This window comes from Paenibacillus sp. NRS-1781 (assembly GCF_050467745.1).
GTDB lineage: Bacteria > Bacillota > Bacilli > Paenibacillales > Paenibacillaceae > Paenibacillus > Paenibacillus terrae_A.
Genome location: NZ_JBITPI010000024.1, coordinates 173,014 through 230,684 on the forward strand (window position 1 = coordinate 173,014; position 57,671 = coordinate 230,684).

The 57,671-nt window shown below is 46.3% G+C and carries 52 protein-coding genes, 1 tRNA gene, 1 pseudogene and 1 other annotated feature (2 of these 55 only partly in view); of the genes and pseudogenes, 18 read left to right on the plus strand and 36 right to left on the minus strand.

What is annotated here, in order from left to right; genetic code table 11:
* Both ACIFO6_RS09885 and ACIFO6_RS09890 read left to right on the plus strand, forming a co-directional pair.
* Nucleotides 1–899, plus strand: partial view of an MFS transporter gene (locus ACIFO6_RS09885; protein ID WP_430040408.1) — the 3' portion only. 421 nt of this gene lie to the left of the window's left edge; the window shows 899 of its 1,320 coding nt (coding positions 422–1,320); the start codon falls outside the window, past its left edge; its stop codon occupies nucleotides 897–899.
* 24 nt (nucleotides 900–923) lie between these two features.
* Nucleotides 924–1,130 carry a hypothetical protein gene (locus tag ACIFO6_RS09890; RefSeq protein ID WP_430040410.1) on the plus strand — a complete coding sequence of 69 codons (207 nt, stop codon included), beginning with the start codon at nucleotides 924–926 and terminating at the stop codon, nucleotides 1,128–1,130.
* Between the two features lie 109 nt (nucleotides 1,131–1,239).
* Here ACIFO6_RS09890 and ACIFO6_RS09895 read toward each other — a convergent pair whose 3' ends face one another.
* From ACIFO6_RS09895 to ACIFO6_RS09915, 5 genes and pseudogenes are all read right to left on the minus strand, one after another.
* Nucleotides 1,240–1,437 (minus strand): YwbE family protein, encoded by a 198-nt coding sequence (locus ACIFO6_RS09895; protein ID WP_430040412.1) that lies wholly within the window; start codon nucleotides 1,435–1,437, stop codon nucleotides 1,240–1,242.
* Nucleotides 1,438–1,513: 76 nt separating this feature from the next.
* Nucleotides 1,514–2,254, minus strand: coding sequence for a DUF1361 domain-containing protein (locus ACIFO6_RS09900; RefSeq protein WP_430040414.1), 741 nt, complete (start codon nucleotides 2,252–2,254; stop codon nucleotides 1,514–1,516).
* A gap of 192 nt (nucleotides 2,255–2,446) precedes the next feature.
* Nucleotides 2,447–3,097, minus strand: a pseudogene (locus tag ACIFO6_RS09905) (TIM barrel protein); the annotation flags it as partial.
* 75 nt (nucleotides 3,098–3,172) lie between these two features.
* Nucleotides 3,173–5,725: a beta-mannosidase gene (locus tag ACIFO6_RS09910; protein ID WP_430040416.1), complete on the minus strand. Its 2,553-nt coding sequence runs from the start codon at nucleotides 5,723–5,725 to the stop codon at nucleotides 3,173–3,175.
* Nucleotides 5,726–5,918: 193 nt separating this feature from the next.
* On the minus strand, nucleotides 5,919–7,007 hold the full coding sequence (locus tag ACIFO6_RS09915; protein WP_430040418.1) for a LacI family DNA-binding transcriptional regulator: 1,089 nt from the start codon (nucleotides 7,005–7,007) through the stop codon (nucleotides 5,919–5,921).
* 280 nt (nucleotides 7,008–7,287) lie between these two features.
* On the opposite strand from ACIFO6_RS09915, the gene ACIFO6_RS09920 reads away from it, so the two are divergent.
* Nucleotides 7,288–8,979 carry an ABC transporter substrate-binding protein gene (locus ACIFO6_RS09920; protein WP_430040420.1) on the plus strand — a complete coding sequence of 564 codons (1,692 nt, stop codon included), beginning with the start codon at nucleotides 7,288–7,290 and terminating at the stop codon, nucleotides 8,977–8,979.
* 248 nt (nucleotides 8,980–9,227) lie between these two features.
* Here ACIFO6_RS09920 and ACIFO6_RS09925 read toward each other — a convergent pair whose 3' ends face one another.
* Nucleotides 9,228–9,800, minus strand: coding sequence for a GNAT family N-acetyltransferase (locus ACIFO6_RS09925; protein WP_430040422.1), 573 nt, complete (start codon nucleotides 9,798–9,800; stop codon nucleotides 9,228–9,230).
* A 426-nt stretch (nucleotides 9,801–10,226) separates the two neighbouring features.
* On the opposite strand from ACIFO6_RS09925, the gene nrdI reads away from it, so the two are divergent.
* The 3 genes from nrdI (at nucleotide 10,227) to nrdF (ending at nucleotide 13,831) form a co-directional block, all read left to right on the plus strand.
* Nucleotides 10,227–10,586 (plus strand): class Ib ribonucleoside-diphosphate reductase assembly flavoprotein NrdI, encoded by a 360-nt coding sequence (gene nrdI, locus ACIFO6_RS09930; protein WP_137062615.1) that lies wholly within the window; start codon nucleotides 10,227–10,229, stop codon nucleotides 10,584–10,586.
* The gene (gene nrdE / locus ACIFO6_RS09935) at nucleotides 10,573–12,657 is read left to right on the plus strand and encodes a class 1b ribonucleoside-diphosphate reductase subunit alpha (RefSeq protein WP_430040424.1); all 2,085 of its coding nucleotides are present in this window, start codon (nucleotides 10,573–10,575) and stop codon (nucleotides 12,655–12,657) included. The genes nrdI and nrdE overlap by 14 nt, the downstream gene beginning before the upstream one ends.
* A gap of 208 nt (nucleotides 12,658–12,865) precedes the next feature.
* Nucleotides 12,866–13,831, plus strand: coding sequence for a class 1b ribonucleoside-diphosphate reductase subunit beta (gene nrdF / locus ACIFO6_RS09940; RefSeq protein ID WP_430040426.1), 966 nt, complete (start codon nucleotides 12,866–12,868; stop codon nucleotides 13,829–13,831).
* Between the two features lie 254 nt (nucleotides 13,832–14,085).
* On the opposite strand, the gene ACIFO6_RS09945 is transcribed toward nrdF, so the two are convergent.
* Nucleotides 14,086–14,511 (minus strand): VOC family protein, encoded by a 426-nt coding sequence (locus tag ACIFO6_RS09945; protein WP_430040428.1) that lies wholly within the window; start codon nucleotides 14,509–14,511, stop codon nucleotides 14,086–14,088.
* 300 nt (nucleotides 14,512–14,811) lie between these two features.
* On the opposite strand from ACIFO6_RS09945, the gene ACIFO6_RS09950 reads away from it, so the two are divergent.
* Nucleotides 14,812–15,450 (plus strand): copper amine oxidase N-terminal domain-containing protein, encoded by a 639-nt coding sequence (locus ACIFO6_RS09950; protein ID WP_430040430.1) that lies wholly within the window; start codon nucleotides 14,812–14,814, stop codon nucleotides 15,448–15,450.
* Nucleotides 15,451–15,536: 86 nt separating this feature from the next.
* On the opposite strand, the gene ACIFO6_RS09955 is transcribed toward ACIFO6_RS09950, so the two are convergent.
* The 6 genes from ACIFO6_RS09955 to ACIFO6_RS09980 form a co-directional block, all read right to left on the minus strand.
* A complete protein-coding gene (locus ACIFO6_RS09955) occupies nucleotides 15,537–17,624 on the minus strand; it encodes a class I SAM-dependent methyltransferase (protein ID WP_430040432.1) in 2,088 nt (695 codons plus the stop codon).
* Nucleotides 17,625–17,931: 307 nt separating this feature from the next.
* Nucleotides 17,932–18,903: a glycoside hydrolase family 43 protein gene (locus tag ACIFO6_RS09960; protein WP_430040434.1), complete on the minus strand. Its 972-nt coding sequence runs from the start codon at nucleotides 18,901–18,903 to the stop codon at nucleotides 17,932–17,934.
* Between the two features lie 41 nt (nucleotides 18,904–18,944).
* A complete protein-coding gene (locus ACIFO6_RS09965; protein ID WP_430040436.1) occupies nucleotides 18,945–20,330 on the minus strand; it encodes an arabinan endo-1,5-alpha-L-arabinosidase in 1,386 nt (461 codons plus the stop codon).
* A gap of 82 nt (nucleotides 20,331–20,412) precedes the next feature.
* Entirely contained in the window at nucleotides 20,413–21,255 is an 843-nt protein-coding gene (locus tag ACIFO6_RS09970; RefSeq protein WP_430040438.1) for a carbohydrate ABC transporter permease, read from the minus strand.
* A gap of 27 nt (nucleotides 21,256–21,282) precedes the next feature.
* Nucleotides 21,283–22,173, minus strand: coding sequence for a carbohydrate ABC transporter permease (locus tag ACIFO6_RS09975; RefSeq protein WP_430040440.1), 891 nt, complete (start codon nucleotides 22,171–22,173; stop codon nucleotides 21,283–21,285).
* A gap of 91 nt (nucleotides 22,174–22,264) precedes the next feature.
* Entirely contained in the window at nucleotides 22,265–23,605 is a 1,341-nt protein-coding gene (locus ACIFO6_RS09980; RefSeq protein ID WP_430040442.1) for an ABC transporter substrate-binding protein, read from the minus strand.
* 512 nt (nucleotides 23,606–24,117) lie between these two features.
* Here ACIFO6_RS09980 and ACIFO6_RS09985 point away from each other — a divergent pair.
* A complete protein-coding gene (locus ACIFO6_RS09985; protein ID WP_430040444.1) occupies nucleotides 24,118–25,047 on the plus strand; it encodes an ArsR/SmtB family transcription factor in 930 nt (309 codons plus the stop codon).
* Between the two features lie 57 nt (nucleotides 25,048–25,104).
* Here the strand turns inward: ACIFO6_RS09985 and ACIFO6_RS09990 are convergent, their stop codons facing one another.
* Nucleotides 25,105–25,815 carry a DUF1361 domain-containing protein gene (locus tag ACIFO6_RS09990; protein ID WP_430040446.1) on the minus strand — a complete coding sequence of 237 codons (711 nt, stop codon included), beginning with the start codon at nucleotides 25,813–25,815 and terminating at the stop codon, nucleotides 25,105–25,107.
* Between the two features lie 63 nt (nucleotides 25,816–25,878).
* Nucleotides 25,879–26,484 (minus strand): DUF1349 domain-containing protein, encoded by a 606-nt coding sequence (locus ACIFO6_RS09995; protein WP_430040448.1) that lies wholly within the window; start codon nucleotides 26,482–26,484, stop codon nucleotides 25,879–25,881.
* 191 nt (nucleotides 26,485–26,675) lie between these two features.
* Nucleotides 26,676–26,914 (plus strand) — a binding site (T-box leader).
* Between the two features lie 42 nt (nucleotides 26,915–26,956).
* Here ACIFO6_RS09995 and ACIFO6_RS10000 point away from each other — a divergent pair.
* Together ACIFO6_RS10000 and ACIFO6_RS10005 are read left to right on the plus strand one after the other, a co-directional pair.
* Nucleotides 26,957–28,141 carry an aminotransferase class I/II-fold pyridoxal phosphate-dependent enzyme gene (locus tag ACIFO6_RS10000; RefSeq protein WP_430040450.1) on the plus strand — a complete coding sequence of 395 codons (1,185 nt, stop codon included), beginning with the start codon at nucleotides 26,957–26,959 and terminating at the stop codon, nucleotides 28,139–28,141.
* A gap of 76 nt (nucleotides 28,142–28,217) precedes the next feature.
* Nucleotides 28,218–28,541: an iron-sulfur cluster biosynthesis family protein gene (locus ACIFO6_RS10005; protein ID WP_430040452.1), complete on the plus strand. Its 324-nt coding sequence runs from the start codon at nucleotides 28,218–28,220 to the stop codon at nucleotides 28,539–28,541.
* A gap of 3 nt (nucleotides 28,542–28,544) precedes the next feature.
* On the opposite strand, the gene ACIFO6_RS10010 is transcribed toward ACIFO6_RS10005, so the two are convergent.
* Complete coding sequence (locus ACIFO6_RS10010) at nucleotides 28,545–29,099, minus strand: GrpB family protein (RefSeq protein WP_430040453.1); 555 nt, start codon at nucleotides 29,097–29,099, stop codon at nucleotides 28,545–28,547.
* Nucleotides 29,100–29,552: 453 nt separating this feature from the next.
* On the opposite strand from ACIFO6_RS10010, the gene ACIFO6_RS10015 reads away from it, so the two are divergent.
* Nucleotides 29,553–30,827, plus strand: coding sequence for an MFS transporter (locus ACIFO6_RS10015; RefSeq protein ID WP_430040455.1), 1,275 nt, complete (start codon nucleotides 29,553–29,555; stop codon nucleotides 30,825–30,827).
* A gap of 29 nt (nucleotides 30,828–30,856) precedes the next feature.
* Here the strand turns inward: ACIFO6_RS10015 and ACIFO6_RS10020 are convergent, their stop codons facing one another.
* The 10 genes from ACIFO6_RS10020 to fabF all read right to left on the minus strand — a co-directional run bounded on the left by ACIFO6_RS10020 (nucleotide 30,857) and on the right by fabF (nucleotide 43,028).
* Nucleotides 30,857–31,882, minus strand: coding sequence for a sensor histidine kinase (locus ACIFO6_RS10020; RefSeq protein WP_430040457.1), 1,026 nt, complete (start codon nucleotides 31,880–31,882; stop codon nucleotides 30,857–30,859).
* Nucleotides 31,883–31,947: 65 nt separating this feature from the next.
* On the minus strand, nucleotides 31,948–32,610 hold the full coding sequence (locus ACIFO6_RS10025) for a response regulator transcription factor (protein WP_430040459.1): 663 nt from the start codon (nucleotides 32,608–32,610) through the stop codon (nucleotides 31,948–31,950).
* Nucleotides 32,611–33,030: 420 nt separating this feature from the next.
* Nucleotides 33,031–33,219 (minus strand): gallidermin/nisin family lantibiotic, encoded by a 189-nt coding sequence (locus tag ACIFO6_RS10030; RefSeq protein ID WP_430040461.1) that lies wholly within the window; start codon nucleotides 33,217–33,219, stop codon nucleotides 33,031–33,033.
* 38 nt (nucleotides 33,220–33,257) lie between these two features.
* Nucleotides 33,258–33,407, minus strand: a complete 150-nt coding sequence (locus ACIFO6_RS10035) for a gallidermin/nisin family lantibiotic (protein ID WP_430040463.1) — start codon at nucleotides 33,405–33,407, stop codon at nucleotides 33,258–33,260.
* Nucleotides 33,408–33,436: 29 nt separating this feature from the next.
* Nucleotides 33,437–34,777, minus strand: coding sequence for a lanthionine synthetase C family protein (locus ACIFO6_RS10040; protein ID WP_430040465.1), 1,341 nt, complete (start codon nucleotides 34,775–34,777; stop codon nucleotides 33,437–33,439).
* Entirely contained in the window at nucleotides 34,759–36,603 is a 1,845-nt protein-coding gene (locus ACIFO6_RS10045; protein ID WP_430040467.1) for an ABC transporter ATP-binding protein, read from the minus strand. The genes ACIFO6_RS10040 and ACIFO6_RS10045 overlap by 19 nt, the downstream gene beginning before the upstream one ends.
* The gene (locus ACIFO6_RS10050) at nucleotides 36,594–39,686 is read right to left on the minus strand and encodes a lantibiotic dehydratase (RefSeq protein ID WP_430040469.1); all 3,093 of its coding nucleotides are present in this window, start codon (nucleotides 39,684–39,686) and stop codon (nucleotides 36,594–36,596) included. The genes ACIFO6_RS10045 and ACIFO6_RS10050 overlap by 10 nt, the downstream gene beginning before the upstream one ends.
* 142 nt (nucleotides 39,687–39,828) lie before the next feature.
* On the minus strand, nucleotides 39,829–40,572 hold the full coding sequence (locus ACIFO6_RS10055; RefSeq protein ID WP_430040471.1) for a zinc ribbon domain-containing protein: 744 nt from the start codon (nucleotides 40,570–40,572) through the stop codon (nucleotides 39,829–39,831).
* Between the two features lie 79 nt (nucleotides 40,573–40,651).
* Nucleotides 40,652–41,626 carry a helix-turn-helix transcriptional regulator gene (locus ACIFO6_RS10060; protein WP_430040473.1) on the minus strand — a complete coding sequence of 325 codons (975 nt, stop codon included), beginning with the start codon at nucleotides 41,624–41,626 and terminating at the stop codon, nucleotides 40,652–40,654.
* Nucleotides 41,627–41,789: 163 nt separating this feature from the next.
* Nucleotides 41,790–43,028, minus strand: coding sequence for a beta-ketoacyl-ACP synthase II (gene fabF / locus ACIFO6_RS10065; protein WP_430040475.1), 1,239 nt, complete (start codon nucleotides 43,026–43,028; stop codon nucleotides 41,790–41,792).
* Between the two features lie 162 nt (nucleotides 43,029–43,190).
* Between fabF and ACIFO6_RS10070 the strand changes: the two genes are divergently transcribed.
* From ACIFO6_RS10070 to ACIFO6_RS10085, 4 genes are all read left to right on the plus strand, one after another.
* The gene (locus ACIFO6_RS10070; RefSeq protein WP_430040477.1) at nucleotides 43,191–44,030 is read left to right on the plus strand and encodes a helix-turn-helix transcriptional regulator; all 840 of its coding nucleotides are present in this window, start codon (nucleotides 43,191–43,193) and stop codon (nucleotides 44,028–44,030) included.
* Nucleotides 44,031–44,117: 87 nt separating this feature from the next.
* Nucleotides 44,118–46,007, plus strand: coding sequence for a DEAD/DEAH box helicase (locus ACIFO6_RS10075; RefSeq protein WP_430040479.1), 1,890 nt, complete (start codon nucleotides 44,118–44,120; stop codon nucleotides 46,005–46,007).
* Nucleotide 46,008: 1 nt separating this feature from the next.
* Nucleotides 46,009–46,998 (plus strand): YqhG family protein, encoded by a 990-nt coding sequence (locus ACIFO6_RS10080; protein WP_430040481.1) that lies wholly within the window; start codon nucleotides 46,009–46,011, stop codon nucleotides 46,996–46,998.
* Nucleotides 46,999–47,250: 252 nt separating this feature from the next.
* Nucleotides 47,251–48,315 (plus strand): hypothetical protein, encoded by a 1,065-nt coding sequence (locus ACIFO6_RS10085; RefSeq protein WP_430040483.1) that lies wholly within the window; start codon nucleotides 47,251–47,253, stop codon nucleotides 48,313–48,315.
* Between the two features lie 93 nt (nucleotides 48,316–48,408).
* On the opposite strand, the gene ACIFO6_RS10090 is transcribed toward ACIFO6_RS10085, so the two are convergent.
* Nucleotides 48,409–48,600: a YqzE family protein gene (locus tag ACIFO6_RS10090; RefSeq protein WP_025685457.1), complete on the minus strand. Its 192-nt coding sequence runs from the start codon at nucleotides 48,598–48,600 to the stop codon at nucleotides 48,409–48,411.
* A gap of 274 nt (nucleotides 48,601–48,874) precedes the next feature.
* Between ACIFO6_RS10090 and ACIFO6_RS10095 the strand changes: the two genes are divergently transcribed.
* Nucleotides 48,875–49,636 (plus strand): N-acetylmuramoyl-L-alanine amidase, encoded by a 762-nt coding sequence (locus tag ACIFO6_RS10095; protein WP_430040485.1) that lies wholly within the window; start codon nucleotides 48,875–48,877, stop codon nucleotides 49,634–49,636.
* Here ACIFO6_RS10095 and ACIFO6_RS10100 read toward each other — a convergent pair.
* The 4 genes from ACIFO6_RS10100 to ACIFO6_RS10115 all read right to left on the minus strand — a co-directional run bounded on the left by ACIFO6_RS10100 (nucleotide 49,611) and on the right by ACIFO6_RS10115 (nucleotide 53,780).
* Nucleotides 49,611–50,558 carry a divergent polysaccharide deacetylase family protein gene (locus tag ACIFO6_RS10100; protein ID WP_430040487.1) on the minus strand — a complete coding sequence of 316 codons (948 nt, stop codon included), beginning with the start codon at nucleotides 50,556–50,558 and terminating at the stop codon, nucleotides 49,611–49,613. The genes ACIFO6_RS10095 and ACIFO6_RS10100 overlap by 26 nt on opposite strands.
* A gap of 121 nt (nucleotides 50,559–50,679) precedes the next feature.
* Nucleotides 50,680–51,192, minus strand: coding sequence for a peptide-methionine (S)-S-oxide reductase MsrA (gene msrA / locus ACIFO6_RS10105; RefSeq protein ID WP_430040489.1), 513 nt, complete (start codon nucleotides 51,190–51,192; stop codon nucleotides 50,680–50,682).
* Nucleotides 51,193–51,522: 330 nt separating this feature from the next.
* Nucleotides 51,523–53,412 carry a squalene--hopene cyclase gene (gene shc, locus ACIFO6_RS10110; RefSeq protein WP_430040491.1) on the minus strand — a complete coding sequence of 630 codons (1,890 nt, stop codon included), beginning with the start codon at nucleotides 53,410–53,412 and terminating at the stop codon, nucleotides 51,523–51,525.
* 284 nt (nucleotides 53,413–53,696) lie between these two features.
* Nucleotides 53,697–53,780: transfer RNA gene (locus tag ACIFO6_RS10115), tRNA-Leu, on the minus strand.
* Nucleotides 53,781–54,000: 220 nt separating this feature from the next.
* Here ACIFO6_RS10115 and ACIFO6_RS10120 point away from each other — a divergent pair.
* The gene (locus tag ACIFO6_RS10120) at nucleotides 54,001–54,540 is read left to right on the plus strand and encodes a hypothetical protein (protein WP_430040621.1); all 540 of its coding nucleotides are present in this window, start codon (nucleotides 54,001–54,003) and stop codon (nucleotides 54,538–54,540) included.
* A 134-nt stretch (nucleotides 54,541–54,674) separates the two neighbouring features.
* Here the strand turns inward: ACIFO6_RS10120 and ACIFO6_RS10125 are convergent, their stop codons facing one another.
* From ACIFO6_RS10125 to ACIFO6_RS10145, 5 genes are all read right to left on the minus strand, one after another.
* The gene (locus ACIFO6_RS10125) at nucleotides 54,675–54,962 is read right to left on the minus strand and encodes a carboxymuconolactone decarboxylase family protein (protein WP_430040623.1); all 288 of its coding nucleotides are present in this window, start codon (nucleotides 54,960–54,962) and stop codon (nucleotides 54,675–54,677) included.
* 181 nt (nucleotides 54,963–55,143) lie between these two features.
* Nucleotides 55,144–55,365 (minus strand): hypothetical protein, encoded by a 222-nt coding sequence (locus tag ACIFO6_RS10130; protein ID WP_430040492.1) that lies wholly within the window; start codon nucleotides 55,363–55,365, stop codon nucleotides 55,144–55,146.
* 140 nt (nucleotides 55,366–55,505) lie between these two features.
* A complete protein-coding gene (locus ACIFO6_RS10135) occupies nucleotides 55,506–55,850 on the minus strand; it encodes a hypothetical protein (RefSeq protein WP_007429850.1) in 345 nt (114 codons plus the stop codon).
* A 103-nt stretch (nucleotides 55,851–55,953) separates the two neighbouring features.
* Nucleotides 55,954–56,526, minus strand: coding sequence for a xanthine phosphoribosyltransferase (locus ACIFO6_RS10140; protein ID WP_430040494.1), 573 nt, complete (start codon nucleotides 56,524–56,526; stop codon nucleotides 55,954–55,956).
* An 86-nt stretch (nucleotides 56,527–56,612) separates the two neighbouring features.
* Nucleotides 56,613–57,218, minus strand: coding sequence for a DedA family protein (locus ACIFO6_RS10145; RefSeq protein ID WP_430040496.1), 606 nt, complete (start codon nucleotides 57,216–57,218; stop codon nucleotides 56,613–56,615).
* 140 nt (nucleotides 57,219–57,358) lie between these two features.
* Between ACIFO6_RS10145 and ACIFO6_RS10150 the strand changes: the two genes are divergently transcribed.
* Nucleotides 57,359–57,671: the beginning of a YkvI family membrane protein gene (locus ACIFO6_RS10150; RefSeq protein WP_430040498.1), read on the plus strand. Its footprint extends 794 nt past the window's final position; only the first 313 of its 1,107 coding nucleotides appear in the window; its start codon is at nucleotides 57,359–57,361; its stop codon lies off the right edge, out of view.

Here is a 57,671-nt window from a genome sequence, read left to right on the forward strand (position 1 = left end):
TATTCAGTTATTACTCGGCTCTTGTACTCGCGGCACAGGTCATAGGGAGCTTTGGCGGTGGTGTGCTTGCGGATGGGCTGCAAACGTGGGGAATCACACAGCTCTCCAGTCTGCGGGTTGCCCTGTTCCTCGGAGGAACGGCAACATTGACCGCTTTTATTCCATTATTGTTCATGACAAAAGCGACTCATGTTGAAGAAGAAGCGGCCCTTGCAAAATCGACACCTGAACCGGTATCAGCGAATACGGCGAAATCCACGCCCGCTTTACCCGTACCACCTGCTGCTGCTTCTTCGGATACCCGAGTCATCGGGCAATTTGTCCTTGCCCAGTTTTTTCTCGGGTTGGGCTCAGGTCTGGTCATCCCTTATCTCAATTTGTATTTTACGAACCGCTTTTCCGTATCGCTCAGTGCGATGAGTTTGCTGATTGCTCTTGGTCAGCTGATGACGATCCTCTCTATGCTGATCGGGCCTACGCTTGGCAGCCGAATCGGACTGGTCAAGGCTGTCGTTGGCTTTCAATTGCTCTCGCTCCCGTTTCTTCTGATTACCGGCTTCACGAATGTCCTCTGGATTGCTTCCATCAGCTTTCTGTTCAGGCAAGCGTTGATGAATGCCGCCAATCCGCTGCAAACCGCCATTCTGGTGGAACGTGTATCGGATAAAAACCGGGGGATTGCCAATTCGGTTCTCCAGACGACCTGGATGCTAGGAACCGCAGGGATGGGACCTGTACAAGCCTATCTGGTTACGACCTACGGCAATTACTGGGGCTATGCCATCACATTCAGCATGACAGGTGTGTTTTATATTTTGTCCTCCCTTGTCTACTTTTGGATGTTCCGAGAAAACCGCCCGTCCGCGGGTCAGCTTTTACAAAACCCGGCAAGCCCGTAAACAAAATCATGGCACAATAAAGGAATGAGTCAGCTCGAAATCTGGGGCCGGGGCATTGATACCCATCGCTTCCAACCTAAAGTGGAACGTCAAGCAGTATGGAGAAAATGGAGCGTTCGTGCAGACGCATTCATTATTTTATATGTCGGCAGACTTGGGATCGCATTTTCGAACGACTACTGGACAGCCACATGGATGCCGCAACCCTGCATCTCGACAGCCGCCCTATGACGTATATATAGCCTTGGAAACTGTGGATCTCAGGATACATCAAAGGGTGGTTACAAAATGCTTTAGCATGCATTCTGTAACCACCCTCCACTATCATTACAGCTTTATTCTAATTAGCTACGATATGCTTGACTCGCCCAACCTGTCCGTCTGCCAAACGCACTTTAATTCCATGCGGATGACGCGGAGAATTGGTCAAAATATCCTTCACCGTTCCTCGCGTCAGCTTTCCGGTAGGCTGATCTTTTTTAAGCACAATATCCACCTGGAGCCCTGCGCGAATATCTGATCGGTTCTGTCCGTTCATGAAATCTATTCCTCCTCTCTATTCAAGCTCTCTATTCAATCTTATGGAGCTACTCGGCTACTCAGTCGCATCGAAATCACCAGTTACGCCATTCATCCCGACGGCTATTGCCGATCCAAACGACGCACATCGTGGATACATAGCTAATGAACAAAATAGCAAATACCATACCGCTAAACTCTACAAAATGAGTACGCTGTAGGGTATCTGCCCATATGGAGGACACCTGCGCATACAGCTGAGAAGGCGCAGAAACAATATCCCACGTGTTCCCCCGAAAGAAACGGCCAATATAAATGCCCAAGCTGCTGAGCAGCAGTACCGCCAGCACAAACAACCAGCTTATAAACTCGCCGCGTGCACGTCGTACCAGCTGCCGTACAGATTCAAGTGATACAAATCCCATCGTCAACCCAAGGACAGCGACCAACAGCATCCCTAGTACATGATTCCAGAAATACGGCTCTCCCCAGAAGCGCTGCTCCGCAAGAAATGGATATCGGGCGAATACATGCAGCAAATCTGTGATTAAATATGGTGTGTTGGGATAAAAAAAGAGCCATACCGCTCCCGTTATCCACAGCAATAACGTCCTCGTTCCCCTTCTCCAGGAACAATGAACGACGTCCAGCAGCAAGGTCAAAATCATGGGAATCCAGGCCAGCATCATATTCCACCATATAAAACGATAAGGGCGTCCCCCCGAGGGCAGCTGCACGTTAATGATCCATAGAGTGCTGATCACCGAGCATACAGCCAATACGATAAAAACATACCCTTTTACAGGATAATTTAATGATCTTAAACGGGCATACATGTGTGTCTTATCCTCCTTTGTAGCCGTCCAGCCTTTTGACGTTCCAATTTACACCTGTTCTGGACAGTGTACACCACAATCGCTTCAAGCTCAATGGAAGCGCTCCATTCAGCATGCATCAAAACGGGAAAAAGCACCTGCTCCGAGACTGACCTCATCCTCGGAACAGGTGCTCATCGTACCTCAAACTTACCACAGATATACAGGGGCGCCCTTCAAATCGTCTATGATCGTCTTGGCCTCCTGCAAGGTAGGCATCTGATAGCAGCGTGAACGCGTTTCCATACCAATTGCTACATCATAGTCCTTGGAGGTGATACGGTCACACACCTCTTCCAGACTGTCGCGGATACGTTGTACATAATGCCCGCTCAGCGTATTCCGCCGCTCCAGCATTTGTGCCCACAACACCTGATAAGCAGCCGAATCCCTGCCCTGCTCTCGGTAAATCACTTCCAGCTCGCCGCTGATATCGTAAGGAAACGGAACCTCCCCGGGATGCACAACCACCGCCTTTGCACCATAACGATACGCATACTCCGCGGATTGTACCAGCAGCTCTATCGCGCGTTTTCGCTTCGTCTCATCATCAAATCCGAGCAGAACGGAATCCGTACCGTAATCCGGGTCAGGCGTATATGGAAACGTATTATGCACACTCGATATTCCGATTTCTCCCCGCTCAATCGTCGTCAGCATTTCCCGGGTAATGTTATAGTTCAGCTCCACCCGGCCAAAGCCCAGCTCGCGGATTTCCTCCACAACCTCTATGCCAACGGTATGCTTTTTAATATTCCAACAGATGGAAAAGGAGTATTCCCCCTTCGCCTTCATCGTCATCATCCTTTCACCGCTCCAAGCATCACGCCACTGACAAAATACCTTTGCAGCCACGGATAAACCTGATCTGTTTATTTTCTATCCCTGTACCCAATCTACCAACGAGTGTACGGTCAGTTTGCCTGGAGAAGCTGCCTCAAAAGCCAAGCCCTCACTGCCCCTAGCCAAAAACCCCACTGCTTTAGGAATACCGGGAGCCAAATCCAGATGATTGTCGCTAAAAATGCCTTCCCGCTCCGCTGACAGCCATACATGCCTCGTCAGTACATCCGAGCGAAGGTTAAAGCTGGTTCCTCCGCTTCCCTGCACCTCTGTTACTTCAATATTCGGCTGCGGCAAATCCATCTCTTTTGTGTCAGCAAAATAAACTTCACAGGAAGCCACCGGTTCACCGTTTTGTATCAAACGTGCGACCAGCATATGCTCAGCAGGGTTCAGGCCATTCAGCCATTTGTCGGCAGGCAGTATATGTACCGGCCCCGCTGCATTAGCTTGCTGCTCTACCTGAATGTCCTCTTCACGGATGGCCTTACTACCCCGGATATGCAAAAGCGTCAGCCGCAGCGTGCCTTGAACAGTTTTTAGCGTATCGTTGACAATATGCAGCTCCTTATGATCCTGCTCCGTATCTGCCACGCTCAGCAGCACATCGGCAAAGCTGCGCTTAGCCGTATATTGCAGCGCCTTCCAGCGACCAAAATAGTCCATGCTCGACCAGGAGGCAACGAGCCAGCAATCATTCATTTGCCAATACAATGTGCCCATGCAGTAAGGCTTGCGACGTCGATGCGCCTCGATGGCCATTTTCATCGCTTCCGCCTGTAAAATCTGACTCATGGGAAGAAAAGCTTTAAAATCCTTCGGCTCCCGCATGTACCGTTCCATATATTCTTTAATCAGGCGATTGCCCGCCCCGTTCTTTTGATGCGCCAGCATTACCGTAGATTCCAGCTCCAGATCGTTTTCTTCCGCATAAGCGCGCACGGACCTGTATTCGGGAAAGGACTGAAAGCCATATTCACTCATAAAGCGCCCCACATGCACATGGTAATGCTCAAAAGGCTCAGATGCGTGCCACACGCCCCAGTAATGAACATCCCCAGCCGTCGAGGACGGATGAGCATGCTGATTTCGGTTTCCAGACAGGCCAATCAGTGGAGACGAGGGCCAATATGCCGTCTGCGGGGACCAGCTGTGTACCACTTCCGGTAAAATCCGGTGAAAGAGCGTCTCATAATCAGACCACAAGCGCTCTCGCTGCGCTGGCGTATAATTCTTTTTCCAGCCCCAGCCTCCCTTCTCCTCATAATGCGCCCAAGCCGAATCAATCTCATTATTGCCGCACCATAACGCGATACATGGATGATTGCGCAGACGCTTGATGTTGTCCTCCGCTTCCTTAGCCACATTGTCCAAAAAAGCTTGATCCCCCGGGTACATACTGCACGCGAACATAAAATCCTGCCATATCAATAAACCGTATTCATCGCAAAGCTCGTAAAATACGTCTTCCTCATAAATACCGCCGCCCCAGACCCGCAACATGTTCATATGAGAGGCGGCAGCGCTGGCAATCTCATGCCGATACCTTTCCCGTGTCACTTCAGGGGCAAAGCTGTCATTCGGAATATGGTTGGCTCCCTTCGCAAACACTGGAACCCCGTTCAGTTCAAAATAAAAACTCTCTCCCGCCACATCCCGTTCACGCACAAGACGAATCGAACGCAAGCCCGTCTTCACCGTTTTTTCCGCGATTACAGCTCCTTCATCCCGCTCCACAAGCTCGGCTGCAAACGTATATAGATGCGGCTCTCCAAGCCCCCGGCACCACCACAGCTTTGGCTGCTCCATATACAATTCCAGATCCACCGTTTGCCTTCCCTTCAGCAAACGAACAGGCTTCGACCACTCCCTGCCGTCAGCGGAAATACGCAGATCGGATTCTCTGATCTCACCCGCATTCTCAATCTCTGCCACAGCCGTGAGTCTGGCTCCCTCTGCACTTATTTCATCCTGCCGGATAAACAAGTCCCTTACGATCAGGCCGGACCATGCCTCCACGCGCACCTCTCTCCAAATGCCACTCGTCACCAGCCTCGGCCCCCAATCCCAACCGTAATGGTAAGGAGCCTTACGCGCGAAAACGCTTACCTTTTTGTCCGCCAAACCACCCGCTTCGGACTGATCATTCGGCGCAGGAAGAGCGTAACCTAGTTGTTCCAGCTTGGGCACATCCTCAGCTATTGGAGAACGGAACGCGATTTCCAACCGATTCTCTCCCTGTTGAACCCATGCCTTCACATCCCGCCTCCACATCCGAAACATATTGTTGGCCGTCAAAACGGGGTGGCCATTCACTTTTACCTCCGCATACGTGTCCAAGCCCTCCAGCACCAGTTCTATACACGGGCACTGAAGCTGTTCCACACTCATTTCAAAATGGGCTTCGTATATCCAGTCCTGTTTGTCAATCCATTGTACCTTCTCCTCGTTCGTTCCGACAAAAGGATCAGGAATTTTGCCATGTCGTAAAAGGTCCGTATGCACACATCCCGGTACCTTCGCGCTAAGCCACTCATCACCTTGCGCTACCCTAAACCTCCAGTTATCCAACCCTGTCACATTGAACATCTTCGCAAGCCTCCCTGTAAGGATGATTGGGAACATCTTGACTCCTCTATAAACATAACAAAAATAACATCAAGCTAACAAATTGATCAAATCGTTGTTTTTCAAAAAAAACAAATTGCAAAACAACAAAGAAAAGTCGCTCTCTCCCAAAAAAGGCTAAAAGCGACTTTTTTATCTTCCCCATGTACAGAGCTCAATCATTTACATCTGGATATCGACTATATTTGATTGTACTAATCGGGTGTTCATGAGCATCATTTCCCTGACTGAGCCGCGGCGCATACCCCTCCCGTACGACTAGCTCCGCGTGCAGCAGCTTTTTCTCGACGGGCGAATCCGGGTTGGTTATACGCCATAGCAATTGATCCACCGCACGCATTCCCAGTAGCTCCTTATCCACTCTCACCGTAGCATAAATCGGCATCTGCTCGCTCGTATCGTCAAAACCAGTCACTCCACAGCGCCTTGGGACATCAACTCCCTTTCGTTTGAGCGCATCCACCACCTGCCCGGCAGTCACATCATTCACACTTACAAACATCTCCGGCAATTCATCCTCGGACAGCTTGTCCAATTCCTCGGCAAGCTTCTGCGCTCCCATGTGGAGCAACGCTCCGTTTTGCTTTAAGTCTATTCCTCCAAGCTCCAGTGTGGAGCGAAAAGCTTCCCAACGTTCATAGAAACTGTGAGCATCGTCGACATTTCCGACAAATTGAAAACGGGTATAGCCCTTGGACAGCACATTTCTCATGAGTTCAGACATACATGTACGGTTATCTGTAAACACCGTATCGCTTAGAAACGCAGTATCCCAATGGTCCACCATGACGACCGGAATGCTCATCCGATAAATATTCAGCAATATAGAAGTAGAAATCGACCCCACTGTGATAATGCCCCTGATCGCTTCTGGATTCAGCAAAGTAAACATATCCTCTGTTGAAGGCTCCGTTAACGTCAGCATGTTCAATCCCTTTCCATTCAAGCGCTCAGAAATGCCTTCAAACACAGGACCCCAATACCTGGATTCTCTATTTTGGTGACGTATATTTGGAAATAACACCAACACAGTTCCCGACCATTCCCCGGCATCCGTGTCCCGAGGTTCCACCCCCGTTGTCTTTGGATGATTGCGAAAATAGCCCATCTGGGCAGCCAGCTTGACCAACACTGCCCTCGTTTCCTCACTTACTCCGGGCTTGCCGGACAATGCACGTGAAACAGCGAACTTTGAAACACCAGCCGCATCCGCAATTTCCTGCAACGTTACTTTTCCACGCATCTTCTCACCCAACCCTATTCGGAATCTTTTTTTGCCTCTGACTTTCCAATACAAGGGTGTACCCATAAACTGGTATCATCGTAGCACACTTTGTTTCAGATCATCAAACGATAGATTAGCACAAATCCACACCATCCACCAAAATATGTTTGCATAATAAAAAAACAAACACATAACAATTCAACATAAATGACTTGACGGAAGGTTCGGTATTCCCTACAATTTACCATTGAAAGCACTTACATTATGTAAATCATACTTATAAAGGGGGATTTTGCAGATGTTCAAGATCAGGTCGGTACGACAAGGCTCCATCCTGCTCCTGGCTTTGTTGCTGCTCGTCACGACGGGCTGCGCAAACGGAACAGGCGGTACAGCAGAAAATGAAAATCCCGATGATACCAGTCCTGTTACACTTACTTTCTTTGGTGGTGACGCCAGCTCGAACTGGAATAACATGAAGGATGCAATTGGACAGGAAATTATCAAAAAAACGGGCGTGACACTGAACGGAGAACATGCCGTCAATGGCCGGAGTGAGGAAAAGTTTGCTTTGATGGCTGCCAGCGGAGAGTATCCTGACCTAGTCTATCCCAAAAGCGATGTCGGTAAGCTGGTCGATGCCGGGGCACTCATTGACTTAACCGACCTGATTGATAAATACGGCCCCAATATCAAGAAAGTGTACGGAGACTATTTTAACCGTATTAAATATAGCAATGACGACCCTGCCATCTATACCATTCCGACAAATTTAGGTGTAGATCACATCGCATTTGACGCACAAGCCGGGTTCGAAATCCAGCATCAGGCGCTGGAGAAGCTCGGCTATCCGAAAATTCGTACGGTTCAGGATTTTGAAAAAGCACTCAAGGACTATGTCGCCAAATATCCCACCACTAACGGCCAGCCCACCATTCCCCTCTCCCTGGATGCCGAAGATTGGAAAATTCAAATTACCGTAACAAATCCGGCAGTTACCGCTACAGGCGGCCCGGATGATGGAGAATATTATATCGACCCCAAGACGCATAAAGCCATTCTCCACTACAAACGCCCGGAGGAACGGGAATATTTTCGCTGGCTGAATCACATGTACAACGAAGGACTGCTGGATAAGGATACTTTTGTGCAAAAAAGCGATCAATACAAGTCCAAAATCGCCGCAGGTCGTGTGATTGGACTCATTGATCAGGAGTGGAACTATCAGGATGCCGAAAACGCGCTCAAAGCGTCGGGCAAGGATGAATTTACCTACGCTCATTTCCCGGTTACGTTAAGCGAGAAATACGAGGATCATTCCCTCCAGCCGCTTGGCTTTGATGCTGCATACGGGATCGGAATTACGACCTCGTGCAAAAATCCCGTGCGTGCCATCAAATTTCTGGATTTTCTGGCCTCCGACGAAGGACAAATTTTGCGCAACTGGGGAATCGAAGGCCAGCATTACAATGTAGAGAATGGCAAACGGGTTATTCCGGCCGATGTGCAGCAACGTAAAAACACCGATAATTCCGCTTTTATGAGAGAGTCGGGCATCGGTTTATACTGGATATGGGGGCCGCATTACGGTGACGGCATCAAGGACCCTTCCGGCAACTACTATACGACGAACTATCCAGAGATGATTACCGAAAATTACAGCCGGGCCGAAAAAAAATCCCTGCAAGCCTACAATGCTCGAACGTGGAAGGACCTGTTCCCGAACGAAAAGGATTTTCCAGTGAAAGAATGGGGCGCCGCCTACAACATGCCCGTTCCGACCAATACGAACTACAATGTCATTTATCAGAAGTCGCAGGACATTGTGCGCAAACGGATTCCCGAAGCTGTACTCGCCAAGCCCGACCAATTTGATGCTGTCTATGACCGTATGCTCCAAGAGCTGGATCAGGCAGGTGTGCCGAAGGCTGAAGAAACCTACACCGGACTGATCCAAAATCGGCTGAAGCTGTGGAACGCGGAAAAATAACGATCAAATAAGCTGAACTTAAAAGTTACTTACTGTGCCACTACGCAGTCGGATGGTGCTTCGCTTGTACAGCACCATTCCGCCTACTCCGTTTTGATGCTTATTTTTTCAAGTCAGCTTATAGTTCGAGTTTGGCTTATATGAATGAAAGATTACAGGGCTGACAGCCTAATGCTGTTCAGCCCTTTTACATTGAACGTTCTGTTTCGTTCCATATATACATGACACGATGATGACTGTCTGTTTCCCTACACGTTCTGCGAAGATTCCGTCGTTTGCTCCGCAGCCTCATACTCACTTCGCAAAATGCCCATTTGAATAACGTCATAGTATTGGCCCTCCCTGAACAGCTTTTGCCGCAGAAGACCTTCCTCCTTGAAGCCACAGGACAGATAGCAGCGATATGCACGTTCATTATATGAAAAGACTTCCAATTCCAACCGATTCAGATTCAGCGTATGAAATACAAATTTCTGTAATAGCCGGATCGCTTCACGTCCGTAGCCTTTGCCCAGGTTATCGTCGCGTCCGATCACTATGCCAAGTGTGGCATGCCGATTCATCCAGTTGATTCTAAATAAATCCAGTTGTCCGATATAATCCAGCGTGTCTTTATGCGCAATGACAAAGCCCTTCGTCTCCGAACTGCCGTCAATCATCATCTGTACATAGGCTTCGCTGTTCGTCTGAGAATGAGGATAAGTAAAAGCATCGCTCAAACCGCATGTAATATCCGGGTCATTGACCCATTTTCGTATTTCCGGTATATCCTCCTGACGATACTCTCTCAGCACGATGCGTTCCCCAATAATATGTGGCATATTACATCTTCTCTCCCATCATACTTATTTTCCTACAGTAAAAGGTAGATTTACTGCTGTATCTCCTATTGACAAATCGTACATCTTCATACTCCAAAACTCCAGTACATTTGTAAAATTGGCACGAAAAAAAAAGTTATTCTGCTTATCCCGCACCCCGCTTGGACTTGCCCTCAATCCTTGTGCCCAACCTTTTAAAAGTGATTGACCTCACCTATATATAGATATAAAATAGAAATCGTACTCTAAATATAGTGTACAACGCGTATTTTACACATATATCTTGAAAATACAGATATGGAAATACCAATATAAATAGGCGTTAAAATTTTGGCGAAGCACGGCCAGCAAGGGGTTGCGAATCTTTACAGGATTTCGAGCCTTGGACAGATGCTGTTTTGCCAAATGTCAAGGAGGTTGAATACAATGCTGATTGCCTATGATTCCAAGACCGGCAATGTAAAAAGATTTATCGGGAAGCTCAAGCTTCCGGCGGTCCAAATCCAGGAGCAAATGACTATAGAGGAACCTTACGTACTCATTACATATACAACGGGGTTTGGACAGATACCTGAGAGGGTATCTTCCTTTTTGCAAAAAAATGCTCAAAACCTCGTGGGTGTGGCTGCCAGCGGCAACCGTAACTGGGGCGAGAGCTTTGCCAAAAGCGCGGATTTGATCTCCGACCATTATAACGTACCTGTCATCAGTAAATTTGAATTATCCGGAACGTTCGGCGATGTAGAGCGTTTCAAACAGGGGGTGAGCCGAGTTGCGGCATATTGAATTGAACAACATGTTGATGAAACGCGATACAGATGGCTTTTTCCAATTGGAAAAGGACCAAGAGGCTGTAGACGAATTTATGAAGGAAGTCGAAGAACGGAGCTTGAAGTTTGCAGATCCAGCGGCTCAAGTGCTCTACATGATTGAGAATGATTATTACGAAAATTTCTATAGTAGCTATACAGCTGACGAAATTAAGGATATTTTCCATATCACTCATAGTTATCATTTTAAATTCCCTTCCTATATGGCAGCATCCAAGTTTTATACGGATTATGCAGTGAAAAGCAATGACCGTAAGGTTTATCTGGAGCACTATCCTGACCGGGTGGCGGTCGTCGCCCTGCATTTGGGCCGCGGTAACGCCGATACGGCACGTCTGTTGTCCCGCTCGATGATGGAGCAGCGTCTCCAGCCGGCTACGCCAACCTTCTTGAATGCAGGCAAAAGCCGTCGTGGGGAGTTGGTATCCTGCTTCCTGCTCGAAATGGACGACTCCCTCAACTCAATTAACTACGTGCTAAACACTTGCATGCAGTTGTCCAAAATCGGCGGCGGTGTCGCGGTCAACCTGTCGAAGCTGCGGTCACGTGGCGAAGCGATTAAAGGTGTAGAAGGCGCGGCTAAAGGAATTATGCCTGTGCTGAAGCTGATGGAGGACGGCTTCTCCTATGCGGATCAGATGGGTCAACGTAAAGGCTCCGGCGCTGCATACTACAACATTTTCGGTTGGGATGTACTGGAGTTCCTGGATAGTAAAAAAATCAATGCCGACGAAAGAGTACGCCTGAAGACACTCTCCATCGGACTGATTGTTCCGAACCGCTTTTATAAGCTGGCTCAGGATAATGAGCCGCTGCATGTATTCGCTCCTTATAGTGTGTTCAAGGCCTACGGTACGCATCTGGACGATATGGATCTGGATGAAATGTACGATACACTGCTCGCTGACGACCGGGTGAAGAAAAAAGTAGCGATGAGCGCGCGTGACATGCTGACCAAAATTGCCATGATCCAGCTGGAATCCGGCTATCCATACATGATGAACAAAAGTAACGCGAATCAGGCACATGCTCTTAAAAACGTGGGCCAGGTTAAAATGTCGAATCTGTGCACGGAAATCTTCCAATTACAGGAAACGTCTGAAATTACAGATTACGGCCAACAGGATACAATCCGTCGGGATATTAGCTGTAATCTGGCTTCTCTCAACATTGTAAATGTGATGGAGCATGGCAAAATCCGCGAATCCGTTCACGAGGGTATGATTGCCCTGACCTCGGTCAGCGATATGACCCAAGTCGCGAACGCGCCGGGTGTTGCCAAGGCAAACCGTGAGATGCATTCTGTCGGTCTGGGTATCATGAACCTGCATGGCTATCTTGCCAAGAACAAAATTGCTTATGAAAGCAACGAAGCGAAGGATTTTGTCCGCACCTTCTTTATGACGATGAACTATCACTCTTTGGAGAAAAGCATGGAAATCGCGCAAGCGGCCAGACAAAGCTTTTATGGCTTTGAGGAATCGGATTACGCGACTGGGGTGTATTTTGACCGTTATCTGAACACCGATTACCGTCCGACAACGGAACGCGTACAAGAGCTGTTTGGTGGCATCTATATTCCTTCTCCAGAGGATTGGGACAAGCTGAAAGCAGACGTGCAGAAGCATGGCCTGTATCACGCGTACCGTATGGCGATTGCGCCGACGGCCAGCATTTCATATATTCAAAATGCGACGTCCAGCGTAATGCCTATCGTGGAACAAATTGAAACACGTACCTATGCGAACTCGACGACCTATTATCCAATGCCTTACTTGCAACGAGATAATGTGTTCTTTTATAAATCCGCGTATCAAATGGATCAGTTCAAGGTGCTGGACCTGATTGCCGAAATTCAGCCTCACGTGGATCAAGGAATTTCGACCGTGCTTCATGTGAACAGTGACGTGACTACACGCCAATTGGCGCGTTGCTATCTCTATGCTGCTCACAAAGGACTCAAATCGTTGTACTACACACGTACCAAAAAGCTGTCTGTAGAAGAGTGCCTCACCTGCTCGATCTAAGACCGTACTCATAAATTAACATTAGAAGTCCTCATACTATATGGATGCTTTTCATTAGAAGCTGTATCCAGCGCGATGTTCCGCCCTTTATGGGTTGGGACACGGCCTCGCGGATGCAGCTTCCGTATGTCAAGCATACGATGATTCGTCTATGTCATTTCATGATGCCTCTAGGGAATCTCGAAAGCTGAAGGGAGAATGCTAAATAATGACAGGTATACAAGCTGTAAACTGGAACCGCTCAGACGATGATTTCACACTGATGTTCTGGAATCAGAACATTATGCAATTTTGGACGGATGATGAAATTCCGCTGTCCGACGATAAAATGAGCTGGGTAACCCTCAGTGATATTGAAAAAGAAGCCTATATGAAAGTATTAGGTGGCTTAACGCTGCTGGATACGATTCAAGGCGGCGTAGGTATGCCGCAAATTATGGAGCATGTGGACGGGCTGCAACGTAAAGCTGTATTAAGCTTTATGGCGATGATGGAACAAATTCATGCGAAGTCGTACAGCAGTATTTTTACAACCCTGGCTTCCACGGAAGAGATTGATAATATATTCCGTTGGGTAGAGGAAAATCCACATCTCCAGACCAAGGCGGAAACCATCCGTCAGTACTATATGAATATTCATTCGCCAAAAGACTTGTATCTCGCTATGGCAGCGTCAGTGCTGTTAGAAAGCTATTTATTTTATAGCGGCTTCTTCTACCCTCTCTATCTGGCGGGTCAGGGCAAGATGACATGCAGCGGAGAAATTATCGACTTGATTTTACGGGACGAAAGTATTCACGGTGTTTATGTGGGTGTGCTGGCACAGGAGATTTATGCAGAGCTGGACGAGGAAGAGCAACGGGATCTGTACCAGACGCTGGTAGGGTTGCTGCGCTACTTGCACAATAACGAGGAACAATACACCGAGCAAATTTATGCTCCCATCGGGCTGGTGGACGATGTCAAAGTCTTTTTACGCTACAACGCCAATAAGGCTATGATGAACCTGGGCTTTGATCCATTATTTGAAGAAGAAGAAGTCAATCCGATTGTGTTCAACGGCATCAGCACCCACACCAAGCAGCATGATTTCTTTTCTAAAAAAGGAAACGGCTACGTGCGTGCAATGAATGTGGAGCCGCTGACTGATGATGATTTTAATTTTGGAGTGTAGGTAATAGATATATGTGAAAATAGTTTGTTTAGGTAATGCTGAGGGAGACCACTCCGCAAGTGGATAGTTCTTCCGATCGCTGTTGTCAAGGGATTCTTTTGGATTAGTATTAAGGTTAGAATCCCCGGGCAAAGGCGTACGCTTCGCTTCTCCATTTTGATCATAAGGAAGTCCAACCCACATCTTGAACGAGGATTCATACAAAAAAAACGGCCAGATCGCCAAGGTAGCGAAATCGGGCCGTTTTCCATTGTTTAAGACCGAGCCTCCGTGAAAATTTGAAAGGTAATACCAAACTTGTCCGTTACATTCCCATAAGCCGGACTAAAATGGGTTTCTTGCAAAGCCATCCCCACCTGTCCTCCTTGCTGTAGAGCGTCAAACATTCTTCTGGATTGCTCGACACTGTCGGTTGTAATACAGATGCTCACCTGATTCCCGCTGCTGAACGGCGAGCCAGGAAAGGTGTCGGAAAACATAAGCTCTGTCTCACCGACTTTGAGGGTGGCATGTCCCACACGTTCCTTGATCTCTGCGGGAATCGGAAATTCCGGATTTTCAGGCATTTCACCGAAGGTTTGGATAAAAAGCAGTTGGGCATCCAATACCTTTTCATAAAATTGAATCGCGTCCTTCGCATTTCCATTCATCGTAATATAGGGGATCAAACGCTTTGACATTTTCAACACAACTCCTTCATTTTTAAAGCTATCCTGTCATTTCTCCTGTATTATATGCAAAAAGTGTTAAGATAAACAGAGTTGTTTGTTATCTTTCTTCTACCGATATGCCAAGCTGCTGCTCCACATGCGAGGACATACACGAACACACCTGCCTTCTTGGTATCGAAAAAAGGAGTTAATTATGGTACATTTTTGGAATACTGCTACCGATATATTCTATAGAACCCAACACTGCAAACGTTCTCTTCTACTTTGAGGGTCATATAAAAACTTCGAATAACAAGGAGATCACAATTCATGAAAAAGAAAATCGGCATAACCGCTTCCGTCTTACTGCTCGCCCTAACCGGTTCTTTATCCGTATCTGCTCATCCGGGCAGAACAGACTCCAGTGGCGGCCATACCTGCTGGACCAACTGCTCGAAATGGGGCCTTTCCTACGGGGAATATCACTATCATAGCGGGGGTTCTTCCTCCAGCAGTTCTTCCTCTTCCAGTAGCTCTGCATCCAAGAAAACCACGAAATCAAAGCAAAAATCAAAACAGAAGCAAAGTACACAACAGAGCCAAAAACCCGCTTATACTACATCCAATCTGAAAGTACTCGTGAATGGAACGCCTATTTCTTTTACAGCCAAGCCCATTGTCTACCAAAATACAAATCTTGTTCCCTTGCGCGATATAGCAGAAAGCTTGAAGGCAGAGGTCGTATGGGATCACGGTACTGGAACCATAGGAATTACCAAGGCCAACCACAAAGTCACGTTAACCCTGGGAAGCCAAACCGTATTTTACAACGGACAAGCGGAACAAATCGCTGTAGCCCCCAAGACGATCAATGACACCACTTATGTACCTGTACAGGTATTCGCCAAAGGATTGGGTGCGCAATTAGTCTATGATGAAAACACAAATACGCTAAAAATCTCTCTATAAGCCAATCCAATATGCCAAAAAGCCTTTTGATCGCACTTGGCGCAATCAAAAGGCTTTTTGGTTCAACTGGATCAGCTTAACCTACTCTATTGCGGCTTCTCAATCACAAACAGACAGGTGCTATCCGGCAGGGGAACAGGCTGACCCTGCTCATCGGTAAATCCAATACGCCCGGCAAGCGCTTCCGTATAGCCCTCCTGCAAATAGTGACGGCTCTCCCGGATTATAGCCTGCGATCCAAGCGTGCGGCGAATACACTCTTCATACTGTGAAGGGGTAAAATACCCAAACTGCTCCTGCACTTCATGCATATAGGCTTCCGTCCCCCAGGTGTAGGTATACAGAAATTCCATCGCATCGTTCACAGGCAAAATAGCCTCATGCTCACTCACACGCTCCACTTCAATGTGGCGACCTGTAAAATCTTTGGCATATCGCAGCAACCATTCCATTCCGTCCGGCTCCAGGAACCGGATTCGTCTGCGCTGTTCTGCCGGTTCAGTCATAATGCCGTCACGGATAATGATACGTCCGCCCGGTGCCAGCACATGATAGGCGCTTTGCAAAGCAGCCTCCACCGTATGCAGATTGAACCGGGCTCCATCCCGTTCCATGTAAGAATACAGCTCGTGGAGAATGGACGAAAAAATGATCGTGTCCATGCTCCCCGGCTCTATAAATTCCTCCAGTTGGAGAGCATCTCCTTTAATCACATCCCAGCGGTGGCCCTCCAATTGCTTTTTACGTTTGAGCGCTTCAATAACATTCACAGAAATATCGAGTCCCAGCGGCTTCACGTCCGGTATCTCCTGTTCAATCAGGTCCAGCAGCACACCCCCGCCCGGTCCGATATCCAATACACGAGTTCCCGTCACGTAATCCAGAATGACCTTTTTGTAATCTACGGTTTGATTCATATCCGCAAGGTATGTTTCCTCATTGTGAAAACGATCATAAGCATCACGGCGCAAGCCGAACAGGTCAAACAGTAGTAATATGGCTTTGTCATACAAAGACGTTTTTTCCGCCTCGATGCAAAAGTCAATCAGCTTCTCAGCCGCAGATGAAAAATGAAAATTAAAAAACACGGTACTCTGCAGCTCCTCTTTATGCTCCACGACCACATTCAAATGAGGATTATGCTTCCGTTTTCCTTGCAAGATATCCTGCCAGGATAGCGCGTGTAAATATTTCTCAATCATCCGTTTTTTATAAACGTTAATTTTCTTGATGCCGCGATAGTCATAATGCATCGTGTTCATGAGAGATTCAAAGCTGATATGTCGCACCGTTGCAGGCAATTCCTGTCCCGTACCATCCCGTAACGCAAGTAAAAATACCTTCACCAGCTCCTGCAACGAAAAATCCTGTAAAGCCGACTCCACATACCAAAGCGTTCGATTCTCCAACGGAGCCAGCGCCTTATCTACATTCAGCTCGTGCTCCAGCTCGGCGTAAGCCTGCTCGAAGGGTTCCCCTTCATGAATAGAAACCGACCGTAATCTCTCCAGTCGTTCCTTCACACTCCAGGCCACAGGCGCGTTATCCCATGCGATCCAGCCAATCAGTTGCTCCACTTCACTCCGTACCTGCTCCCATAACTCAGGGTCTACCCCGGCGATAATGCACTCATTTAGCGCAAGTAAGGCAAGCTCCAGTTCTTCGTGGCTTAACCAGCCCTTACGGGTAATTTCCAGCAGCGCCCGATTTTCCGCAAAAGGAATTTCACCCCGTATATACTGCCCGATTAATCCATGGGTCTCAATCAGAATCCGAGTCATAGTGTTGCGGGGGAACGCCGGTTTCTCCGCTTGAGCCTGTCTGACGTACAGCTGGGCGGAACCAATATTATGCACAAATAAATTGATGCCCTCCTGCTGCCAGCGCAGCCGTTCGCGAACTGTGCCTCCTTTGGCCGTCTCAGACCATACCAGCACGTCTTCCAGCAGCTCCTTAATCCAGAAAGACAATGGAAGCCCGTCCAAAATAAGCAACGTACGCTCCACATAATCCAGTACGGGATTAGCATCCTTTAACTCCCCTATGGAGTGGATGCGTTCCAGATTCACAATGCGCTCCTCAGCCGAAACGAGCAGTTTCAGCCAAGTCGGCGTATCCCAGGCCAGATCACTTTCTTTTCGATAGTTGGCAATGGCTTTTAACGATTGCAGCATTTTTCCTCACCTCGATTGATTCGGATTCGGTAAATACGTGTAGATAAGAGCCTTGTATAAAATACACTTTACCATACATTTATTGTTTACATCCCGTGGAAAATATTAAACTTTTTTAACAATCATAAACCGAGGTTTTGAAAAGGGGACTCCCACTGCCGCGAAAACAAAAAGATATCTCCCAGCCTTACGGCTTAGAAGATATCTAATCATCCTTGTTATACGTAGTTAATTTATCATTTCCTGCATTGTTCAGAAAACTTCGCCGCTGTTATACAACACGCCACTTCTGTAACATTCGTATCGCTTATTTACCAGCAGGAACTCCATCCGGTACAGGAATGCCAAAATCAGGCGTCCCGTCCTCATGCCAGTTCAACGACTGAACACGTGTATGGCGATTCGGGTCATACAACGGATCACCCGTAATCTCCTTGTAATTCCGTGCATGATACACGATGACGTCATTACCGTCAGCCCCAACCGTAAAGCTGTTATGACCGGGTCCAAATTGGCCCGTTTCCTCATTCGTGCAGAATACGGGCTCAGGCGATTTCGCCCATGATTTAGGGTGGAGCAAGTCTCCATTCTCGTCCGCTGTCAGTAGCCCCATGCAATAATTATAATCTGTGGCGCTGGCTGAATAGCTGATAAAGATTCGTCCGTTTCGTTTCAGAACTGCCGCTCCTTCATTCACCTTAAAACCGATGACTTCCCAATCATATTCAGGGGTTGAGATCATCACCTGCTCACCGCGCAGCGTCCACGGATTGCTCATTTCAGAAATGTACAGATTGGAATTACCGACAATGTCCGGGTCCTTCTGGGCCCACACATAATACAGCACTCCATGATGCTGGAAGGTTGTGGCATCCAGCGCGAACGTTTCCCAACGGGTTTTAATCTGCCCCTTTTCCACCCATTCTCCTTCCAGTGGGTTAGCCGAAGCATTTTCCAGCACGAACATCCGGTGGTCAAACAGACCTTCCTTCGTTTCAGTGGTGCGAGCTGCTGCAAAATAAATGTACCATTTGCCATCAATAAAATGAATTTCCGGTGCCCAAATATTGGCGCTTAACGGGCCTGTTTCATATTTATGCCACACGGCGACAGGCTCTGCCGTATTTAAGCCCTGAATGGTAAGCGCCCGTCGAACCTCAATGCGGTCATACTCGGGTACAGATCCGGTAAAATAATAGTATCCGTCACTATGCTTGTAAACCCAAGGGTCTGCACGTTGCTCAATGACCGGATTAGTAAAAGATACAGGTTGATTCATGGTTTTTCTCTCCTCTATGTGTAGTATGTAAGTTCATACAATTAATCGCCGATACGCTTACCCCAAATGGAAACTCCCTTGTCGTCCATACCCGTAAAAATTAAAGTTTGGCGACCCAGCTCCCAGTCCCATGAAGGAAGCAATAGCAGTTGTTCCTTGGTCCTTTCGGATGTATCGCTCCAATCCAGTGTTAAAGTACGCTTGCCGTCAAAGCTCCACTGGCCTTCAAGCGTTCCGCTGGTTGCCCGACCTCCATCTTCCAGACGAAGCGGTTCAGCTTCCACTTGACCGTCCACTTCCTGCTTCATCACGATGCGTTCCCAACTGCCGGATAATAATCTTTGAGGTATATCCTGCTCCTGCTCGCCCGCATACCGTTCCGGCGATACGACAGGCCAGCCCTCAGCGGTCCATAATATTTTACGTACATGCAGATACGGCCATCGCTTATCCGTCTCTCCCCGTGCATGATGCACGATATAATAATCCTCTCCGTCCTTCAGAACGGAATTGTGACCTGGCGCAACCCAGCCTTCTCCTTCGCTGAACCGATAGCCACCCAATACCTTGTTTCCGATCTCATATTGGGGCAAATAGCTGGTATCTGCCATATCATGTCCATTGATATCCACATACGGACCTGTAATCGAATCCGAGCGGGCAACGCGTACATTATAGTCCTCGAACAAAGAATCATATGAGACAAACAAGTAATATTTGCGGAATGCGGGATTGTACACAATGTATGGCCCTTCCACAGCACCATCCTCTGTTGCTCGATCTCTGGCGGCAATATTTTTCCCGTAGCTAGACTCCTTCAGCTTTCCAGTCTGGGGATCAAGTGGCGTAATATAAATGCCTCCAAAAAACGAGCCGTATACCATCCACGGATTCCCCTCCGCATCCAGCACCGGATTGGCATCAATTGCATTCAGCTTGTCATGCTCCTTCGTTTTAACGACCAGCCCTTCATCCTTCCACGGGCCTTCCGGCGAGCTTGATGTCTGCAATCCGATGGCTGACCGTGTGCTGCCAAAAGTAGAAGCTGAATAATACATCCGATAGATATCGCCCATTTTAATAACGTCCGGTGCCCACAGATTGGTTGCTGACGACCATGCCTCTGCTTCTTTTGGAATGCCAGGCAGCGCATACTGCACCCAGTTCCAGTGAATCAGGTCAGTCGAATTACGTACCATGACCCCCGGCCTCAGTTCTCCGCCTGCCTTTACATCCGTGGAATATACATAATAGCCCTGATCTGTTTTGATAATCGCAGGATCATGCGCATTGTTAATCGTCCAGCGCTGCTCATCATTTATCGTACTTTGGTCATACAAGTGATCGGGAGGCGGAGCCTGCGGATATACAGGGTCCGGGGTATTATCTCCACAGCCGGATAGGCCCAGCATAAGCAGCATTACCATAACTGTTATTCTCCTCCTTCCTTTACCCATTACATATTGTGATTGCCTTGCATCATTCATCCGTGCCCTCCAGTGGCTACACTTAACCTTTGACACCGGAAATAGCAACCGACTCAATAATCTGTTTCTGGAAGATCAGGAATATAATCAGCACAGGTAACAAAGCGACTATGGAAGCTGCCATAATGAGCGGATAATCCGTCTGAATGGCATAGGTCGCATTAAAGTTCGCTATGACCAACTGCAACGTCTGCGTTTCCGGTGAATTCAAGTAAATAATCGGTGCCAAATAATCGTTCCAAATTCCCATGAACCATAAAATAAGCTGTGCCGCTACTGCCGGCTTAATAAGCGGGAATGTAATGGACGAATACAGTCGGAAATAAGAGCTTCCGTCAATTTTAGCTGCTTCGATAATGGCGTCCGGTACACTGAGCAAATACTGCCGCAGGAAAAAGATCATAACCACATTCCCGAACAAACCTGGAACGATCAGGGGCAAGAGCGTGTCTACCCAACCGAGCTTGGAAAACATCATAAACTGTGGAATCATAACCGTTGGGTATGGAATCATCATCGATGCGATGAGTAAAAGAAACAGTTTATTTTTATGAGGGAATCTCAGTTTTGCAAATGCAAAAGAAGCCACACTGGATGTAAAGGTACCCACAACGGTAACACTGACAGCCACAATCACGCTGTTCTTGATCCCGCTTAACAAAGGTCCCGCTTCCCAAATTTCCTTATACTTGCTAAAATGGAATACTTCTGGTATCCATACCGGTGGAAGAGCAAAGACATCCTGCTTTTCTTTCACAGAAGTGGACAGCATCCACAGCAGCGGCGCGATCATCACAATCGCTCCAATCGCCAGTGCAATAAAAATAATGATATTGGTAACTTTCGTTCTTTGACTATGGGACATAATCAGACTCACTCCTTTCCGCGAAAATCAATCCCCATCATAGGACGATTTTTCATTCATTTTGAATTGAATCAAAGTTACGATAAAAATGAAGATGCCAAGAATCATAGCCATCGCGGAGGCATATCCCATTTGAAGGTTTTTAAATGCCTTATCCCAAATATAGAAGACGATTGAGGCGGATGAGTATTCCGGACCCCCTGTAGGAGTCATAATGTTCATTTCAGTAAAGATTTGTGAACCACCAATGATATTGGTTACGACCAGGAAAAAGGTCACTGGTTTTACCATTGGCCATGTAATGTTGCGGAACATTTGGAATCCGCTGGCTCCATCCAGCTCTGCTGCTTCATAGTAAGAGCGAGATACACTTTGCAGGGCTGCCAAATACAGTAACATCGTGTAGCCAAGACCCTTCCAGACCGTCATAAGGATCAAGGCAGGCTTAACCGTATCCTTATCCATCAGCCAATTGGGACCTTTAATACCAAACAATTCGAGGAATTGGTTCACCAGACCGTAGTCTCCGTTGTATGCCCAGTTCCACATAATAGAAACAGCAGCCAAAGAAGAAATAACCGGAATATAGTAGATCACACGAAACGTTGTCGTGCCCGGAATCTTGCGATTCAACCCCAGTGCCAGCAGCAAAGCCAACAAAAGACCGATTGGAATACCCAGCATTAAGAAAAGAGTATTGTACATCGATTTGTAAAAGAGTTCATCGGTAAATAAATCTTTGAAATTGTCGAGACCAATAAAGTTCATTTGTCCCAATCCGTCCCAATCTGTAAAAGAGCCGTATAACGAATAGACAAACGGGAACAACGTAAAGATTAGCAGACCGAGAATAGGTGGAAGAATAAATAAGTATCCATATATTTTCTCTTTGCGGTAGAGATTAGATTTGGTTATCACAGGGCTCACCTCTGTTTCTAATTTGGAATGAAGATGATGTCAGCAGCATGATATCAGCCACTAACATCATCCTCTATCCGTTATTTACGTACTATTTCTGTGATTTTTTCTCTTGCTCCACCGCTTTATCCAGCAGTTTCTGCATCTTCGGTTGCTCCTGCTTCACATAATCCGCTGCCGTAATTTTTCCGTCCAGCACAGGCTGAATATCGGTGAAGAAAATATCATACCATTCGGCGTTATACGTATAGTTGCCTGGTAATGAGCGTCCATAGTCATTCACAATATCAATGAATTCCTGTTTATTGTTAGGCTTGGTTTTCGTATCTTTGGACCACTCATCCGCCATATCCAACAGATTCGGAATTTGTACCTTGGCATCTACGAGCTGCTTCATTCCTTCTTTGGAAGTCGTCAGATAGTTGACCAGTTCTACAGCTTCATCCGGGTACTTTGTTTTAGAGGAAACACCAATACCCAGAGAACCAATCCATGTTGCCGATTTGCCAGTCGATCCTGCCGGGAATGGCAACAGATCATATTCAAATGGCAGTTTTTCAAATGTACTCATATCCCAAGGACCTACCGGGAAGAATGCCATTTCGCCCTTCATCCAGCGTTGATAGGTGTCCAGTGTTTGTGATTGTTCAATACCAGGCGTAATCTTATATTTGTTTTGCATATCAGCAAAGTACTGAAGCGCTTCCGCAAATTTCGGATCATCAATCGTTACTTTGGTTTTGCTCTCATCCAGCCAATCTGCCCCATTGCTCCATACAAAGGCTTGCAATGCCCACTGAACGTTAAAGCCTGTACCGTACTGATCTGGCTTGCCATCACCATTCGTATCTTTTGTCAGCTCTTGACTGACCTTGATAAACTCATCCCATGTATACGGTTTGTCTTTATCAGGTAACGGAACGCCTGCTTCTTCAAACATGGTTTTGTTATAACCCAAGGCGAATGGACCCAAGTCCTTTGGCATACCGTAAATATTTCCTTGGCCGGCCATTTTACCGTCATAGCGGTACAAATCCACACCGTATTTCCAAATGTTATCCAGCTTTATATCCTTGTTCTTCTCAATGTAAGGAGTGAGGTCCTTCAGTATCCCACTATTTACATAAGCTTTCACATCTCCAGGGTTAAAATAAAAGACATCTGGAAGATTATTTCCTGTGATCGCTGCTCTGAGCTTTGTAGCATATTGATCCGCGGCCGTCACGACCATTTTAACCTTCACGCCAGGATGTTCCTCTTCAAATTTCTTGATAACTTCCTTATAAGCCTTCTGCTCATCCGTACCACCACGGAACATGAATGTCAGTTCCTTGCTTCCATCACTATTGGAGCTTCCTCCACTACAGCCAGCCAGTGCAGCAACCATCAACAACAGTACAACCATTGTCATTGCAAAACCTATTTTCTTCATTAACGCGACCCCTCCTAAAATTGAAATGAAACCGCATACATATAGTGTTAAAATAAACTCATACCATTTGGCCTTTATTCACCTGTGCGGTACATCATCCTGTTGTTCACTCGAGCCTGTGATCATCATTCCTCTCATGCACCTATAATTAATATTTTTCTTTATCAATAATGAATTCGTTTACAAACAAAATATATCACGGCATTCTACGGTTCGTCAATGCATTTATAAATCTTTTTAAATAAATATAAAGTATAGAATTGAATAGCATGAAAAACAAAATAAAATCGTATTTAAGTTATTTTATTGAAAAATTTAGAGTAAATGAACTTAAACACGATTTTATTTAGGTAAAAAATCTATTCTGAGTTTTGTTTCACTTCCCTTTTTATTTTTGTAAAATAATTTATTCCAAAGCGGTTTACTTCTTTCTGTTTTTATTTTAACATAAATCAAAACAAATATATAAGCGCTTACATTACATTTTTTATAGATAAGGAAGGTCCATTGCTATGATTTATATTAAGGACTTAATGTCAGGGCTAGATATTTTCAAAGCGCTCGGCTCGGAAATCCGCATTCAAATTTTGGAATTGCTCGCCGTCCATCAAGGACAAAGTATGAATGACATCGCTAACAGGCTTGATTTGAGCAACGGTACGATTACGATGCATATTCGTAAGCTGGAGGAATGTGGCCTTGTCGAGATCAATACAGTAAGCGGCAAGCATGGTACCCGAAAAATGTGCTATCTGAACAAGGAAAAACTGATGGTGGACTTGCGTAGCAGAGAGCAGAAAAATGTGTACGAGGTTGAAATTCGTATCGGTCATTACAGTAACTACCAGGCAGTACCTACCTGTGGCTTGGTGACCAGAGACAGCATTATTGGTGATTTTGATGATCCCCGCTATTTTGCAGATCCCGGAAGGCTGGACTCGGAAATGATCTGGATGGCAGATGGTTTTCTGGAATATCGGATTCCTAACTACCTGAAAGAGAATCAATCCTTTACCGAAATTCAATTTTCCGCAGAGCTGGGCTCAGAAGCACCGGGTTATTGCGAGGTATATCCTTCCGACATTTGTTTTCATGTCAACGGCATCCCGATTGGTCACTGGACTAGCGCCGGAGATTTTGGAGAAGTACCGGGGGTTCTGAATCCCGATTGGTGGCCACCGCATTTGAATCAATATGGCATGCTCAAATTAATTCGCATCAATCAACATGGAAGCTTCATTGACGGGTGCCGTATATCAGAAGTCACAATAGACGATATTGGGCTTAACTATAAAAGCGATATTACACTGCGCTTATCCGTATCCGATCAGTCGGAGAACAAAGGGGGTCTCACCATTTTCGGCAAAAGATTCGGCAATTTCAGTCAGGATCTGCTGGTGCGTGTGCTTTATGAAGAACACGGGGAGGCCAACGTTAGCTGATGACTTCCCATATGTAAAAAGGCCGAAGCCCGTATTCGTGGAATACGTCTCCTCGGCCTAAGCGTGCTTCTCCTCACTTAAAGAGATATAGATCAACAGATAAAAAATGACCGCGATTCCAAACACCAGCCAGCTAAAAGACAACAAATGAAGCCTTGCTCCGGCATGCACCACCCATTTCCAAACATTCATCACGATCACCATGGGTTGCAACGCCACATCCCAGCTATTCCAGCGAGCAAATCTGCCGATATATACACCTACACTGGACAGCCACAGGAATATAAAAACGATAACCCACGCAAGCCAGCTGGAACAAACCTCTTGCAGCATACGGTGGATCGTAAATATACAAATGGAAGTAAGAAAAAGACCAATCCCTGCTGCCGAAAAAGGCGTAAATAAGATCAACCAAAATTGAATATCCAGCCAAAAACGCGAGTCAGGATTCACTTCATAAAAACGGAATGCATGCAGTAATTCAGTCAGCAAATAGAGTGCATTCGGCAGAAAAAACAGCCATACGACTCCGGCAATTAATAAAAGAAGCCTTCTCACTCTTATGTTTCCCAGTCTGGATAAGGCGATCATTCCTAGAGAAATCAAGACCGGAACCCATGCCAGAAATATATCCCAGTACAAAAATTGATACATTTTCGTCCCACTTGTGGACTGCACATACATAATAAGTCCATAACATCCCAACGAAGCTAAAAGCAGTACACTCAATAAGCCGGGCAGCTTATATCTCTTCCCTTTAAACAGCAAACTCTCGTCCAACCCCCTGCATGAATATACGTATATACGTCCTTTAATAATTATATCCATTTATTACACAGTTCGTATGTCCCCGGATACATGATTTTCCACATTCAAAGTATCAAAAATAACATCACAACCTTCTCCGACCGGAGATTGTGCAACGACCCCGACCTTTAGCTCGTTTGGAACATCCATGCCAAAATATCTCGCCAGCTTCCATTGCTGACCGTCTGATGAATAATGAAAGGCAAAGCAATTTCCGGCTCTTGCCACTCGCAAATACGGATTGGAAACGTCCATCGTCCCAGATATACAATCATCGGACGTATCCCGTGTGACCACACTAAGGATAGAGGGGGTGCTTTCAAAGTATTCAAAGCACAGCTTGGCCCAATGGGTATCATCCGCCATAATCATCAAGCATCCTGAATCATAAGGCTGCTTCATATCGACACGAACCCTCGTCCATATTGTAAAATCACCTTGAAGCGTTGTATGCAAAAAGGGTGCGGACGATTTTATCGCCGCGCCGGACGGATCTCTAAAGAAATCCGCCTGTGAAGGTGCAGATACTTTTAAAGCCTTGGAATCATCGAATCTCCATACAGTCGGTTCGTTGGTCCAGCCCCATCCTGTAGGCAAAACCTTGCCGTTAAAGCGTTCAAATACGTTCATATGGACACCATCCTTCTCTAGCCAATATTGTCAAATATCATGGTGAAATCGGGGGCCCAATCCCCCTTGATACCACTATATACGTTATTTTCCAATCGTCAATGATGATGCTCCTGTCTTTAAAATTTATAAAAAAAGACTTGCCATCCTGAAATGTTGTGCTTATAATTACACCTAACTTGATACGGCAACAAATTTCAATGACGAGAACGAGTAAGCTATACAGCGGATTTGCAGAGAGTTGGGGCAGGTGAAAGCCAACATTCCGAGGGTAGCCGAACGCCATCTCCGAGAAGCGGGCTGAACCTGAAGTAAGCTCTGCCGCCTTTCCAGCGTTAACCGGAACACGTATTGATGGATACGTGAACAGAGTGTCATTTCTTATGGAATGAAACTAGGGTGGTAACACGGGTATAAGCTCGTCCCTTTACAGGGGCGGGTTTTTTTGTTTTTCAAAAAGGAGGAAATCAATATGACGAACGTATCGACCACAGTATCTATAAGCGATTTTTTAACTCCAGCTGTACGGGAAATGCCGCCTTCAGGCATCCGTAAGTTTTTTGAATATAGTACGGGCAGAAAAGATATCGTTTCGCTTGGTGTTGGCGAACCGGACTTTGTGACCCCTCAACATGTCAGAAAAGCTTGTATTCTAGCACTGGAAAATGGCAAGACCTCGTACACACCGAATGCTGGTCTTCCCGAGCTGCGTGAGGAGATTGCCGGGTATCTGGAGAGAAGTTTTAACACGTCCTACAATCCGGCAAATGAAATCATGGTAACGATCGGCAGCAGTGAAGCGCTGGATTTGGCGCTCCGCGCCCTGATTACGGAACACGATGAAATTCTCATTCCTGCTCCCTGCTATATTTCGTACTCACCGATCACGTTTCTGAATGGAGGGCATACCGTAACGGTTGAAACCTCTGCTGATCAGCAGTTCAAGCTGACGGCTGAAGCGCTCAAAGCCAAGCTGACTCCACGATCCAAAGTGCTTATTCTCTGTTATCCGAACAATCCGACAGGTGGAGTGATGACTTATGAGGACTGGCTACCGATTGCCCGCTTGGTGGAGGAGCATAATCTAGTCGTGATCTCGGACGAAATTTATGGTGAGCTGACCTATGGACAGAAGCATGTAAGCTTCGCCGCTCTGCCGGGCATGAAAGAACGAACCCTGCTCATCAGCGGTTTTTCCAAAGCCTTTGCAATGACAGGCTGGAGAGTCGGCTATGGTTGCGGCCCGCAGGAGCTGATTTCAGCCATGCTGAAAATCCATCAATATACCGTGATGTGCGCTCCTATAATCGGGCAAATTGCCGCTATTGAGTCCCTGCGCCACGGGCTGGAAGAAAAAGACCGCATGATAGAATCGTACAATCTGCGCAGAAAATGGTTTGTTGAAAGCTTGTGTCAGGCAGGACTGCCCTGCCATGAACCGAGCGGTGCCTTCTACGCTTTTCCTTCCATTACTCATACGGGATTAAGCTCAGAGCAGTTTGCCAAGCGGTTACTGGAAGAAGAGGATGTCATTACTGTACCCGGCTCCGCATTCGGTCCGGGTGGCGAGGGCTTTATCCGCTGCTCCTACGCATCATCGCACGAGCAACTGGAAATCGCTTTGGAGCGTATCAGCGTGTTCTTGAGACGTCTGTAATCAGCCCTTCATATCGTGAACATGAACACTGGATGAAAACTGTTGCACCCCATACACAAAGGAGCGAAATGACATCATGAACATTCAAATCAGTCCACTAGCCGAGCAGCGACTTACACAAATTCTCGGTGATCAACCGGGCTATATCAAGCTTTTTTACGACACAGAGGGCTGCGGCTGTGATGGTATTACAGTGCTCAAGATCGTCAGCGCACCCGACAACGGCGATATAGAAGTACAGGCGGGCAGCTTGCCTTTTCTCGTTAGCGGTCAGCAGGCGATTTATTTTGAGGAATCCATGCGCCTTGATGCAGACGAGAAATTCCCTTCCTATAAACTATCCAGCGATTCTACCTTCTATAGTAATAATGTAAAAATCAGGGATGTCCGGCTGTCCTAATCTTTAGGATGGTCCGGCATCCAGAACGTTTTGCACAAAATCGGTTTTAGCCTCCGTGTACGCTTCACGATCATGCTGATTTTCCATCGCCAGCTGCCTTTTTAAGGCGTCATATTGCTGAACCAGCTCAGGCCGTTCACGAAGACGGTTCCGAAATAACAGTTGTTGATCCCAATGCTCCTCATGTTCCAGCATGAGATGCAGATGTCCCTTTCTTTGATCCTGTTCCACTTTAACCAAAAATCTTCTCCATTCCCGACCGTCCAGCTCAGGCGGAACATAGCTCCAGCCTGCTGGTTGTAAGACGGACACAATCTGTTCCAGCCTATCCCAAGCTTCCAATTTTGCCATAATGTCTATGATGGGCTTAGCGGAAAGATTGGGAATTGCCGTGCTTCCTATATGCTCCATCTCCGTCACCTTAAACGGCAGTAGCAGCTCCCGCAACTGGTGAATGATCTGCAAGCCCTGCTCTGACCAGTCAGGATCAGGATTCACTATTTTTACAGGCTCCGTAGCCCACACTGGCCAATGTTCCTGATTTTGCTCCTCATGCATTCACTTATCCCCCTTATACCCACTCGTGCATTCTCTCATTCAACCGTATCTTTTTTAATATCCATTACTTCATCTTGAAGCTTGCGGCTGTAACCAGAGTCTGGGCCAAAGCTTTGGCATCGGTGTCAGCCTCAAGCTCTCCTGATCGTATATTCTTGAAATACAGCAGAAAGACGTAGCCTCGAATCCTTTTCCCAAAAAAAAGTTACATTGCTGCATCCAATGCCGTTTCCTCATCAAATTTCCGTGGACGAACCATAAATAATCCCTTCTTTTCGTATCGTTCAGTATATTAAAATTGTATGATCGTCAGAATAATCTGTCAAGTATGTACATGATAAATGCTTGACATCTCATATGGAATCGAGGTATATTGACCTAAATTTATTACATACCAATCGGTATTATATACTTATCGGTATGTAATTATAGAAAGCGATGTGGTATGTGAAAATGAAGACGTCAGAAGAAAAAGCGGTACTCCTATCGCCTCAAACCGTAACTAACGCTGCAAAAATCTCCCCCGTTCCTTCCATTTCCCGGTCTGTAGCACTCTTATTTTCCATAGCTTGTGGACTGGCTGTCGCCAACATTTATTATGCGCAACCATTGCTGGACGCACTGGCGGACGAGTTTGGCATCACGCATTCATCAGTTGGCATCATCATTACAGTGACACAGATTTGTTATGCATTGGGACTGCTGCTGCTAGTCCCGCTTGGCGATCTTTTGAATCGACGACGGCTGATTACCGGACAAATGCTGTTATCCGTGCTGGCGTTAATCGCGGTTAGCTTAGCCCCGACGCGTACAATCCTGCTTATGGGCATGGCAGCGGTTGGAATGCTGGCTGTCGTCACACAGACACTTGTCGCGTTCGCCTCAACCTTGGCCGCCCCGGCTGAACGCGGACGTATCGTAGGTCTGGTGACCAGCGGAGTCGTTATCGGCATTCTGCTGGCACGAACCGTTGCCGGTGTATTGACCGATTTGACAGGTTGGCGTTCGGTATACCTTATTTCCGCCGCATTGACGCTATTCATGGCTGTAGCGCTGTTTCGAGTACTGCCACAGAATGAATCCAAAGGAGCAACGCTATCCTATCCTCAACTGCTTCGTTCGGTTTTCACACTGTTCGTGCAAGAACGGATTCTGCGTGTTCGGGCTGTGCTGGCTTTGCTCATTTTTACTGCGTTCAGCATATTGTGGACTTCGCTAGTATTGCCTCTCAGTGCCCCGCCGCTATCTCTTTCACATACTGCCATCGGGGCCTTTGGTCTGGCCGGAGTCGCTGGAGCATTAGCGGCTACGCGGGCAGGACATCTTGCCGATCAAGGCTCAGGACAGCGGACGACAGGTATTGCGCTGGCTCTGCTGCTGCTATCCTGGTTGCCTATCGGCTATGCCGAGCACTCGCTGTTCGCTTTGGTCCTTGGCGTTATCCTTCTGGATCTGGCGGTACAGGCTGTGCATGTGACGAATCAGAGTATGATTTTCACTGTGCGTCCTGAAGCACGTAGCCGACTTACCGCAGGCTATATGATATTTTATTCCATCGGCAGCGCCACTGGAGCCATCTCCTCGACTCATATGTACACATATGCCGGCTGGAATGGGGTATGTCTGTTGGGTGCTGGCGTCAGCACCTTGGCACTTATTTTTTGGGCCGTAACCCGTAACACATCTATAGATCAGCTGTCACACACTAAAACTAAAACAACTCCATGATAAAAAATGTCCGCTTTATAGCGGACTGACTACATTTCCATTTTTAAAACCATGTTCATTTTTACGGGTATTATGATACGTACTACCCCACCACCATAAGGAGCTACCTCGTTGTGATTTTCTAACATCATTGTACCCTGATGGTGGTTGATCACTTTAGCTGCAAACGTTAGCCCTATACCATAATGCCCTTTTGAACTTCTGCTTTTATCCTCCATGTAAAAAAGCTGTGTAGCTCTCTTCAAGCCTTCTGGAGAGAATCCCTCGCCGCTATCTCTAATTGCAAACTCTATTGAGTTTCCTAAATAACTTATCTCCCATACTACCGTTCCCCCGGCAGGTGTATGATCCACAGCGTTGCAAAGTACATTCATCAAGGCCCGTTGTAACAAATCCTGATACATATATACCTTGATGTCCAGCAGTCTATTATCCTTCAGCACGAACTGAACTGTTTTTTTTCCGCAATAGGCAATTGTATCTCCGACCAAATCTTTTACAAACTTTTGAATAGATATACAGGACAATGCTTCCGCCAATACATCAGAATCGCTTCGCGACAATTGAATAAGTAAGCTTATATATTGTTCGATCTTATTACCCGCATTTAGAATATACTCAATATAAATCGCTTGCTCCGGGCTATGGTCGGATAATCTTAATAATTCTGCATTTCCTTTAATAATCGTAATCGGGATCTTAATATCATGAGCCAGTGCCCCCATGTGCTCCTGCTTATTTTTTTCCAATTCCCACTGTGTCTGCAAAGAACCTTTCAGTGTATCTCTCATTTCTTCCAAGGAAAAAATGACGTCATTTATTTCTTGAATTTGAGAACACTCCACTTCAAAATCCAAATTATTATTCTGGATATGACGGGTCATCCAACTTATCTTAGCCAGATTTCTCTTCATTTTCTTCGCAAAAATAGTTATGATTCCAAACAGCGCCCCCATAATGCATACCATCAAAAAAACTATACTTGTCAGTTGAAATTGAGGACGCGGATCACCCTCTTTTATATTACCGTACAATATTAGAAATAGCATAATCATACCCACACAGCTCAAACATAGACAAAATATATACTTTAGCAGTTCTCTGCGGATCGTCGTTTTTCTTAATCCCACTTGTATCCTACACCCCACATCGTCTTGATGGGAGTCAAATGATGGTAGCTGAATTTTTTACGTATAGATCGGATAAATTCTGTAATTGTTGCAAATTGTGCATGACCGTCCAAACCGTAAACGTCATCATATATTTCTTCTCTTGTGAAAATTCTCCCTTTATTTTTCGCCAAGAACTCGCATATTTTATATTCGTTTTTCGTAAGGGGAATATGAATATCTTCAACCGAGACCTTTTTCGTACCAAAATCAAAGGTCACACCTGAAACTATCGTTCGGTCAGGGTGTTTTTCACGATGCTCTCTTCTCAAATGTGCACTTACTCGCGCACTAAGTTCAAGAACACCGAACGGCTTGGCAATATAATCATCTGCCCCCACCTTTAGCCCTTCGACAATGGCTTCTTCGCCCACTTTGGCTGTCAAGAAAACAATCGGACATTCAACCACATTCCGAATTTTTTTACAAAGCTCCAAACCGTCCAAATCAGGCATCATCACGTCCAGAAGAATCAGATCGTAGCCCAAAAAAGCCTCCTTCGGTAAATCCTTTACCACTTGATGCATACAAACGAGATGCTGGTCTTTTTGTAATACATTTTTAATCAGCATCAGAATGTCTAAATCATCATCTACTGCTAGTATGCTGGCCACCTAGATCCCCCTATTATGACAGCTATCCTGTAATTATCTCCTACTTGTAGGTTAATATAATAATTGTATCATAAATAAGTATATTTTTTCCTTAATTAATTTCATTTCTCAAACTATTAATGCTACATATGAGTATTTTGCAGCAATCCATAGATCAAAACGGTCTAGTTTGTCTATATATTGTACTTTTAAGCGTTGGGAATCGAATGATGCAAAATGCTGATATAAAAAAACGAGTGAGTGGGCGCCGAAATCGGAAGATAGATTCACAGGCCCTGTTCACTCGTTTGGGGATATTCCAGAAACTGCACTAGCTTCTGGAATATCCGATATGGCTTTCATATAGCTGATAAAAAAACGAAAAAATTCAAATTTGAAATCATTATTCTGATTAAACCTGTAGAGAAATGATTAAGAATCTTACCGGCAAGAAAGAGTCACCGGACATGGACAGGAAAGTGTGGATGGTTTGATGCTTGGACATAATAGAGCACCTGTTAAGCATCCGAATGTACATCGATCCGTAGCAGCCTGCGGTTGAATGAAGGCGCTCTGCTTGGACACAGATACAATATCTAAATCAAAATCAAAATCATCAAATTTACCCATTTTTCCTATCCCCTTTTAGATATCTTCATCATATCAAGTTACTTAAAAATACACGGGCAAGTAATTGTGCTTGGTCTGGTGCCTGGACATAACCACTGGCCTGTCAAGCATCCAAATGTAGCTGGGAAAGTTTGTGCCGGCTTGGAAACAGCTACAATATCCAAATCAAAATCGTCAAATTTAGCCATTTTATTCACCTCCTTTCATAGCATTTGCTTCACAGCATAAATGCTTGGTCCCATCTGGTTTTCTGCCCCAGCTCGATGTTTATAAGGGGCAGCAACACCCCCGTTACACCGCCAAGTAAACCAACATAGTCCAGTTGCTTCACCCTTCCGCCATCATCCTCACTATATTCTAAATTATGGAATCCGAACCGATACGTATCATCATAGAAGCTCAGGATTTTGCCCTTCAAGAAAGTAATCTCATCTGTAAAAACAGCTTGTCCTCTCAATTCACGCGCTGCCATCAGGATTTGAACAATGCCTGCGTAACCGTGACAAAATGTAGGTGATACCAAATGCTGCGCGTGCTGCACGGTTTGCTGTAGCGCCTGAATGGCTAAGTCGCTATAGAGCCGCTCTTGCAACGCCTTTCCCGCATACAGCAGGGACATACAGGCACCGGGGCTGCCATAGCACCAGGCATCTCTTCTTACATTATCTTGTTCGGAAGCATGACCCCTCTTAAATTCTTCAAAACTGATAAATCCCTTCCAGGAAAGCTCATCCCCATCCCGATTGGCAAACTGCAGCAGAAAATCCACCATTTTTTTAATCGCCAGAGCTTGACCGGGTACGTTTACTCCTTGCAGCAAGGCCTTGGACAAAATGATGATAGGTCCGCAAATCCCATGAGACAATCCCAAATTAAAGTTACCATTCGGATATAGCTGCTGCTCCATAGGCGTAAACTGATTTTTCGCCGAGATATACCAACCCGGAATCTGAACGCCATCATATTCTTGATCGTGAGTTAAATTCACCAAATACTGTATGACTTCCAAAAGTAAAGGACGCATTTTTTTATCTTCAGAAAAAATGAGTAGATAATTAGCAATTCCGCTCAGGCCTTCTATCGCATCATAGTCACTCATAGTCACATCTCTTTTTGTACATTCGCTAATCATGACTGGGACTTGCTGCAACAGATAATCATGTATACGATCTGTAAATTTACGATACAGTTTAAAGTTCTGAGACAAGCATACAGCTGCCAGCCCGACCCCTGCCGCACCTGAAAACATAGAGGATGATTGCAGCCCTTGTTCCGAGATTTCCTGGACCAAAGTCCCCAGAAACTGATGCCCTAATTGGTCCCATCCTTCATCGGGAAAATGTTCATGCAGCTCCGCATACAGCATACAGATGCCAGGCAATCCATGACTCAGGGAGACAGCGTTCCAAGGATGGAAGCTTAACCCGCTCACCGTATAGATATTTTTCTGTGCATTCACAATTTCCAGTAGTCCCTCATAATCCTGAATATTTAGAGCTATTTTTTTTATGATATTTATTACGTCCTGATCCGTTTCTTTTAAAACACCTGCTCCCACACCACGCCACTCCTATCCGAATCTTGATAGTTTTCCGAATCATGCATCTGCTTATAGACAGAGCAATTTTCCAGTAATTCATCATGCGGGCCTTCTCCAACGACTTCCCCTTGATCCATTACAATGATACGATCAGCCAGTTGAGCCGCCACCAAGCGGTGTGAGATGAATATGCCTATCTTTTCACTAGACAGGTTGAAAAAGGTATCGAATGTCTGCTTTTCTGCAATCGGATCAAGCGCGGCGCTCGGCTCATCCAAAATATACACTGAGGCATCCCGAAAGTAGACTCGGGCGAGAGCAACTTTTTGCCATTGTCCACCCGACAACTGCCTCCCTTCGTCAAACCATAGACCCAACTGGGCATCCAGATCGTAGGAGGCGGCATCCTTCTTCATGAAGTTGACGCCAGCCGTGTGCAAAGCCGAAGTGATTTTGTCTCTGCGCTCCATTTCACTCACCTGACCAAAGCCTACATTCTCCTGAAGCTTCATCTCATATTTCACATAATCCTGAAACAACACCGCAATTTGCTGTTGATAGCCTTCATTCCCCCACTGTTGAATAGGCTTGCCATTCACTAAAATGTCTCCCGTTTGCACAGAATACAAAGCCGTAAGCAGCTTTATCAAAGTGCTTTTACCTGAACCGTTAGGTCCAACAATGGCAACTCGCTCTCCTGACTTAAAGGAAAGGTTCACGTGTTTCAATGCATCCATTGCCTGATTCGGGTATTTGAATGAGACATTTTCCAGTTGTATCGTTTTAATTTGCCCGATTCCTTCCTGCAACGGTATGTTCTCTGAAGCTTCTCTTTCACTTTCATATTCGAGGAACTCAAACAATTGGTTCATATAAAGACCACTATTGTAAATAGAATAGATATTTCCCATCATCGACTGGGAATTGCTCTGTACCAGAGAGACGGATCGAATATAGCTGATCACATGGCCCACCATGATTCCACCTGCATAGGCCGACATAATGGCAGTCAGAATAACAACCGCCCCGACCAATTGGACTATAACTTCAAACAATAAATTAAATATTGTTTTTTTTCGCAAAATATAGGTGTCCTGCTTAATGAACGCCTCTCTGATTGCCCAATAGCTTTGAAGCAAATAATCTTTTAGTTTATACAGCTTAATTTCTTTAAACGAAAAATCATGGGTAAGGATATAATTGAGATACCATGCTTTTCGTTCCGAACTGGTTCTCTTCCACTGTATAAAAAATTCTTGCTGACCTATTCTTAAAAAATAAAATAATGAAATGACCGGAATCACCAGTAATAGAACAGACACTTGCGGATTCCATGCCATTAAAAAAGCAATGGCGGAAACTAGTGTGATCAATGAGGTCATCAGTGATATAACCGCCTGAAAAATCAGATAGGGTCTAAATGCAACCTCTCCCGTAACCCGTTCCAATCTGTTATAAATCTCCGAATTCTCAAAATCTGCAAGTGAAAGATCACCGCTTTTTTCCATCACCCTATAATTAAGCTTGTAGTTCATAAGAAACTGGAATCTTCCCTCGTTATAGCCAGATACTTGAGATATGATCTCAGTTAGCAAGGATACTGCCATAAAAATGGCAAATATATAGATAACGCGGTTGAATTCGGTTTGTATATTAACGAGAGAATTAATTAATAATTGTGAAATATACAAAGAAACAATTGGGCTAAAACCGATCAATAAACGGAGCATCACGATATAGATAAATAGCTTTTTTTCGAGTTTAAATACCAATCGAACGGTCTTGGGCAATTGTTGCAGTGTTGCCCAGATTTCCGTAAAGCTGATTCGCTCCTTTACTTCCATAACAACGGCTCTTTCGTCTGCTGGTATCGACGTGAGTACAAGATATGTCGGGTTAATGTCATCACTTTGTTCTCCAGCTCTCTGTCGGTTCCCAACAATCGGTTGCAATGCAAATGAATGATACTTCCCCAAATATGCTCTTCAGGAGTGGTTAAACGATCCGCCTGTTCTTTTAAAAGCTGCGCATAATTAGCCACTGTTTCATTTCTTTGTTCCAGCAGATGGATAAGCACATTTCCAGCTTCCGTTTTCCTGACCTCCATCCAATGTGGGTCACCATTACACAGAGCCAGCAAGTTGTCTTTGTCCTCTCTAAATTCTGTGCGATATTGAGCTGGAGAGCTGTTATTTTCCATAAAATCAAGCTGTGCTTCAAAATCCAAACTCAACTGATTCATGTAGTTCATAATGGAAATCACACCGATGATCTCTTTACTCATCGTCAGCTGCTTCATTCTGGTCATTCTTAATATTTGCTCAACGATTTTACTATCCACAAAAAAGACCTGTTCTGCTGCTTCCATTAGCTCGGAACCCCCATACCGCTCCAACTCCCTGTCATAGGAACTCAGAACCGTGTCTGCAACAAGCCCTCGTTGCTTTAGCCCTTTGAGCCAATTTAGAATAGCAGGATATATTTCCAATAACATCGAAGAATCGCCATGAAATCTTAGCCTCACATGGGATTTTGGGTCTTTATATCTCATAAAAAAATACTGAATGGGGTATTTTTCAGATAATGACCCGCAAAAATCCGCAATTTCAAAAGCAATCAACTCTTCCTCTCTAGAGGATTGGGCATACAACTTCAGGAACAACCAATCATCGAATGGCATTTTCACCCTGCTATCCTCTTGGGTACAACCAGACATTCGGACGCGAAGCTTATGTTGCTGATCTTCGAATTGTCTCTTGAACAGAGGAACAACCACCTCTGCTGCATGCAGATGTTGCTGCTCATCGATGGCTACATCTTCTCCCTGCTCAATAGCTACCAGATTTAAGGGAGTGTGTGTGCTTTTCTTCATTTCTGCATATAAAATTTTCAGTAATTCATCATGATTCACTGCAATAAGCAGCCTGTTATCTCCACGTACAATATAAAACTTCTCCGGCAAGCCATTGTGAGTATGATACTGGATAAAACGGCTTTTAAATTCTTTAAAATCCATTTTGGGCGTTCCGTGCAGATCGTCCAAGCTAATGCTCCATTGCGCACTTGATAAGACGATGCTTTTATATCTGATCTCTGGAATATACTTAAATCCTTTGTATACCTCTAACCATGGAAGCAAGCTCCAATTTCGCTTTCCATCTAATGCAATTTCCTGTAAGAATCGAATGGCATTACTTGCGCTTAATGGATTCAGCATGTTATTGGACTCAAACACCAAAAGCTCCTTTGTTGCCCTATGCCTTGCATAAAACATATTTTCATCTATCCCAATTAAAATATCCTCGATCTTGACCCGGTCTTGTTCAGAACGCGAGCTGTTCGTAAAAAGAGACATTTCCTTGGCCCTGTAGCTCAAATTCCTGGTTACATTGCCGGCTCTAACTTGATTCGGAATATAACTCAGCTCACATAAGCTGAAATTTTCGTTTCTGATTTCCTTTTCTTTATCATTGAGCGCCTGCACGATCGAGGCCATTTCTTTTGACAAGTATGAGAATCTTCCAAAGGTTTTCCCCGCAGCAGTAGAGCCTGTATTCGGTCCCATATACAGCATCAGCTGTTGATCATAGCTCTTGATAAGAAAATTCAGCTCTAATGACACTGGAATTTCGTTAGGATCTATGGCTGAATCGCAATATGGTGTTAATTCCGCATCATTCAATTCGATAGCCCCATGTTCCCTCAACGCATCAACATATTTATTTAGGAAATAATTTTTCAGACCCGATGAATCCTCTTCATCCATAGGAAGAACCTCATGGAAATCGTTATACGGATTCGCATACGATAATGGCGCCCCGATGCCCGAACTGCTATCCAGCATTTCCATAATAGCGACTTCACGATCCATCCCATACTTCTCCATGAACTGATTCTTGTAATGCTCAAGATAACCAGACTGCTTGGCAAAAGGTCGTGCAAGCATCGTCAGGATGCTTGCAAGCTTACAAATCTCAGCTGCTGTTTGTTCGCTCAGTGTGAAGCTTGATTTTCCTAAGCCTGAATCAAGCTGTAAAGGTGATGATGATTTTTCCAATTGATTCATCTTTTCGAACAAAGCTATGTATTCGTGTTCCCCTTGTCCCAAAGGCAATTGACTATAATGCTCCATTTGTACTGCAATCGCCTTTAGCTCTGCCAGTCTATCTTCAGCAACGCTTACCTTCCCCGCCTGTTCAATAAAGTATTGATACTGGTCCAACACTGTAAGGGGCGGCCTCAGATTGGATAGAAGAAACTCCTTATCTATTAATTCCATGACATAATCCTTGATTCTTCCTCCTTCCGTATGAGGATACTTCTGACTTAGCCTTCGTGTGATATCCTGAAAGGATACAAATTCTCCGCAACTCTCATATACAATCCTAAATACAGGAGTAGCCCGAATACTGATTTCATCTGCTTTTCCATCTGTACTGTATAATAAAAAAGCACGATCTCCCTTAACGTAACATGCATCATTCATTCTGAATTCAAGCCGATCGGCAGATTCTTTTTCCAGTTTTTTAATCATGTTAAAGAGCCATTCCAGATCCACTCTGGCTTTTTTGTAAAATTGATGCTGATCAAATGTAAACTGCTCTCCTGATGCAAACTGACCCGCTCCGACAGATGTAAAAAGTCCAAAAGGTGTCGTTCTTATTGCTTTTCGTATCGCATATTTAATCATGGATTCAACAAAGTTTCTCTTCTTCTTACCTGTCAGCTTCTCTGGCCTATTTAAGAAATGTTTCATCGTTTCATACAATGTTTTGCTGGATACTAATACTTGTTCTCTAAAGGCAGGATCTTCACACAGCTGTGTCAAAAGCCTGTCTTGATCTTCGTTATTCAAAAAGTCCAAACTATTATTTTGTAATGGCAAACGAACCATAAACTGATTCGTATGGTCATACAATGCTCTCATAACTATTCACCTACTATTTTGAATTGTGACATTTTATACTATAAAACAGAAATATCAAGAAATTCTCAAGATGGAGGAGCAAAAAACCTCTATATGCCAAGTAGCACACAAAGGTTCTTCTTTTCTAGTATGAAGCAGATCATCACTTGATCGCAATGTAAATCAGCACTGGCTCATCAGGATTGCCGTACACTTCAAAATCACCTGTGTACGTCCGCTCTGCTTGTCCCGTGGCAGCCCAGTTCCAAATCGCTTGCCATACCCGAAAAACTGAGGAAGGTTCGGATGTAGCTTGAAAAACAGCGTAACGCGCAGCCGGAATCACGAGTTGTTCAAGACCCTCAGGAGTCTGGAAATCTGCTGCCGCTTCCTTCCCGATAAAAAAAGTATACTCGCCAAAAACTCCATTTTCATAGTTGGTATAGCAACCATAGACAGAACCGAGTTCTTCATGCCCGCTTATCCGTCCAGGCACATCCTCACTCCAGAAACGTTCCCACATGCCCGGAATGATCGCTTGGGATGTTTGTTCGTTCCGGTTGCTTGTAGATGCTGCCAGCCCGATCAGGCGAATCTCTCCCCGACTTTCCTCTCGGATCGGCTCAACATTTTCTTCACGTCCCATATCCTCCTGTGAACGCCAGCGTTTTAAATTTGGCAGATAACTACGCATCATTGCAACAGCCTCTTCCTTCTGCATCCCTTGCTCTGCGAGAATAGGTACGCACTGCTGAATCATCTCCTCCATCGTCAAATCAGGCTGAACAAACGCACCTTCCTTATAGCAATACTTACAATATACATCTGTTTTCACCTGTTGTGCGTCTGTTCCGTATTGTTCCTCATGCTCCAGCGGCATCCCGCAACTTTGACAAGCTTTATCCATTTTGTAAATCCCCTTTCCTGGTTGATATGACATCAGTATAACGAAACAAACCTGACAGCTATCCGTCAGGTTTGTTTTTTTATATTCTATGTTTTTCAGAGTTCTCTATAGGAGGCTCTCCATAATTGGATGCAATACGTAATGCCATATCCCGAATCTTCTCCCGTAAATGAGCGGGTTCCCTGACGATCACATCCGGCCCCAGACTTAAAATAAATCCGTACATCCACGCATCCTCGGGAAAAGGAACCGAAACTGTATACATCCCTTCTTCCTGCTCAGTCAATGCTTCCACTCCAAACCAGTCTTCCGCCAGATGCCGGGATTTATGATTAAATTGCAGCGTAAAAGGCTGTACCGTCTTAACTGCCGCCAGCCGTTCCTCATTCCATGGCAGCTTTTCATAGGAAAGGTCCCGACGAGTAAAAGCCAACTCCGTCACGACAGGATCACTCATGCGGGATAGTTTGAACAGACGAAATTGCTCCTTGTCAAGACAATAAGCATATACAAACCATTGCTGTCCTTTCAGAACAAGCGTGTGCGGTTCAACCTTCCGTGCGGTCACGGCTCCCTGCGCATTCCTGTAAGTAAAAGCAATCGTACGCGATTGGCTCAGCGCCTCCTTCACCTTCACCAGCTTACTCTCCTGCGCAGACTGATTTCCCCAACCCGAATGATCGACGATAAACTGTGTGGTATTGACACTGAATTTCGCTTTTCCCGAATCCGGTATAATGCTTTCAAATTTATCGAGCAATCGGGTTACATTCGGTCCACCTAACGACGAGGACAAGCTCTGCAAGCCCATCACAATGTCCTTCACATCGCCATCCGTCAGCACACTGCGATCCAGGCGGTAGCCATCCATCAGGCCGATTCCCCCATTCACCCCCTGATAAGTTACCACCGGAATACCAGCCAGGCTAATCGCTTCGATATCTCTGTAGATCGTCCGTATCGAAACCTCATACAAATCTGCCAGTTCCTTCGCCTGAATTCTATTTCTTTTCAACAGCAAAATGACGATAGAAAGCAACCGTTCAATTTTCATCTCTCCAAAACCTTTCCTAACTGTTAATAAACATAGAAGTCCCCATATGTTTTCCTCCATCTTACTCTATCTCTTATCTAAAAAGAACCCGTTGCCAATAGCAAAAACCTCAGGCATTCCATCCCGTTGGATAGAACTCCTGAGGTTAAATCATTTATTTCACTTATAGCTCGTAACGCTTCATTACGATGACCGCATTGTGGCCGCCAAAGCCGAAGGAGTTGGATAGCCCGATATTTAATGAGGCCTTGCGTGCCTCGTGTGGCACATAATCCAGGTCACAGGCCGGGTCCGGGTTGTCCAGATGAACCGTTGGCGGAATGATGCCTTCCCTTAGACTCTGTACAAGTGCAATGGCTTCGACACCGCCTGCGGCTCCCAGCATATGACCGAGCATGGATTTATTCGCGGTAACCGGAATTTGGTAGGCATGGTCACCGAACAGCTTGTGTATCGCGAGAGTCTCGGCCAGATCGCCAACGGACGTACTCGTTGCATGCGCACTGATCACATCCACCTCTTCAGGCGTGATATGGGCGGATTGAAGGGCTGCTTTCATCGCCAGATAAGCTCCGGTCCCTTCCGGGTGCGGTGCAACCATATGGTAGGCATCCGAGCTTGCGCCATAGCCAATGACCTCCCCAACTATTTCTGCGCCACGCTGAACAGCATGCTCCAGCGACTCCAGTACCAGAATGCCCGCCCCTTCGCTCATAACAAAGCCGTCGCGGTCTTGATCAAACGGTCGGCTCGCAATCGAAGGCTCCTTGTTACGAGTCGACAAGGCCGTTGCATTGGAGAAGCTCGCAAGCGCCAGTCTGGTCACCGCTGCCTCCGCTCCACCTGCAAAAATCACATCCGCATCTCCTGTGCGAATCGTACGAAACGCTTCTCCAATCGCCGTATTTCCAATGGAACAGGCCGTAACCGGCGAAAGCGTGGCACCCATCGCTCCGAACGCAATACTGATTTGCGCTGCAGCCATATTTGAAATCATCATAGGCACCAGGGTCGGACTGACTCTGCCCGGCCCACGATTCTCCAATACATTCACATTGTCCACCAACGTATCCAGACCGCCGACTCCTGATCCTACATAGACACCAACTCGCTCCAGATTCGTGTTATCCAGCTCCAGACCGGAATCCTTCAGCGCTTGCTCTGCCGCAAACAACGCAAACTGCGTGAAGCGATCCATTCGTCTGGCGTCTTTACGTCCCCATTGCTTTTCTGCATCAAAATCCTGTACCAGCCCGGCGATCTGTGCTTTCAAATCGGACACATCGAACGTGTCTATTTTTCGTATACCTGAACGACCCTCCAGCAGATTCTTCCACAGCGTGTCCACGTCATTGCCCAGTGGCGAAACCACACCCATACCTGTAATTACAACTCTTTGCATACGCTCTTCATTCCTCCTGCTCGTTTACTTACTTATAATCCTCATTTTACCCTCGGCTTATCCTATTACAAGTGTTTGTTTATCCTGGTATAATGAACACTACTATAGTTAGAGCCTTAACTGCTCATTACTTATCCCCCATCGAATGGAGAGAACTCGCCTATGAAACCGGAAGCACGTCTGGAAGCACTATCTGTTTTTCTTAAAACAAAAAGAGCCCGTTTACACCCGCATATGGTCGGTCTGCCGAACGGATCACGCCGCAGAACACCTGGCTTGCGTAGAGAAGAAGTCGCTCAGCTAGCAGGCGTCAGCACGACATGGTACACCTGGCTGGAGCAGGGACGCGATATCAAGGTGTCCGCCTCTGTACTGGATGCCATTGCCGCCGCCTTGCAGCTAAACACGGATGAACGTAAGTATTTGTATGATTTAGCGCTTGAAACCGGATTTCAGACACCTCCTGCTCTTGCAGAACAAACGGTTATTTCTCCATCCCTGCAAAAAATAGTACAGGAGCTGCGATACTGCCCTGCTATTATTTCAGATCGGCGCTGCCATATTGTCGGCTGGAATGCAGCCGCGGCTCATGTGTTTATGGATTTTGCCGAGCTGCCCCATGAACAACGCAACATGATTGAGCTGCTGTTTACCAAAAAAGAGTTTAAAAGTCTCGCTGTAAATTGGGAGCATTTCGTCAAAGGATTCCTTGCTATTTTCCGCGCTTATTACGGACAATATGTGACGGACCCTTGGTATGCACAGTTCATACAGAACATGAGCCGGGCTTATCCGGAGTTTAATGAACTTTGGAATCAGAGTGAGGTCAGCTCTGCGCCGGAGGTGCTGATTGAATTTCGTCATGCCAAGGCAGGCAAAATGTTGTTTGACCTGACCTCCCTTCAGGTGCAAGGCAGCGTCGATCTGCGTTGCAGCATCTACACCCCGAACGCACAAACCTCTACAGAAAGTAAACTCCAAAAGCTGATGGAAGGCAGCTAAAGGATTTCACCCCTCCTGTTATGAAGATATCTTTTTCCGTCCATACTACATCTACGATCTGTGCAAAAAGGAGGGAGGGAATTCATCATGAAAGCCAAATCGACAAGTTCCTCACAATCACAAAATCAGGCACCACCACCTGTTCCGGTGCAATTTGACCGGAGTTGGCAGGATGAGTTGGACCAACGTCTCCGCAAAGGAGGACCTTGGGGAGATTGGGATCTATATCAGTTGGCAATTGAGGCGGAGAAGGCCAAGCTGGTACCCAGCTTTGATGAGCTTCAATGTCTGAAGCATTTGCAAGATCTCACTCCGCTGCCCCATCAGCTGGATACGGCCCGTAAGGTATTATTTGAAATGTCCGGCCGCGCCATCCTCGCCGATGAAGTTGGCTTGGGCAAGACGATTGAAGCTGGCATGATTCTCAAGGAATATCTGGTTCGCGGGCTTGCCGCCAAAGTGCTTATTCTTGTACCCGCTTCTCTGGTTCTACAGTGGGTTCGTGAGCTGAACAGCAAATTTGGCATTCCGGCTGTCGCTCAGAAAAAAGCGTATTCCTGGTCGTCCGAGGTTGTCGTGGCCTCTATGGATACGGCCAAGAGAGAGCCACATAGTAACATCCTGCTGGATACCGATTACGATCTGCTCATTATCGACGAAGCACACAAGCTGAAAAATAAAAAAACATCCAACTATCAGTTCATTATGAAGCTGCGTAAAAAATATTGTTTGCTCCTGACCGCCACCCCTGTACAGAACGATTTGTCCGAGCTCTTCAATCTCATTACATTGCTCAAGCCCGGTCAGTTAGGACGACATGGGGATTTTTCTGCCAACTTCGTGGTGGATAAACGACTACCCAAAAATGAGGACCAGCTCAAGGATGAGCTGTCCAAAGTCATGATCCGCAACCGTCGCGGCGAAGGCCCGGTCCAATTCACCAAACGAAATGTTTCCAACATTCACTTGGAGCTTTCGCCGGAAGAACAAGCGCTATACGATGGAGTCACTTCCTTTGTCAAGGATCAATATCAGGCGAATGGCGGAAATTTGAGCAGCATGCTGTCTCTCGTTACCCTTCAGCGGGAAGTGTGCAGCAGCCGTGATGCGGTATTCGTAACGCTTGTCAATTTATCTAAAAAGATGGCGCCCGACTCCCCTCTACGCGATCGCGTCTGGGAATTGGTCGCGCACATCAAGGCGATTAAAGCCAATTCCAAGGCCGAAAAAGCGCTTGAACTCATTCGTCAAATGAACGAAAAAGTGATTATTTTTACCGAATACCGGGCTACACAGGAATATTTGCTGAACTATTTTCGCGACCGGGGGCTATCCGCTGTTCCTTACCGAGGCGGCATGAACCGAGGACGCAAGGATTGGATGATGGATTTGTTCCGTGGACGTATTCAGGTGATGATTGCCACCGAAGCGGGCGGCGAGGGCATTAACCTGCAATTTTGCCACCATATGATTAACTTTGATTTGCCATGGAACCCCATGCGCGTGGAACAACGGATTGGACGTGTGCATCGACTGGGACAGACGCATGATGTTAATATTTTCAACCTGTCCACAACCGGAACGATTGAGGAGCATATCCTACATCTGCTGCATGAAAAAATCAACATGTTCGAAATGGTCATTGGCGGATTGGACGTTATTCTGGAGAAGTTTGAGAAGAAAGAATCCATTGAAAAAAGTTTGTATAAAATTATGCTTGAATCCGGCAATGACGATGAAATACGCCAAAAAATGCAAAAACTCGGCCATTCGCTGGATTCCATCAAGCAGGAAATGAAGCAGCAGCGTACGGACAGTCCATCCACTTCGGATACGGCAAGCGATATGTCATCCGAGACAGACCAGATCAACGGGCGCCTGACGGGAACAAGCCAAAGCACCGCTGATTTGCTAGGCTTATCAGGTAGCGCTGTTCCTCCAGCCAAAGCCAGACGCGGCGCGAAAGGAGACCGCTGATATGACCATGAATTCACAGCAGGTACAGCGTTATGTCCTTACGTATCTGGAAGCCACCGGATGCAGTGTGATCGAGAGGTCGCCAAACCATGTGACTGTCAAGCTTTCTCCCGAAGCGGATAAAGCTCTAACGAACCGCCCTTACTATTGGGGCTATGTAGAGCGTACTGGCGTTCCGGCGCAAACGATGTCATTCACCTTTATTTTCGATGGGGAAGCCTACCGAATGGCACAGGAGAGTTCGATGGACAATCTGCCCCTCCCCCCATCACAAGCACAACCGGGACAAGGATCTCAACCGGCTCCAGCGTCCGGCAGTTCGGCACAGGATCAGGTCCTGGGCCGTTACTTCGGCCATGTTCCAGCGTTACCACAGTTGGGACCCGGACGTATTTTGCAGGAAGAACTTCACTATGGGAGTCGTCGGCTGCACCAAATTTTTGAAGCTGCGCGGGATGGAGGAAAATATGTCAATTTGTTCGAGCAACCTAATGCTCGTCAATTATCCGCCCGTTCTCCCGCAGTATATGAAGCTTGGTTAGGCGTCTGCTACAAGATCGAATTTGCCTGTGATTTGAAGCGGGAAGAACTCCACTGGCTTGGGATTTCACTCAAAAGCGGCACCATCGTACCTGACTTTGGTAGCATGCTTGAATCCCGGCAGCTCAGCCCGCTGCTGGCAGGCAATATGCATGTGCAGCCTGCAAAATTATCTGTTCCGGAGGCCTCCATTTCGCTGGAAAACTACCTTAATGCTCAGCTGAGCCAGCAGGATTACGAGTGGGCTGAGCAGGCCAGAGAACGGCTGCGCGAGGAATTGGAGGTTATTGATCACTATTACGATGATTTGGTCAAGGAGCAAAAAGAAGAAGAGGAAAAAAAAGAAGCCATACAAGAGCAGCATCAAGCCCGCCGCAAAGAAATGGTATGGCAATATGAACCCAAGGTGCTTGTATCCGCCATTAACTGCGGGATATTTCATCTGCGGTAACCGATATCTCACGCTCCTTCGCAGGCAGGTTGCAGAAGTATCGTCAGCTTTTAACATCTTGCTTCAGACTATATCGGGTTTATTGCGATACCGACAAGCTTTGCCAGACCTGCCGCTAGTTATCGACAGCAAAAAACGAACCCGTTCAGGACGGATGTGCCGACAAGGTGTAGCAGTCTTTTTATCGGACAAGCTTTATGCTGGATAAAAAAGCTTCCATCGGTGCATTGGCCGTCAGAAAGGTGGATTCCATTGAAAAAAAATTTCGGACACTATAGCGTTGGTATGATTGCGGCTGTTCTGATCGGTCTGTCCGCAGTCTGTCCGTTTGCTTCCATTCAAGCGGCCCCCTCAGCAACCCAAGACCACAACGCCAACCCGTCACCCTCTTACGAAGCAACTTCATTGGTTTCCTCATCGGAACCAACGAACCAGAACCAAGATGGGAAGCAGGGGCAAATCGAGGCAACTACTGTAAGCCCTCCTGCTCAGGAACAAGGGATACCAGCGGACGTAAAGCGGGTTTCCACCGATACGGTGCAGTCGCTATCCACACAGCCGTCTTTTGACCAATGGAAAGATGCCGAGCTTAGCTACCACCCGCTCGGTCCCGGAACACATAGCTGGCTCGTGCAGGTGAATCGTGCAGGTGAATACATTGGCTACCTGATTATCGGGGCAGATCATAACGGCGCTTATCAGCTTAATGAATACGGTAACGGACCGGGCGGGCCGTACAGTATGAATTTACTCCGCCAATCCCTTAAATCCCTCACAGAAACCAAGCTTTCATCCATCGACAAGCTGCAAATTACCCCCATGTATGAGGAACCGCTATTAGCCTACTGGCTGGTGCGTTCCTCCTCTGGCAGCGAAGTGTGCATCGATGCTTTTACGGGGGATCCATTGCCTGCGGAGGTAGCCAATGGGAACTGGAAAAATAAGCTCCACAGCAGTACAATTCCTTCATCTGCTCTCTCTCTGAAAGCAGGGCCGCAGGCGATTACCCTTTCTGCTGAGCCTTTTGACCCCTATGACGATCTTAGTTGGCTTCTACCCAAACAAAAGCTTTCCATCCATAACGTACAGCAGTTTACTAACACACTGAGTGAATCATCACGTATCGTATTTTCAGCTACAGACATCAATTTCGCTTTTGGAGGCCCCTTAGCTATTAACGGATATCAGTCCTGGAACCCTTCTCATGATCTCTCTCATCCTGTTATGTATGCGTTAACCTGCCGCACCGGGCTTTCACGCTTTGTCCCGCTGGATCAGCTGTTATCTGGCGGTGGATTTTATCGTATGCACTCTTAATTATTCATTTATGTAATCACGTTAATCATTTCTTAACACAAAAAGAGACCTCAAACGGCATTCCGTATGCCTCTTGTGGTCTCTTTGGCGAGTTCAATGCCGTTCCTTTCGCCCTTTGCGTGCGGATTTAATCCACATATTCAGAGCGAGCGGCAGCATTCCGAACCATTTGTATACCCATGGCTCTCTTGATTGTTTACGGCTACGGCGTACATCGCGTGGCGTTTCCATATACCGAACAATTCGTTGCGTAATGTATGTCACCAGCTCGTCACTCTTGGCCATCCTCCGCGACCTCCTTCAATCTGCATCCCTGACATGAGGTTCACATTGCAGGAAAACATTAAATTCACGCGTTGGATGCAGATAAGTTTAGCTTGCTCATTTTCCAAAAAGTCTAACCCTGCGGGACTAACTATGCATGGTTTCCCTTAAATGGTACATACTATCTTAAATAAAATTGTTACCCGAAGGCTAATAATTTTGTTTAAGGAAGCTATGCTGCTTTATATGGTTTGTTTTCAGAAAATAATCAATCCGTCTATTGGAGGAATAGAACATGCGAAAAGAAAAGTTAAACATCATATGGCTAATAGGAATGGGATTGAGTTTAAGTATCCTTTGCAGTGCTGTATTTGCCTCCTTTGGCTATGCAAGCGCCCAGACCGGCGAAAAAAGCACCAATCCGAACAAGGACACAGAAAGTCAATCCAACGTACATTCGTCCTATCACGCTTTTGCAAAACCCGTTGTGCTTATTGACGTCGGTCATGGAGGCGTGGACGGTGGAACGAGCCATAAAGGGCTTCTGGAAAAAGACATCAATCTCGCAATAGGTCAAAAACTGTACCTGATTTTACGCTCACAGGGCTATCCCGCGGTCTTAAACAGGGATAAGGACTATGCTCTAAGCGACGATAATCGTTGGCTTCAATCCAAATCCCGGCATCTGAAAGACTTGGCCCAGCGTAAGAGCCTGACAGAACAGTTGCCCACCGCTTTAGTCGTCAGTCTGCATGTGAATTGGACCAAACGTGCCGAAAAACGGGGGCCGATTGTTTTGTACCAGGACGAAGGCAGCAGCTATCTGTTGGCAGAACGGATTCAACATTCATTGAACCGCTTATTCTGCATGAACAGAGAAACGGTTTACGGAAAACCCTTCTATCTTCTGAACAAAATCCAGCCTCCCGCTGTAATCGTGGAAACCGGATTTATCAGCAATGAACAGGACAGGGCCATTCTTTCCGGAGATCGCGGTCAAAAAAACGTCGCAGAAGCGATAGCCAAAGGCATTATTGCTCATTTGACGGTATGGTAGTATGGGTGGCAGGAGCTCCCTTCCATCCCCATACGGAACGTACCAAATCACTGATGCCCACAAACTTGGCGTGATCTTTTAGCGCGGGAACCGATGAATGGAGTGCCGCGGACGTGTGCATGCCGGATACACCAACATGACCAATCGTTACACAGGTATCGTGCTCGTCCACCCATTCTCCCACCTTGGTCAGTTGCCGATTCACATGTGCGAGTGAATGGGTATCATCCAGAAAAATGTCATTTCGCACCGGTGGCATTCCCTTTTCTACGGCTAACTCCGGCACTACTGACCAATAGTTCGTACGGCTGTCGACAAAAAATAGTCCATGCTCCTTGCAAACATCCAGAACAATGGACATAATGCGTTTGTCTGAGGTGACCTTGGAGCCCATGTGATTATTCATACCTATCGCAAAAGGGACTTCCTTAATGGCTGCTGTCACCTTGGCGCGTACTTCTTCATCCGACATATTCGCCTTAATCGCTCCAGGTCCAAGCCATTCGGGTTTTCCCTGCTTTGGCTCCATTGGAAGATGCACAATAACGTCATGACCACGCTTGTGAGCTTCCATGGCATCCTGCTTGGTGGAAGGCAGAAACGGCATCACCGCAACCGTAATTTTAACCGGCAAATTTAAAATTTGCTCTGTTCCTTTCATGTTGTTGCCCAAGTCGTCAATAATGACGGCCACCATCTTTTGGTGCTGATCCCGCTTACCCGTAGCACTTGCAACATCCATGCTCCAAACATTCCCCCATACCGTAAAAACAAGACCTACCACAATACAAGCAACTAAGTTTTTTTTCATTTTCGGATTTTGGCAAACCACCTGTGCACAGCTTGGCTCTTTACGGCTGCGAGTAGCTTGTATAGCCTTCTTTATGACGTTTCTCAGGTGCTGTTTCGTTCGTTTACTCATTCAGGTCAGCCTCCTTCTCTGTCCCTTCATTGTGTGAGTAACGAGGCCTAAATATGTATGGGCAGACCCAAGGGGTTATCCCTGATCTGCCTATCGTACGCAAAATGTATGCTAAACCTGCTTACCAGTTCTGATGTATAAACTCATCACGACCCGATTGGGCGCGGTCTTCCTTGTAATGCTTCACATTCTTTTTGTGATAATCCTGATGGTAATCCTCTGCCGGATAAAATATGGAGGCCGGAAGAATTTCCGTCACGATAGGCTTGTCAAAGCGCCCGCTTTGTGCCAATTGTTCCTTGGATTGCAGTGCGAGTTCCCGTTGCTGCTCCGTGTGGTAAAAAATAGCGGGTTTGTACTGTGTACCCCGATCCTGAAATTGGCCTTCTCCGTCTGTGGGGTCCGTTTGGGGCCAATACAATTCGAGCAGCTTTTCATAAGGAAACAGCTCAGGCTCAAAAATAATCTGCACCACCTCATAGTGACCTGTAGTTCCTGTTTTAACCTGTTCGTAGGTCGGATCGGGAATCGTCCCTCCAGTATAACCTGAGACAATGCCATGAATGCCCAGCTGCTCCTCGAACGGAGTCACCATACACCAGAAGCATCCTCCTGCAAAAGTTGCTTTCTCCATCTCTCATCCAACCTTTCAATAGCTTCATCATCGAGTGTGTTATTTTCTATCCTATCTTAAAGGGTAACCTTATAAAAGAAATTTTCTCCCTTTACAAACCTCAACCGATATCCGTATTACATAGTCGTCCGGATTTTTTTCTGCGAAATAGCTGAGCAACTCCACCGCGTATTAACGAAGCGACAGCTTGGGGAAGGCCTCTCTCCTCCCTGACCAATACCCTCATTCTATGGGGAATATTGACCTCATTCCGAGCAATAAAGTCATCCTGTACGAGCTAAGCCCTCACACCATATAACCATTCCTGCCACATAGACGCAGTATGGCTCCTTATTCCCCGTATTTCTTCTTATAATGGCTTAGGGTCAGAAGCGGCCAGATGTAACGATAGCTATGATAATGAGAATAGAAGTTACCCGGAAGCCCAGCGCCCGTGGGATATGCGGTCGGCCAATCGTCGTTTTGCAGCAATTCCATCAACTTGTATATTCCTCTATTTACGGCAGCAGACGGCTGCGGCTGAACCGCGATGAGTGCATCGAGTGCCCACGCAGTTTGGGATGGCGTGCTTTCCCCTAAGGGCATGTATTTCATCACCCGGTCGCTGATGCAGGATTCACCCCAGCCCCCATCCGAATTCTGAATCTGCAAGAGCCATTCCGCTCCTTTTTGAATCGAAGTATGGTCCGCCGGGAGCCCGGCAGCCTCTAAACCAGTCAGTGCCGCCCAAGTGCCGTAAATATAACAAATCCCCCATCTTCCATACCATGATCCGTCTTTCTCCTGATGGGAGATCAGCCAATTAACCCCCCGTTGGATGAAATCGTGCCTCGTGTCGAATCCGCAACAATTTCCGAGGTATTCCAATGTGCGTCCTGTAAGGTCGGCTCCCGAAGGGTCGATAGCGGCGGACTTGGCACCATCTATAGCCAGCCATGTGAGCATTTTCTTATTGGTGTTTTTTTCGAACGCAGGCCACCCGCCGTCTTTATTTTGCATAGACATAACCCAGTTGAGCCCCCGAGTGGATGAGTCACGATATTTAGGATCTGTACGGGACAGGCAGTGAATCGCTCTTAAAGCGGCTGTTGTGTCGTCTACATCGGGATTTAAGGTATTGGTCTCAGAGAATCCCCAGCCGCCAGGAACCGTAACCGGATTATGAACACTCCAATCCGACGCTTTGTCCTGTTGTCTGGATAAGAGATAGGCTGCCGACCGCTTCACGGCCTCATGATCCCCGGCGACGCCGGACTCCTGCAGCACATAGGAGATCAAGGCCGTATCCCAGATCGTTGAGGGTGAATTCTGAATGGTAGCTTTACCGTCAAAGCGGTACTGCATCTCTGTCAACCCTTGAACGGCCTTTACAATAAGCGGATCCCGTTTATCATAGCCCAGTGCAAGCAGGGCAAAAACCATGAGAATGGTGCTGCTCGCATAACTGTATAGGGTGCCATCCGATTCGATTCGATTCAGCATGAACTGCTCCGCCTTGTTTAGAGCTGCTTCATGGATATACCGGGGAGTTCCGAGAAGTCTGCTGAGTCCGACACGTATGCTTTCCGCGATTTCCCGGTGCTCCTGGGGCTGCGGCTCATCGTCATCATAGCGTGAATCGAACAGATCGGATACAGTGGGAGCCTTATTCGTTGATATAGAGAAATTCCGGTCCGCCATGATCATCATAGGGATCAGATGGATACGGGAATAACCTGAGAATTCATACAGATTAATTGGCATATAGGCAGGAAAAAGGATGATCTCCAGTGGTATGAGCGAGATTGATGCTGGCCATTTGCGCTGCCCGGTTGCAGCGAGAATCGCCTTTGTCAGAATGCTGGTCGATTTCCCCGGTCCACCTTGCGATTGAATGTAACGCCTGGCTCGCTCCATCGACTCGTCTGTCGGTTCACTGTACCCGGAATAGAGCAGGGCATAATAGGCATCAATGGAAACGGATAAATTACCCTCTTGCTCGTCCCTGTACCAACGCCAACAGCCTTCCGGCTGCTGCTCCGCAAGGATGCGATCATGCAAACGCCGGATCAGCTCTTCATTCTGTATATCCAATATCCGAAAGAGGATCATGACATAAGCATCCATCGCCACCCCGTTCTCAAAGCAAAAATGCCATGATCCGTCTTGATGCTGCTGGCGCATAAAAAAGTTCCTTAGCTTCCTTGTCCCCTCATCGACTGCGCTACGTACATCTCCCATTCTCTTATACCTCCAATAACGTCATGATGTACATTATATGAACGCCAGTACGAGGAAATGATGTGCCGCTTGCTGTCGTGGTTAAGCATTAAACGCCAAAAAGGACCCCATACCATTTCAGGACTACAGACTCTTTTGTTGGTGCAATATAAAGTTGGATTTTTCAGAAACAATCATTAGGGGTTACATCTGGGTGTCATGAGTACCACTTTACATATCCAGAATATGCAAAAAGCTCTTGAATCTCCACAAGGGAAATTCAAGAGCGTTCATTTTTAAGATGATGCGGTCGAGAGGACTCGAACCTCCACGGGGGTTAGCCCACACGGACCTGAACCGTGCGCGTCTGCCAATTCCGCCACGACCGCATATATATTGTCGTTTGTCCTCAAAAGGTCAATCTTTCTTGGCGACAAAATAGATCATACCATGCTCATAAAAAGAAGTCAAACACTTTATATTTTCATTCCCTCTTGATAAATTAGGAATAATACACTAAAATAAGAACATAAGTTCCTGAGAACGCTAGTTCTTTTTATTCAGTCAGATATGGATTATTATCACATTTCCCTAAGGCGGTGAATGGTTATGATCTCTTCAGTTACTACTCAGAATGAATTGTCTCTTGTGAAAAATTATCTGCTCCTTACCTTTATTCAAAAGGTATTTGAGCGGGACAGTCTTATTCTTGAAGAAAGCGGTATGCTGAAAACGCCTGATCTTTATGTCGAAATGGTTAACGCAGGAGTAGATCGTACCGGAATCTTACTATCTGAAATAAAACATGAATTTAATAAATGTCATATTCGTGTTTTGGACATACAACAAAACCACTCAGGCGTTCACGCCACCTATATAAGTAAAGGAAATAAAGAGCAGTTCAGTATGGCTATGCCTGCATTCCGCAAAGAAATGTATGAACGAATGCGCGCTTATCTGGGGCTTTCTACCTCTATGCCTCATACAGCTGCCCTCCCTTTACCCGAAAAGCAACGCCCCGAGTTTCCAAACAGCCGCTCTGCTTCCAAGCCCCTACGGTTTGTTGAAAGAAGTCTGGTTACATCCTCCTTGGCCTACAAGCGTAAATCGCTTCGCCCTGCTGCTTCTGCCGCAAGCGGAAGTGCATAATCCACGCACAGCGCGCATACAAAAAAAGCTTCCGCAGACACCAACCGTGCTCGGAAGCTTCTTTACATACCCATCATATATCCATCAATACCCGCTATGAACGGAGTATGAAGAATTCCCATAAAGCATTCGCTTTATTGCAGTACCTTCTGTACACGAGTAACCCCTTGGCTAAGAGCATGTCCTCCGCCTACCGCTGCGGCTACAGCAATGGTCTCCATAATCTCCTGATCACTTGCTCCTTTGGACCGAGCCTCGTCCACGTGATAAAACGTACATACCTCGTTGTTGGCAAATAAGCCAATGCCGAGGGCAATCAGTTGCTTGGTTTTCTCGTCTAAGCTCCCGGCTTGAAAGCACTCTCCAGTGAAACGATGATAGGCATGAACTACCTCCGGCAACTTATCTTCCAAATGACTGATTTAATCCTTATACGCATGTATTTTCTCATTCATAACCGTCAAGACACAGCACACCCTCTCATATAGAGTATATTCTTATGTACTGTGTCCGGTTTACAGGCTGCATATGCCATCGACACATACACCTAATTTTATCCAGTCACTTCAAATCCTTCTATCCAGCCAGCCGAAGCCCATTCCTCTAATCCAGTTCTACCGGATTGTGACGCGGCTCGCTGAACGGCTGATATGTATAGCTGCGATCCAGCTTGACCACACGCCGATTCTGGCGGCGGATAAGCACCTGTTCCTCGTCCCACGCCAGCACTATGCCTACCACATCGTTGGACTCCAGCCCATCCCGCACGACGCGCACCTTCTCACCGGAAAGCCGATAGGCGTCTAATTCTTCATCATGAATCATCTCTGTCCCCCCTTATACAATCTTTTCTAACACGGCAGCTGTCATTTATGCACATTAAAAAGTTTAAAAAGAGACCTAAACGAAATCATTTAGGTCTCTTCCCATTTACTACTTATATGGATTGCCAACAGAGCGACAAATTATCCCGACTGATTTACACTGTGATCATGTTCTTTTGTATCGTTCTTCTCATACCAGAAGTCCAGCACTTGTGCAGACAGCACTCTCTGATCTACGTATTCCACTTGGTGGGCAGTAAATTCTTCTTTCCAAGAGAAGGACAATTCTTCGCATAAGTTAACCAACGTCAACAACTCAGACCAAGCCACATAGCGTTTGTACCAAAAAAACTGAGGATGTTCAATCATATAGGGATATAAATCGTCAAATTCCGTATGCTTACAATCCAAGGCACGTTCAAAATGTACTTTAGCCGCTGCCAGTTTTTCCAGAAAAAACTGTTCGGTCAATTGCTCTTTCCCCATGTTGCTGCCTCCTCTCCCAAAACCTTAACTATATTATAAGCGAAATCGAAACTCATGCAAAGGTTATTATTAGAAATAAGGATCAGCAGCTTTTGAATTGTTACTATTCGGCAAACTCAATCTTGCCGTCAGTTAACGATGAAATTCTGACAAGCGACTCTACCCATATACCCTGCTCACGGATCGTTCTCGCCCCGGCTTGAAAGCATTTTTCCACAGCCACGCCGAATCCCACCAGCTCCGCACCGGAGCGTTGAATGATTTTGACCATACCTCTTGCGGCATCACCATTGGCGATAATATCATCAATGAACAGAACACGGTCATGCTCATGAATAAATTGACGGGACAGCATAATGTCCGTGACAATGCCTTTCGTAAAGGAAGGCACACGTTCGCATAATGCGTCCGGGTCGGCCAATAAAGTCTTTTTGCGGCGGGCAAACACCAGCGGTACACCCAGTTCCAATGCTGTTGCGAAACCTATGGCAATACCCGAGGATTCCACGGTTACCACTCTCGTAATATTCTCTTCCCGAAAACGGGCTGCGAACTCTCGTCCCATTTCCATCGTCAACTCCGGATCCACCTGGTGATTAAGTAATCCATCCAGCTTCAACACCTGATCCGACGCAACGACGCCTTCTTGTAAAATCCGTTCCTTCAATACTTCCATTCCATGACCTCCCACGGCATTCCTATGCGGTAAAAGTACCATACATCACCTGACGCTTTCAAGCTATAGCTTGCTTTCCCATACCTTCATGTGACATTTTTTTTACGCTTATTCCAAAACCACGCGACGATTCCTCCCAAAATAATCAGAAGAAAGACCGCCAGCCCTATCCGATGTGTCACCTTTTCCATCAGCTTCGCCACCTGTTCCCAGTGCATGCCCACCGCATGTCCAATTCCCAGAAACGTGCCGCACCACAGCAATGCGCCCGCCGATGCATACATCATATAGCGAAAGATATTCAAACGGGTCGTACCTGCCAGATATGAGGACACATGTCTCAAGCCCGGGACAAAGTAACCGAACAGAATGCCCCAAGTTCCATAGCGTCCGAACCAGTTCTCGGAAGAAGCAATTCTCGATGGCGTAAGCCTCACCCATTTACCGTATCGGTGCAGCAACGGCTTGCCTAGCAAACGACCGAGCGTATAACTAAGCATCATGCCCGTCATACTTCCGGAAAATGTGACTGCCAGCGCGGCAATAAAGTTGTAGTGTCCTTGAGACACGAGCCCGCCGAAGGCGATCATCAGCACTTCGTCGGGGATCGGCATACCAGCTACTCCAAGGGCAAGCAAGCCGAACATTGCCAAATATCCGTATTCCAGTATCCATGCAAGGATTTGACCCATAAATTACGCTCCCGTCAAGCTATTCATTGAATGCACTATAATTATTTCAGTCTCATCCAGTCATGTCCTATTTCATTTGAACATAGTTTGTATTATATGCTCGCTACAGCGTTATTCAAGCAGGCAAGGAGGGACTGGGGATGAAACGTAATATTCATGTTTTGCAGATTGCTTTTACATACATCGGAACAGTCGTCGGTGCCGGATTTGCTACCGGACAAGAAATATTACAGTTTTTTACACAGTACGGACGTTGGGCTACACTCACCATCATGCTGTCCACACTCATATTTGTATGGCTGGGTACGAAAATGATGCTGATCGCTCATGATATTTCAGCCCGGTCCTATGAGGATCTGAACAGACACCTTTTTGGCACCAAAGTCGGAAAATGGATCAGCTGGTTCACGCTCATGATATTGGTCTGCGTCAACAGCGTCATGCTGGCAGGTG

Bases quoted from the DNA above. Each gene is read 5' to 3' on its own strand.
- ACIFO6_RS09890 (WP_430040410.1), top strand. From the start codon at position 924: ATGAGTCAGCTCGAAATCTGGGGCCGGGGCATTGATACCCATCGCTTC.
- ACIFO6_RS09895 (WP_430040412.1), bottom strand. From the start codon at position 1,437: ATGAACGGACAGAACCGATCAGATATTCGCGCAGGGCTCCAGGTGGAT.
- ACIFO6_RS09900 (WP_430040414.1), bottom strand. From the start codon at position 2,254: ATGTATGCCCGTTTAAGATCATTAAATTATCCTGTAAAAGGGTATGTT.
- ACIFO6_RS09910 (WP_430040416.1), bottom strand. From the start codon at position 5,725: ATGTTCAATGTGACAGGGTTGGATAACTGGAGGTTTAGGGTAGCGCAA.
- ACIFO6_RS09915 (WP_430040418.1), bottom strand. From the start codon at position 7,007: ATGCGTGGAAAAGTAACGTTGCAGGAAATTGCGGATGCGGCTGGTGTT.
- ACIFO6_RS09920 (WP_430040420.1), top strand. From the start codon at position 7,288: ATGTTCAAGATCAGGTCGGTACGACAAGGCTCCATCCTGCTCCTGGCT.
- ACIFO6_RS09925 (WP_430040422.1), bottom strand. From the start codon at position 9,800: ATGCCACATATTATTGGGGAACGCATCGTGCTGAGAGAGTATCGTCAG.
- nrdI (WP_137062615.1), top strand. From the start codon at position 10,227: ATGCTGATTGCCTATGATTCCAAGACCGGCAATGTAAAAAGATTTATC.
- nrdF (WP_430040426.1), top strand. From the start codon at position 12,866: ATGACAGGTATACAAGCTGTAAACTGGAACCGCTCAGACGATGATTTC.
- ACIFO6_RS09945 (WP_430040428.1), bottom strand. From the start codon at position 14,511: ATGTCAAAGCGTTTGATCCCCTATATTACGATGAATGGAAATGCGAAG.
- ACIFO6_RS09950 (WP_430040430.1), top strand. From the start codon at position 14,812: ATGAAAAAGAAAATCGGCATAACCGCTTCCGTCTTACTGCTCGCCCTA.
- ACIFO6_RS09955 (WP_430040432.1), bottom strand. From the start codon at position 17,624: ATGCTGCAATCGTTAAAAGCCATTGCCAACTATCGAAAAGAAAGTGAT.
- ACIFO6_RS09960 (WP_430040434.1), bottom strand. From the start codon at position 18,903: ATGAATCAACCTGTATCTTTTACTAATCCGGTCATTGAGCAACGTGCA.
- ACIFO6_RS09965 (WP_430040436.1), bottom strand. From the start codon at position 20,330: ATGGTAATGCTGCTTATGCTGGGCCTATCCGGCTGTGGAGATAATACC.
- ACIFO6_RS09970 (WP_430040438.1), bottom strand. From the start codon at position 21,255: ATGTCCCATAGTCAAAGAACGAAAGTTACCAATATCATTATTTTTATT.
- ACIFO6_RS09980 (WP_430040442.1), bottom strand. From the start codon at position 23,605: ATGAAGAAAATAGGTTTTGCAATGACAATGGTTGTACTGTTGTTGATG.
- ACIFO6_RS09985 (WP_430040444.1), top strand. From the start codon at position 24,118: ATGATTTATATTAAGGACTTAATGTCAGGGCTAGATATTTTCAAAGCG.
- ACIFO6_RS09995 (WP_430040448.1), bottom strand. From the start codon at position 26,484: ATGAACGTATTTGAACGCTTTAACGGCAAGGTTTTGCCTACAGGATGG.
- ACIFO6_RS10000 (WP_430040450.1), top strand. From the start codon at position 26,957: ATGACGAACGTATCGACCACAGTATCTATAAGCGATTTTTTAACTCCA.
- ACIFO6_RS10005 (WP_430040452.1), top strand. From the start codon at position 28,218: ATGAACATTCAAATCAGTCCACTAGCCGAGCAGCGACTTACACAAATT.
- ACIFO6_RS10010 (WP_430040453.1), bottom strand. From the start codon at position 29,099: ATGCATGAGGAGCAAAATCAGGAACATTGGCCAGTGTGGGCTACGGAG.
- ACIFO6_RS10015 (WP_430040455.1), top strand. From the start codon at position 29,553: ATGAAGACGTCAGAAGAAAAAGCGGTACTCCTATCGCCTCAAACCGTA.
- ACIFO6_RS10020 (WP_430040457.1), bottom strand. From the start codon at position 31,882: ATGATTATGCTATTTCTAATATTGTACGGTAATATAAAAGAGGGTGAT.
- ACIFO6_RS10030 (WP_430040461.1), bottom strand. From the start codon at position 33,219: ATGGGTAAATTTGATGATTTTGATTTTGATTTAGATATTGTATCTGTG.
- ACIFO6_RS10035 (WP_430040463.1), bottom strand. From the start codon at position 33,407: ATGGCTAAATTTGACGATTTTGATTTGGATATTGTAGCTGTTTCCAAG.
- ACIFO6_RS10045 (WP_430040467.1), bottom strand. From the start codon at position 36,603: ATGGAAGTAAAGGAGCGAATCAGCTTTACGGAAATCTGGGCAACACTG.
- ACIFO6_RS10050 (WP_430040469.1), bottom strand. From the start codon at position 39,686: ATGAGAGCATTGTATGACCATACGAATCAGTTTATGGTTCGTTTGCCA.
- ACIFO6_RS10055 (WP_430040471.1), bottom strand. From the start codon at position 40,572: ATGGATAAAGCTTGTCAAAGTTGCGGGATGCCGCTGGAGCATGAGGAA.
- ACIFO6_RS10060 (WP_430040473.1), bottom strand. From the start codon at position 41,626: ATGAAAATTGAACGGTTGCTTTCTATCGTCATTTTGCTGTTGAAAAGA.
- fabF (WP_430040475.1), bottom strand. From the start codon at position 43,028: ATGCAAAGAGTTGTAATTACAGGTATGGGTGTGGTTTCGCCACTGGGC.
- ACIFO6_RS10070 (WP_430040477.1), top strand. From the start codon at position 43,191: ATGAAACCGGAAGCACGTCTGGAAGCACTATCTGTTTTTCTTAAAACA.
- ACIFO6_RS10075 (WP_430040479.1), top strand. From the start codon at position 44,118: ATGAAAGCCAAATCGACAAGTTCCTCACAATCACAAAATCAGGCACCA.
- ACIFO6_RS10080 (WP_430040481.1), top strand. From the start codon at position 46,009: ATGACCATGAATTCACAGCAGGTACAGCGTTATGTCCTTACGTATCTG.
- ACIFO6_RS10090 (WP_025685457.1), bottom strand. From the start codon at position 48,600: ATGGCCAAGAGTGACGAGCTGGTGACATACATTACGCAACGAATTGTT.
- ACIFO6_RS10095 (WP_430040485.1), top strand. From the start codon at position 48,875: ATGCGAAAAGAAAAGTTAAACATCATATGGCTAATAGGAATGGGATTG.
- ACIFO6_RS10100 (WP_430040487.1), bottom strand. From the start codon at position 50,558: ATGAGTAAACGAACGAAACAGCACCTGAGAAACGTCATAAAGAAGGCT.
- msrA (WP_430040489.1), bottom strand. From the start codon at position 51,192: ATGGAGAAAGCAACTTTTGCAGGAGGATGCTTCTGGTGTATGGTGACT.
- shc (WP_430040491.1), bottom strand. From the start codon at position 53,412: ATGGGAGATGTACGTAGCGCAGTCGATGAGGGGACAAGGAAGCTAAGG.
- ACIFO6_RS10120 (WP_430040621.1), top strand. From the start codon at position 54,001: ATGATCTCTTCAGTTACTACTCAGAATGAATTGTCTCTTGTGAAAAAT.
- ACIFO6_RS10130 (WP_430040492.1), bottom strand. From the start codon at position 55,365: ATGATTCATGATGAAGAATTAGACGCCTATCGGCTTTCCGGTGAGAAG.
- ACIFO6_RS10135 (WP_007429850.1), bottom strand. From the start codon at position 55,850: ATGGGGAAAGAGCAATTGACCGAACAGTTTTTTCTGGAAAAACTGGCA.
- ACIFO6_RS10140 (WP_430040494.1), bottom strand. From the start codon at position 56,526: ATGGAAGTATTGAAGGAACGGATTTTACAAGAAGGCGTCGTTGCGTCG.
- ACIFO6_RS10145 (WP_430040496.1), bottom strand. From the start codon at position 57,218: ATGGGTCAAATCCTTGCATGGATACTGGAATACGGATATTTGGCAATG.